Raw genomic sequence first — 56525 nt, forward strand, 5'->3', positions numbered from 1 at the left:
GTTGAACGTGGATTATGACTTGTCGATTTTTGCTCAATAGCAATGGCAGGGCTTAAACCTTCAATTGAATCGACTTCAGGTTTTTCCATTTGTGATAGAAATTGACGTGCATATGCTGAAAGTGATTCTACATAGCGTCGCTGACCTTCTGCATATAAAGTATCAAATGCCAGTGATGATTTACCTGAACCTGAAAGTCCCGTAATCACCACAAACTTGTCGCGTGGAATATCAAGGGACACATTTTTTAGGTTATGGGTACGTGCGCCTCGAATACGGATATGACTTTGGCTCATAAAACTTTCTCGAAATTATGCAAATTGAAAACTTGTATATGATAGCGATTTAATTTTGTTCAAGCTGTATTAAATCGTTTTTTAACGACATTTTGTGTCGGGGTGATAATGCTTTAAAAAAAACCCACCAGAATGATGCGTGTAATAGACCAGCAAGTCAGTTTTTTATAGGTAATAATGTATTTTTAAGTCAAACTGGCTTTAAAATAGAGTCTTCAATGTCATCACATTAACGTTATAAAAACAAAGGATCGTACATGATTATTGCAAAATTTTTGATCGCTTTTATTGCTATTCTGCATATTTATTTCCTTATTTTGGAAATGTTTTTGTGGGATAAGCCAATCGGTATGAAAGCCTTTGGTAACAATGCTGAAAAGGCAAAACTGACTAAGGTTTTAGCTCAGAATCAAGGCTTATATAACGGTTTTCTTGCAGCAGGTCTAATTTGGTCTTTATGCGCTACCGCACCGTTTGCCACGCAACTTGCCAATTACTTTTTGGGCTGTGTATTTGTCGCTGGTGTTTATGGTGCAATGACTGCGAGTAAAAAGATTTTATATATTCAGGCATTACCTGCATTGATTGCTTTATTGGCTGTAAACTTTCTAGCTTAATTCTACGTTTTGTAGAGCTGACTGTGTAAATACGAGGAGAACAATCTCCTCGTTATACTGTGAAATGCTTGTGACTAAGATGCGATTGCATAGGATCTTTCAAAAATAGAATTTATATCTTCAAAGCTATGATTTTTCGGTATTTCATGGTGTGTTCGAGCATAGGTATTGATCTCATTTTCAAGTATTTGCAGAAAATCATTATATTTTTCTTCAAAATCAGGAAAATCGAGTAAATCCATTTTTCTCGCAAAATGACATTGATATTTGCCAATGAATTGCAACATTAGTTTTTGAATGGGAGAGTTGGTAAAGTAAATTAAATATGTTGCAGCAGAACCACAGTGTGTACAGCCCTTTTCTAAATAGATTTCTTCACTATTGAGCCAACAGCATTGTAATGTAAAAAATGCACGAATAGCCTCTGTACCTAAATTATCCTGATGCATATTGCCCCCGTAGTATTAAGATTTCCGTTTTCAAACAATTATAAATGATAATTATTCTCATTTATTTTGACATGTTTTTTATGTCCTTGTCTAACCTTTATAATATAAAGATGTTTCAAACGTTTTAAATGACATCTTTTAAAACTAAACAATCAGCGTAAACTCTCATAACTTATTTAGATTCAATCATTGGATTAGACATGCTGTCGTTATTTTTGAAATGTGTCATAGGTGCAGCAGTCGTTCTGCTCATTTCAATTCTTTCAAAAAGTAAGGCATTTTATATTGCAGGTTTAGTTCCACTGTTTCCAACTTTTGCGCTGATTGCACATGTGATTGTGGCACAGGAAAAAGGTGCAGATGCATTAAAACAAACCGCACTGTTCGGTATGTGGTCGCTCATTCCATATTTTATCTATTTATTGATGGTATATTTACTTGCGACAAAATTACCCATGTGGTCATGTTTAGGTGTTGCTACAGCATGTTGGATTATTGCAGCAATCGTTTTAATTTTGGGATGGAATCATTACTTTTCATAAACAGTGTTTGTGATCATTGTATTTATAAAAATGATTGATTATAAAAAGTTGAACTTCTGAGTAATAAATATGTATATCGTTAATTTGAATTATCAAAAAAGTCTGGATGAAGTAGACCTTCTTTTAAAAGCGCATATCGATTGGCTTAAACCATACATTGCCAATGGTACGTTTATTGCTGCAGGTCGAAAAAACCCTATAACAGGTGGTGTATTTTTAGTGAAAGACATGCCTTTGCCTGAAATTGAACAAATTTTACAAAATGATCCGTTTCAGGCAGTAGCAAGTTATGACATCACCCAACTAAATGTCGGACTGACTGCATCTGGTTTTGAGCTTTTAAAAGAGATTTAGACGAGTAATCCCGATTTAAAATGATTGTATTGATGCTTGGTGATTAATGGTTGTGAAGGGATTACTCATCTAAACCTAGCCATTGTCTTTGCTGATAAGCGCCATCCCAAAATAACCATTCAAGTTCAGCACCTTTGGTATATGCTTTGTGCATTTTTTCAATCGTATCTGAATCACAATGCTCAGCAATACGATCAATAGTTGTGAGAACATTTTTCACAGCTTCGTTAAATTCTTCACCTGAATAAGTGTCAACCCAAGCTTGATACGGATTATTTGCAACTGATTGACTGACAATGTCTTTGCCAACTTCTGCATAAATCCAAAAACAAGGCAAGAGTGATGCAAGTACTACAGGGTAGCTTTCAGACCAAGCGGTTGCTGTTAAAAATGACGTGTAATGATGGCAAGCGAGCGTTAAAGGCGTATTTTCAAAGTCTGCTTTGCTAATACCAAAATCTTGCATAAAGCCGTTATGTAAACTACGTTCAACGACAATCGCTTCTTTTGCTCCTTGGGTAAACTGAATAATATCATCTGCATCAAAGGCTTTCGCACCGCATACTGCTAAAGCACGACCGTATGCTACTAAATAATGTGCATCTTGAATGACATAATGACAAAACACCTCTTTGCTCAGTGTGCCTTGAGCCAACTCTTGATTAAAAGGGAGTGCCAATGTTTTTTCATATAATGCGAGATTACGTTGCCATACGTCTTGAGAAAAACTCATATTCAATTTCCGTAAAATAAGGGGTTAAATTTTGCGAATCTCGGGACTATAGCAAGAGTTTTGGGCAGAAGATACTGAGCCATAATGAGATGTATAGGTACGCTAATGCGGTGCTACAAAAAATCATACGAAGAATTTTGGCTTAAATGTGAAAAAGTCGTCATAATTACGCGCAATTATACTTAATCAATTTTAAGTTTTACGCTAGTTCAAATATTCTTTGAAGGTCGATCTATCATGTGGAAACACTTTGGTTTCTCAATCATTTTTACGGTCGTATGTTTAGGTATATCTGCATATTGGGGACTGAATCACGGTCCAAATGCAGGCGTACAAGCTATGCTGACTGCGCTGACCATTACTGCAATTTTGGCAGTGATGGAAGTCTCTTTGTCTTTTGACAATGCTGTTGTAAATGCATCTGTACTACGTAATTGGGATCATTTTTGGAAAATGATCTTTTTAACAGTCGGTATTTTGATTGCTGTTTTTGGTATGCGTTTGGTTTTTCCTGTGGTCATTGTTGCAGTTACCGCAGACATGGGCATGATGGAAGTTGTGCGCATGGCATTGAATAATCCAATCGAATACTCTGCAAAATTAATGGCACATCATGCTGAAATTGCAGCATTTGGTGGTTCATTTTTATTACTGGTATTTTTGAATTTCTTCCTTGACGAAGGTAAAGATACTCATTGGTTTAAATGGTTAGAACATCGTTTAGCAAGTTTAGCAAATGTACCTGCAATGTCAGTCTTCATTGCACTGATTGCTTTGCTGATAATGGCTGCCAATGTTGATGATGCAACACGTTTAGCCGTGACAATGGCGGGTATTTGGGGCATTGTGGTTTATGTAGGTGTTCAAGTCCTCAGTCATATGCTTGGTGGTGAACCTGAAGTCGATGAAGAGGGGAATGCCGTTGGACATGATGCCAATGGTGCGCCTACAGGTGTAATTAAAGCGGGTATTGGTGGCTTTATTTACCTAGAAGTGCTTGATGCATCATTTAGTTTTGATGGTGTAATTGGTGCATTTGCGATTACTTCTGATGTTGTGATCATCATGCTTGGTCTTGCAATTGGTGCAATGTTCGTGCGTTCTATGACTATCTATTTAGTCGAGAAAGGCACTTTGGATGCATACATTTACCTAGAGCATGGTGCACATTACGCGATTGGTGCATTGGCGTTCATTATGCTTGCAAGTGGTACGGGTGTGCATGTACCAGAAGTTGTGACAGGTCTGATTGGTGTCGCATTTATTGTTTGGGCAATTTTTGCATCTATTCAATATAACAAACGGACAGTACAACAGGGTTAATGACCTTTGTAGAAAAACTATGATTAGGGGGATGCATTATTGCATCCTCTTTTTTACGGGTGAAATTGCGACAAAGTCACGCCAATATGCGATGATGTATTTAGAGAGTTGTTTGATTAAATTGAAAAGTTTATAGCTATGATGAATGCCTTAGAACGTCGTTCGACCTTTGCGCTGAGCAGTATTTTTGCTTTACGAATGTTAGGTCTGTTCATGATTATCCCAGTATTTGCAGTGGCGGGGCAGTCATATCAGTATGCAACACCAGCATTGCTTGGATTGGCAGTTGGTGTCTATGGTTTAAGTCAGGCATTGTTACAAATACCTTTTAGTTTACTGGCAGATCGTTTTAGCCGTAAGCCACTGATTATTTTTGGCTTACTGCTGTTTGCACTTGGTGGTGCAGTTGCAGCAATGTCTGAAACGATTTATGGCGTAATCATTGGGCGGGCAATTGCAGGTGCAGGAGCTGTTTCAGCAGTTGTAATGGCACTACTTGCTGATGTTACACGTGAAGAAAACCGTACGAAAGCAATGGCAACCATGGGCATGAGTATAGGTGTGTCTTTTGTGGTGGCATTTAGTCTTGGTCCGTGGTTGACGACTTTGGTCGGAATCTCAGGATTATTCTGGGTGACTACAATCATGGGTTTGCTTGCCATGCTTATGTTATTTATGGTGCCTAAAACCAAACGCCATCATCAAAATTTTAAACATGGTTATGTAAAACAGCTTAAACAAGTACTGAAAATGGGTGATTTAAATCGACTACATGTTTCGGTTTTTTCTCTACATTTATTGCTCACAGCAATGTTTATTTATGTTCCATCGCAGTTAATCGGTTATGCAGGAATCCCATTGTCAAAGCATGGTATTGTGTATTTACCGCTGTTACTCGTCAGCTTATTTTTCGCATTTCCAAGTATTATTTTGGCTGAAAAATATCGGAAAATGCGTGGAATTTTTCTTGTTGCCATTACAGGAATTATCACAGGTTTACTGATTCTAATTTTTGGTTATGAGTCAAAATATATTCTGCTTACAGGTTTAGGTTTATTCTTTATTGCATTCAATGTGATGGAAGCACTTTTACCTTCATGGATTTCAAAAGTAGCACCTATTGAGTCCAAAGCAACTGCAATGGGGGTTAATGCGAGTGCACAATTCCTCGGTGCATTTTTTGGTGGAACATTAGGCGGGCAATTGTTACTTTTGCACAATACAACCATGGGCTGGAGCATTCTTTCTGCGATTGCGATTATTTGGTTATTTATAAGTTTTGGCTTGGAACAACCCCGTTATTTAAGCTCTGTTGTACTTCGTTTACCTGAAGATAAACAAACCGATGATTGGACTTCTCAATTATTGGCAATTCGTGGTATTGAAGAAGTTGTGGTGATGTCAGAACATCAAGTGGCGTATTTAAAGGTCGATAAACAGCAAATTGACGATGCTGCGCGACAACATTTAACGCACTTGTTGGGTAAAGAGGTAGCCATTTAATCATAACTCTTATAAAGTAAAACATAGATTCGAATAGGAAGATTAGAGCAGATGCGCGGCGTAAATAAAGTTATTTTAGTAGGTACTTTGGGTAAAGATCCTGAAACAAAATCGTTTCCAAATGGTGGTTCATTGACACAGTTTTCGATTGCAACAAGCGAATCGTGGACAGACAAAAGTTCGGGCGAAAGAAAAGAACAAACAGAATGGCACCGTATTGTCTTGAATAATCGTTTAGGTGAAATTGCACAGCAATATTTACGTAAAGGTTCAAAGGTTTATATTGAAGGTTCACTTCGTACACGTCAGTGGACAGATCAGAATGGTCAAGAGCGTTATACGACAGAAATTCGTGGTGACCAAATGCAAATGCTAGACAGCCGTCAGCAAGGTGATCAAGGTCAAAATGCTGATAATGGTGGTTATAATCAACCTCGTTTCAATAATAATCAGCAAGGTAGTTATAACAGCAATAACAACCAAGGCGGTGGTTATGGCAATCAGGGGTCTAACCAAGGTGGTTATAACAATCAGAGCAATCAAGGTGGTTATGGTAATGGCGGAAATTCTGTAAACCAAGGTTTTCAATCACCTAAACCTGCTGCTCCATCTGCGCCTGCACAAGCACCTACAGATTTAGATGATGATCTTCCGTTTTGACACCTACTAGAGAGTGTGTTTTGTTAAATTATTTAATATTTTATTGTTTTAAATTAAATACTTAAATAGAAAAATAGCTTCTTTTATTTTGTAAATAAGAGAAGCTATTTTTTTAACTAAAGAAAATGCTAAGTTAAAAGTGAATATATAATTTAATTTGTTGAGGTATTTTTAATGATGTCTATGAAAGTCTAAATCTAAAAAAACGATTATTTTTATAAAAAACTACTGTTTTACCTATTTTGTGTTTTTACGTATTCTGATTTCACCAAATAAGCATTTTCTGAAATGAATTGAAGGAATACCAAATGAGTTTAATGAATACTGAAGTTAAGGCATTTAACGCAACAGCATATAAAAATGGTGAATTTATTGAAGTATCTGAAAAAGATATGTTTGGCAAATGGTCAGTTGTATTTTTCTATCCAGCCGATTTTACCTTTGTATGTCCAACAGAATTGGGTGATTTAGCAGACAACTATGCAGAATTTCAAAGTATGGGTGTAGAAATTTATTCAGTATCTACAGACACACACTTTACGCATAAAGCTTGGCACGATTCTTCGGATGAAATTAAGAAAATTCAATATACGATGGTGGGTGATCCAACGTGGACTTTAGCTAAAAACTTTGATGTTTTAATTGAAGCCGATGGTATGGCGGATCGTGGTACGTTTGTAATTGATCCTGAAGGTAAAATTCAAATTGTAGAAATCAATGCAGGTGGTATTGGTCGTGATGCATCAGAGTTATTGCGTAAAGTGAAAGCAGCACAATATGTCTATGCACATCCAGGTGAAGTTTGTCCTGCAAAATGGAAAGAAGGTGATGCAACACTTGCACCATCAATTGATTTAGTTGGAAAAATATAAATTTTTGATTAAATATATATTTTTAAAAAAACCGAGCAGAATATGCTCGGTTTTTTACTTTAATTTAAATACATTCAATAATTTAAAATTACATTTACATTAAGTAGCCATCATTTTCAGGTGCATAAGCTCGTAAACCTTCAATTAAATGTTCAATTAGTTTTTCCATAACAGGGCGTTGACCTTTACGAGAAGCGTAAACCAATTGAACAGTGCCTATATTTGAACACCAATCGGGGAATAAATGAATCAGTCGACCTGCGAGAATATCATTTTTTACCGTCAAATAAGGCAAATCAGCAATGCCTAAACCATCAAGTACAGCATAGTAGGTACCTGCTAAATCATTACTTTTAATTCGTGGTTGTAGCGGAATATCAATTTCATCTGTATGTGTTAGATTATGTAAATGCCAGTGATACTGTTGTTTGTGCGTACCTAAAACAATACTTGGAAATGCACTGAGTTCAGTAATATGTTTTAGCGTTTTACCTTGTAATAACTCAGGGCTTGCCACTAAACAATGGGTAGTTTTAATGACATCACGAACAATAATACTAGAATCTTCATTGGATGAAAAATTGGTACGAATCGCAAGATCAATATCATCGCGTAAAATATCGATACGGCGGCTCGTTAGTTCAAGCTCGACATTTATTTTTGGATGATTTTTTAAAAATTCATTGAGTAAGGGACGAACTTGATACTCCATCATTACTGCAGGACAGCTAATTTTGATTAAACCTTGCGGATCAATTTTTTGTTTTAGCAATACGCTTTGTGCAACTTCAACTTGTTCAATAATTTTATTACACTCTTCATAAAATTCTTGTCCAAGTGTTGTCACTTTAAAATGTCTTGTAGAGCGTTGAATCAATGTAATATTAAATTTTGCTTCTAAATCTAAAATGCGACGACTTAATTTGGATTTTGTAATATTACTTGCTTCACTCGCAGCACTGAAACCGCCATGTTTGACGACAAGGTAAAAATAATAATAGTCATCAAAAGAATGCATTGATTCACCCGAAACGTTCAGTCAGAGTAAAAATTATATCATTGATGTGAAAATCAGTAGAATTTAGATATTTAAAAATAAAATTGTTTAAAATAATAACAAAAAAGCGATACAAAAATCGCTTTTTTGTTATTCAGTAGAACTGAATACTTTACTGATTATTTTGTTGTATTTTTTACGTAGCTTTGGATTAAGTTACTATAGTCAGGGATATGCGCACCAAATAATGCACCTAAACCTTCGATGTCATTACGCCAGTCACGGTGTAATTCACAAGAAGCACCGAACCAAGTCATCAACTGAGCACCAGCTTGTGACATACGGTCTAATGCAGAATCACGAGTTAATTGGTTGAACGTACCAGAAGCATCCGTTACAACAAACACATCAAAATCTTCAGCAAGTGCAGAAAGAGCTGGGAAAGCAACACAAACTTCAGTTACAACACCAGCAATGATCAACTGTTTTTTCCCCGTTGCTTTAACTGCTTTTACGAAGTCTTCGTTATCCCAAGCATTGATTTGACCAGGACGAGGGATATAAGGTGCATCTGGGAACATTGCTTTAAGTTCAGGAACTAAAGGACCATTTGGACCATCTTCAAAACTTGTTGTTAAAATTGTTGGAAGGTTAAAATATTTCGCCGCAGCAGCAAGTGCTAAAACGTTGTTTTTGAATTTATCAGGATCAATATCACGAACCAGTGAAAGTAAACCAGTTTGATGATCTACTAAAAGAACCACTGCATTATCTTTGTCTAAACGTACGTATGGCTTGCCCATTTTTATTTTCCTTAAATATGCGTCAGGATTATCAAAAAATTTAGAATTCGAAATCAATTTCGAATTTACAACACTTTACTGGTGGATTTTTAGTTCGTTAAGTGTGTATTGTGAGAAAGATAATCCTAAATATAAGACATTATGGGTAATATAATGATTTTTATAAGAAAGAGTTTATTTTATTTAATCTAGCTTCATAATATTCCTATATTTGAGATGAAGAATATTGGTAGCACTATGTTGTGATGATGATAAACGCAATAACATATAACCAAGTTAAATAATTGATCAAATTGGAGCCAAAAAAATGAGAAAAGTAATTGGTGTGTATCGTAATCAAAATATGCATTGGGTTGGCGATGGCTTTCCAGTAAAAAATCTATTCAGCTATGATCGTTTAGGTCAAGCTGTGAGTCCATTTTTATTACTTGATTATGCTGCACCATATCAATTTCAGCCAACAACTGCACAACATGGAGTAGGTTCACATCCACACCGTGGTTTTGAAACTGTGACGATTGCTTATAAAGGTGAAGTTGAGCATAAAGATTCGAGTGGTGGTGGTGGTATCATTAAAACTGGCGATGTACAGTGGATGACAGCAGGTGCAGGCGTTGTACATGAAGAATTTCATTCAAAAGAATTTGCTAAAAAAGGTGGTTTATTTGAAATGGTTCAATTGTGGGTAAATCTGCCTGCAAAAGATAAAATGACACCAGCGCGTTATCAGGCTATTGATAATTCTGATATTCCAGTTGTAAATTTTGCTGATGATGCGGGTCAGATTCGTGTGATTGCGGGAACATTCCATGATGTGAAAGGACCAGCGTCAACATTTAGCTCAATCAATGTATGGGATGGTCAGTTGAAAGCAGAGAAATCTGAACATATTCATGTGCCTATGAGTCACACAGTACTTGTTGTTATACTTGAAGGTGAAATGTTAATTAATGGTACGCAAAAAGTTCAAGATAGTTCAATTGTATTGTTTGAACAAAATGATGATCCAGCGATATTATTGGAAGCAATACAAGATACGAAATTCCTTGTTCTAACAGGTGAGCCACTTAATGAACCTATTCAAGGTTATGGGCCATTTGTCATGAATACCAAAGAAGAAATTGTTGAAGCTTTTAACGATTTTAACAATGGTAAATTTGGTACGATTCCAGTTCAGTCTTAAGCGATTGATACATAAATTGTTTTATACAATATTATCAATAAAAAACGGATCCACAGATCCGCTTTTTATCTATAAAGTATGCTGAAAATTATGCGTAGCTATTCGAAAAAAATTATCTAAAGGCTTATAATAAAAAGGATCTCTAGTCCACACACTAGAGATCCTTTTTGCGCTGTAGTTTCTATTTTATTATTTGCAACTATTATTATTGTTTATTGTTATTATTTGCACACATAGTAATGTTTACATTAATTAGTGTGACATAGTTGTCATTTTGTTGGGTGCATATTAGTGTGTTTCTTCAGCGTTGTAAAGCAAAAGATAATTATTTGTGCATTGATTTATATATGTTTTTTGAAGAGCTCTTTCTTTTTTTGTAAATTTGTATAAAAAATAGACATTAATTTTAATAATCGGTCAAATTTTCATAGATGTACATAGATATGCGTTGAATTTTTGAAAAAGTAAAAATTTTACATAATAAAAAAGGATCTCTAGTGTTTGGACTAGAGATCCTTTTTGCGCTGTAGTTTCTCTTTTACTTATTATTTTGGTCGTATTTTAATTTTTAAATTACATCATCGTATTGTTATTTATTTTGTAATACGTGATATGTTTCACTTTATTGGCTAGCATAATAATGAAGTTAAAAATATTTGTAAATAGTATTTTAAATAAAAAGTAAATTTAATATATTGATTTATATGTTTTAATTTACATAATTTAATTTATTAATTAAAATCGCTCATTTCCTGATGTCGTTAGAGTCACAATGTGAATCTTGAGTAAATCAAATAGTGATATGCAAGGATTGAACAATCAAAAATCTTAAAAACTGGAACTTTTTAATAGCTCTTATTGGATAAGCATCAGTCATAATAAAAAAAATGGTTAATTCTGGATAATAACGTTGAAGATTGCAGTCATCGGTAGTGGCATGGCAGGGCTTGCGACCGCAAGAATTTTGCAAGATGCTGGGCATAATATAACAATTTTTGAAGCATTGTCAGGTAGAGGCATGGACAGTCATAGCCTTGCTTTTGAAGGTGGAATCATTGATGCACCTTTGCGTGTCATGAATCCGCATCTTTGGCAAAATACACTGAGCTTTGCAACGCATTTAGGTATTAAATCCTTCCCTGTACGTACATTTATGACATGCAGTTGGCTATTTGATGACAAAATTGAAACGTGGCTGACCACGAGCCGAACGCGTATTGGTAACTTTCCCATTATTAACAATAAAAAAGGAATTAAGCAGTACGGTTGGCGTTTGGTGAAGGGGATGTTACAACTCAAAACAGCTATTCATCAATTTTTTAAATCTAAAAATCAAGATATTACGCTCGCTGAGTTTATCAATCATAATCAAATTGAAGAAGTCTTTTGGCATGGTGCGGTGATGCCTGTGCTCTATACCATTTGTACTTGTGATCCCAAAACTATTGGTGAATGGCCAGCAAAGCCACTCTTGGTTTTTCTTCGACAGTTGACTGATGGTGATGCATTGCTTCGTTTACATGGCGGAACTGCTGCATTTGTTGATAAGTTGATTGAAGGTATTGATATTCACAGCGATTCTCGAATCACGTTAGTAGAGCAACGTGGTGAGTATGTGCATGTTGAAAATGCACAAGGTGAGCAGTTTGAGTTTGATCGTGTGGTGGTAGCAACACCAACCAATAAGATTGAAAGTTTTCTTAATAATGAACAGTTTGCTGATGATATTGCTTTGCTGAAACAGTTTAAGTTTGAGCAAGGTGAATTGGTCATGCATACCGATGTAACCGTGATGCCGCCAAAACGTAAAGAGTGGGCTGTATTGAGTTATATGATGGATCGTAACTTTACCCGTCAGCAATTTACAGTATGGTTAAATGCAATTGAACCGACTTTGGTTGGAAAATCTCCAGTATTCCAAACATGGCGTCCAGTTACGGCAATTGATCCGAAAAAGATCATTTCTTCAGTGACATTAACACGTGCTGTAGTTGACTCTGTGACAGTTGAACTCAATCATCAATTACAACAACGCCATCAGGCAACAGACCGTAAAGTATTCTACTGTGGTTCGTGGTCATGCGATGGTTTACCAATTTTAGAATCAGCAGTGACTTCTGCGATGCATATAGCAGAAATTTTTGATGCCCCAATCCCTTTTAAAGGTTTAAAGCCAAAAGTGGAAGTTGCCCCTGAACTTGGCTATGCATAATCGCCATTTTCTATATGGCATGTATGATTCAAAAATGGGTGTTAATGATAAACTGTGCTGAGAAAATGAAGTCAAAATAGGCATTTGAGTGATCTATGCGTAAATTCCTTTGGAAAGTCTTCCCTCAGCATAAGTACGCCATCAATGCCCAAATGTTGGGGGATGATGCAACACTTGCTTGGAGTAATCTTGGCTATTGGTCAGACACTCAAGCGAGCTATATACAAGCTGCACAAGCTTTGGCGGATCATCTTGCTCATGCGCTACACTTAAGTCCACACGATCATCTACTCGATTTAGGCTGTGGACAAGGTGCAAGCCTCAAACATTGGATAGAACATTATCATCCTACACGAATAGAAGCGGTTGAACTCCAATCTGCATGCGTTGAATTGATTCAACTACATCTTCCAGATATTCACATCCATCGTTATTCTTTTTTAGATTTAGCACAATTGTATCCAATCAAGCCATTTAGCGTGATCATCTCTATAGATGCCGCATATCATTGTAATTTAGATCAATTACTTCTTTCGATATCGAAGGTACTGGCTGAAAATGGTCGTGTCGGGTTCCATACACTGATGCTGACCGATAAATGGCAACAACTCACAAATTTTCAACGTCTACCTTATCAAACAATGTTGAAATCTGCCGATGTGAATGTACAAGATTTATTATTCAGGCAAGGAATTGAGCAAGCACTCAAAGATCAGAAATTTAAAAATATTCAAATTGAAGACTTATCTCAGTCTGTTTTGGCAGGTTTTGCACATTATATTGATCAGCGAAAACTTAAAACACACAATTTAGATGCATTTAAAATAAAAATGACAGCAAAGCTATGTCAGAAACTGTTTGATGATGGGTTTGTTCGTTATGTACAAATTACAGCAGAAAAATAGGGAGGAAAGAGCTCTAAATTTTTAAAGTCTTGTGAATCATATAATTTTAAAAAATGAATACTTTATCAAAAGCGAATGCCTAGAAACAACAAAGCCTCACTTTAAAAGCGAGGCTAAGATGTGGTGCCGACACACGGATTCGAACTGTGGACCTACTGATTACAAGTCAGTTGCTCTACCAACTGAGCTATGTCGGCGTTGTGTCGTGAATTCTACAGAAAAAAAATGAGAATGCAAGCCAAAAAATATACAAACATTCCACTGAGGATAAAAAAGTTAAAATTAAAGGCTATATTGCTGTTTTATTAATCTTATTAATTCAAATTAGCTTGTGCCATAAGATTACCTTGGTTCGCTGATTTCCTGAACCATTGTGCTGCAAGCACTTGATCTTGTTGTATACCAGTACCTGTACGGTAAGCACTCGCAACTTTGTATTGTGCTTTCGCATGACCGAGTTCAGCAGCTTTTAAATACCATTGGAATGCTTCTTTATCATTCGGAGTCACTGAAATACCACGTTCTGACATTACTGCCAAATGATAAGAGGCGTGTACGTTGTTTTGTTGTGCTGAAGCTTTTAACCAAGTAATTGCTTGCTTACTGTCAGCTTTTACATCATCGCCATTTAAATACATCATGCCAAGATTATATTGTGCTTGAGCATCGCCTTTTTGTGCTGCTGCAAGGTTCCATGCAAATGAATGACAAGTACTCTGCTCAGTTTGTATTGGATTCTTTATTGGTTCTTGAGCAAAGCTTGAGTTTGAGAACACGCTTGCATTTGCAATAACTAAAGCACCAAAAATAAGCAATTGTAAATTTTTCATCTTTTTCTTCTTAATGTGATTTTGTTTGCATTATTATTAACAAAGATCGATTTTGTTGTAAATATAAATTTTGCTTTTTATTTAATTTATTTTAATTGTTGAGTTAAGAGTATGTTTTTTAGTATTAAATTATTTTTAAATATTATTAAGTTTATTTAAATATTTTTTATTTTAATTAATGATAATTTAAGTATTTATTTTACATCATACGTTGTGTTTATATTTAGCTTATTTTCACTTTACTATAAGTACATATTATTAAATAAAGTGAAGTAAAATTTAAAAAAATCCAATCGTGATTAAAAAGTATTCTTTATGTTGAAATTCAAGTTTTAATCTCTTGTCTGTCTTAGATTAATCGACGTTATATGGGAATCAGTATTATAAGAGAGAAATTTATACTCTCAGATATAGCAAGATTGTAATAGACTACATGTAATTGCCTAGATAACAAAAAGGCCTGAACCCTTTAGATTCAAGCCTTTTGTTACTGCTTTGGAGTGCAGTTTCTTGCAATTTGGCGGTGAGAGAGGGATTCGAACCCTCGAAACGCTATAAACGTTTACACACTTTCCAGGCGTGCTCCTTCAGCCACTCGGACACCTCACCAAGGCGACGGATAATAACGAAAAAACTCAGTTATGCCAAGTTGAAACAATTGATTTAAGCAAATTATTTTACTCAGTGATATTATTCGCCAAAACAGCGTTTATTCAACGAAGAATTATCTATGCAAAGTACTGCTAAAAAAGCTGCATTGCCTGCCATTACACTCGCTGCGCTTGGTGTGGTGTTTGGAGATATCGGAACTAGTCCATTGTACGCCCTGCGACAATGCTTTATTTCTGCCCATATTGCGATTAATGAGAGTACCGTACTCGGTATTTTATCGTTAATTTTTTGGTGCATGATGCTCACCATTAGCTTCAAATACATCACTGTCATTATGAAAGCCGATAACAATGGCGAGGGCGGGATTATGTCTTTATTGGCATTGAATCTTCGCTCCACGCGAATTGCGGATAATAAAAAAATCTTTCTGATCGCACTTGGTTTTATAGGCGCTTCACTATTTTTTGGTGATGGTATTATTACCCCTGCGATTTCTGTTATGTCTGCTATTGAAGGGCTGAGTATTGCCACACCAATTTTTAATCAATGGCTGATGCCAATTGCAATTGGTATTTTGACAGGACTGTTTCTTGTACAACGACATGGTACAGGAACGATGGGAAAATTTTTTGGTCCAGTGACACTTGCATGGTTTGTTGCAATTGGCGTGATTGGGCTAAATAGTATTTTTCAGACGCCTTATGTTTTGGCAATGATTAGTCCGCATTGGGCAATTAGCTTTATTTATCATCAACCTTTTGTTGCATTTATTGCGATGGGTGCAGTGATTTTGACCATGACAGGTGGCGAAGCACTCTATGCCGATATGGGCCATTTTGGACGTATACCGATTAAGTTGGCATGGTTCACTGTCGTTCTACCTGCATTATTACTGAACTATGCAGGACAGGGTGCATTGCTCTTACGTGATCCCGCAGCCATTGAAAACCCATTTTATCTTTTGATTCCTGAATGGGCTTTATACCCAATGATTGGCTTGGCGACAGCCGCTGCTGTTATTGCATCACAAGCGGTAATTACGGGTGTATTTTCCATGGCAAATCAGGCGATTCAATTGCGCTATTTGCCTCGTTTAACTGTGCAACATACATCTGATGTTGAACAAGGACAGATTTATCTACCCTTTATCAATTGGGTGTTATATATCTCAATTTTATTGCTGATATTAATCTTTCAAAATAGTGCAAATTTGGCGAGTGCCTATGGTGTTGCGGTTACTATGACCATGCTCTGTGACACCATTTTGATTGCTATTCTAGCCTATGGTTTTTGGCGTTGGCCAAAATGGAAAGTGGCACTATTTGCAATTCCATTTTTGTTGATTGATTTGGTTTTTATTGCATCAACATCATTAAAAATCATATCTGGTGGATGGGTGCCAATTCTGATTGGTGTAATTGCATTCTGTATTTTAATGACATGGAAAGATGGCCGTGAGATTGTATTTAACCGCTTATCCAAAGATTCCTTATCACTTGAACTATTTATTAAAAGCGTCAGTTTAAGTTCTGAAACGATCTTTGTACCAGGTGATGCAATTTTTCTTACAGGCAACCCAAATATTGTGCCACATGCGATGTTGCATAATATTAAGCACAATAAAGTTTTGCATGAACGCAATATGATGGTCACGGTCATTACCCGAGATGTCCCTTATGTGACTAATCAGGAACGAATTCGTGTAGAAGTTTTAGATGATCGATTCCAACGCATCTACGTTTATTATGGATTTAAAGATCAGCCGAATATTCCAGATGCTTTAGAATTGGCATATCAACAGTTAAACATTCGATTTGATATGATGCGAATCAGCTTCTTTATTTCTCGTGATCGCCTGATTCATACGGTAGGTGATGGTATGGCGCCTTGGCGTGAAAAGTTATTTATTTCAATGCAACGAAATACAAGCCCTGTCAGTGATTTCTATCAAATTCCACCAAACCGAGTGGTGGAAATGGGAAGTCAAATCGAAATTTAAAAATATGATTTAAACATATAGATGATAAAGCCAAGTTCGCTTGGCTTTTTTGTGTCTACAAAAATAGGATAAATATTTAAAGTTGAAGTATATGGTGGTTTTTCACATGAAATAATGCATTAAAACGACAATTAATGTCGTCTGGAAGTCTAATAATAAAATGAACTATGCCATAATTTATAAATCTTTATTTGTATTGAAACATCCTATAACTCGGGGAATAAGTAGAAAATGAATAATATTTATTCATTTGAATATTCAGGTGAAAATTTTCTATAAATCACTTTCCTTTTACGATTTTTAATTCAGGATTAGTTGTTAGAATGGCGCGTAAGAAAAGTCGCAAAACATCAGTAATTTCAGGAAGGAATTGGTTGAATAATTCATTGGTTAAAATGGTATTGGGTGTGATTGCAACAGGAAGTTTTGCCTTTGCATTTGGACAAGAAAAAATTGCACAATATATTCCTTTTACAGCATCTGGCAGTTCAGAATGTTTGAAACAATTTTATCGTGAAGAACCGCCATTTTTAGCCAAAGAAAGTTTACAAAAAAATACCTATCCACTGTGTTTTAATGGCTTTAATGTCATGTATTCAGGCATGTCAAAAACACCATTGTGGACTGCTGAGCATTTATCACCACAGCGCTTAAGTCAAAAAATTAAACGTGAAGATAGCTTTCACGAAGAAACACGTGTGAGTGAAAAACATCGTGCATTATTATCCGATTATCGAGCTTCAGGTTATGACCGGGGTCACATGTCGCCAAATGCAGATATGCCTGATAAAGCCTCACAGTATGATAGCTTTTCGTTGGCAAATATGGTGCCGCAAGCGCCAAAAAATAATCAGCAAGTGTGGCGTGAATTAGAAGAAGCAACACGTGCTATTGTCACCAAGCAAAAGCAAGATGTATATGTGATTACGGGACCTGTATTTGCTGCAAAGAAACTCAAAACCATTGGTAATGGGGTCATTGTTCCAACCGCAGTTTTTAAGGCAGTTTATATTCCGAAAGATGGTGTGATTGGGGCATATTACGCACCGAATGATAATTCACTACAAGTTAAAATAGTCAGTATTTGCCAACTTGAAGAACAGTTAGGTATGAACCTCTTTCCACAATTGACGGAAGAGCAGAAGCGTAATACGTATAACCTACCATTTAAAGCAACACAGGTGAAAGCGGGACAGAAAATTGCTTATTCCCATTGGGATGCAAATAGTCAGTGTGCTGAAAATGTTTCCGCAGAGCAGCTAACTGCGCTTAAGAAGCAATTTAAGTCAGGACAGTCGAATACATCGAGTTCAACGACTACACCAACAGAATTGCCAAAAGTGGATCAGCAAACGCAAGATGCTTTGGTTCAACAGTTAAAAGATGCTTTATTGCAGTTTATTTTACAGCTTTTAAATAAACAGTAAGCATATGGTTAGATTAAATAAAATGACGTCTGACCATATATAATTTCTTGGGATAGCAAGCTGAATAAGTTTGAATATTCTAAAAAAACTGACATATACTCAAAGCATAATGATGAAAATAGCTGAGAATAATTTAAATGTTTAAACCTTTTGAAAATGGTACAGAATCACATAGCATTCATGATCTCACTTTAGAAAATGATGTAGATGTGGTTAATCTTTCAGGTAATTTACAGATCACGAAAGATCAGCAAGGGTTAGAGGCTGCAAAGGTATTGCAAGACTATATAAATACTATTGTCAGTGTTTTAGAAGCTCAAATAAATTTGCCAGAAACAATTGATCGACCTGATCTAGGTGAAGTTGAAAATCCATTTTTATAATGCATGATCCTATATATTCGAACATAAAAAGTCCGCATTAGATGCGGACTTTTTATCGTTAACGCTATGAGATGTAACGTAGCATTTTATTTATCTTGACCATTTGCCAAAACTTTATAAATCACTGCACCAATGATCGCACCGATAATTGGTGCAACCCAGAATAACCACAATTGGCTAAGTGCTGCTGTTTCAGCGAAGAAAGCGACAGCAGTACTACGAGCAGGGTTAACAGATGTATTCGTTACAGGAATACTGATTAAGTGAATTAAGGTTAAACCTAGACCAATGGCAATTGGTGCAAAGCCCGCAGGTGCACGTTTGTCTGTAGAACCCATGATGATGATGAGGAATACGGCAGTCAGTACAATTTCAATTATTAATGCTGACATCATTGAGTATTTACCCGGAGATAAGTCGCCAAAACCGTTTGTTGCAAAGCCACCTGTACCTGTGAAGTCAGCTTGACCTTGTACAATCAGATAGAGAACGAATGCAGCTAAAGTACCGCCAATGACTTGTGAAATGATGTAAGGCAAAAGATCTTTTACATCAAAACGACCGCCAACCATTAAGCCGATACTCACAGCAGGATTGAAGTGACCACCTGAAATGTGTCCTAGAGCATAAGCGCCTGTTAAAACAGTCAGACCGAAAGCAAGTGCAACACCTGCAAAGCCAATTCCAAGCTCAGGGAACGCGGCGGCAAGCACAGCACTACCACAACCACCAAAGACAAGCCAAAATGTTCCAATGAATTCAGCAAGATATTTATTCATATTGTTTCCTATTTTTAGATATTTGATATTTATTTTAATCAGGCTTTTTGAAGCACTTTGAAGGTATTTTAATCAATTTTGTTTAAAAATCTATGACAATTATGCATTGATTTGATCTTGTTGCCTCCATTGTAAAGGCGTAACCCCTGTCCATAATTTAAATGCACGTTGAAATGCACTTTGCTCGGAATAGCTCAGGAGTAGTGCAATCTCTTGTAGGCTTAGATGTGGATCGCTTAAATATTGTGTAGCGAGTAGCTTGCGAATATCTTGTACTCGCTGTTGATAAGTGGTGTTTTGTTGTTGTAAATGGCGTTGTAACTGGCGAATGGACATATTAAGTTGTTTTGCAACATCTTCAATTTGATAATTATTTTTCTGTAAACCTATGAGAATAAATTGCTGTAAACGCTCATCTAACTGTGTGCTATTTGGTAGTTTTTCTAATAAAGATGTCGCTTGTTGCATCAAAAGTTTTTGTAAAGTTTGATCGGCATGTTTAATTTCAGTGTTTAAAATATATGGATCAAAAAGCAATTCTGCATAAGGTTGTGAGAATTTGACCTTACAACGGAAGTATTTTTTATAAAAGCTAATATCTTTTGGCGCAGTTTGACAAAAGTGCACTTCATGTAAAAAAATGTCGTCTAGTGACAAAAAATGTCGTAAAAATTGCACCATCAATGCCATCGCAATTTCATCGGTGACTTGTGTAGTCAGATGTTCAGGCAATTTTCCCCAACGGATTGAAATATATTCATTACATCTATTGAGTTGTAGTGGACTGCCATCATAAATCAAGCGATGAAAGTCATGATAACGTGCCAAAGCCTCACCGAGGGTTTCACTCGATTGTGCAATATAAGCAATGATACCCAAGTGTTTAGGTTGAACATGTTCCGCAATTTCTAATCCGAGAGCAGGGCTTTTAATGTCATGACTCATTTGCTTGAGTATGTCCCGCCAAAGTGCAAAATCAAAACGCTCTAAATTTTGAACCTGTTGTAATTGTTCGGAAATGTCTAGTTTTCGGGTCTGACAAAATGCATAAAGCAAGTGCCCCAAACCACCATAGACTGAGCCGGCATAATCCTTTATCCGTTGCATCTTTATGGCCTTTCTTGTTGTAGTGAGAATAAGTTGTCGTATTAAGTCAATATCGCTTGACTATAGAGAATTCAAGCATGATTTCCAAGCCTTTCAGCAGGTGTTGTAGGGTTCTAACCCTCATTTTAAATGAGTTTGAGATTATCTTTTAGAATATTTGAATCAATTTGTCGTAATTTGTCAACGAAACGGTTTTTTAGGGTCAAGATTCATCAAATTAGCAGGGGTATATTGAGTGATATAAAGAGGAGAGCTGATAATGATTAAAGGTTTTATTGCCGGCATTGTAATTGCCAATGGCTTTGAGTGGTTTGCACATAAATATATTTTGCATGGTACGCATCGTACAGGAAAGCCACGTTTTAGCCCTGTACCACATAGTATGAAGTCACATTGGGAACATCATCGTGAAGTGAGAAAGCAAAGTTTTTTTGATGATGGTTATGTCGAAGGTTTATCAAATTGGCGTACAAAAAATGAAGTGATATCTTTAGCTGTTGTGGTTGCAGCATTTGGTACAGCATTTTTACCTGTTTCAAAAGGTATGGCACTTTCAACCGTCTATTGTGCCTGCAATTATTATTATATTCATCGTCGTTCACATTTAGAACCTGATTGGGCGAAAAAGACGATTCCATGGCACTATGATCATCATATGAACTCAAATCAAGATGCCAACTGGTGTGTGACCAAGCCTTGGTTTGATTATATTATGGGAACACGTGTGGTGTCTTCAATAGATTTAAAAGAGCAAAATCCATTGGGAATAACCTTACCAAAACCTGTAGCAAAATGGTTGTCAAAAACAGTGGAACAGTATTTTCCTGTAAAAATGTTGGCGGCTGAAAACATCAAAATGCTTGAAACTGAAGTTCAAGCGGATAATCGTGTCGATGCTTTATCTTAAAGTTTAAAAATCACAAACTGTCGTGTATTGTCATAAAAATAGGCGTAATTGGTCAATATCTAGGTATATGGCTGATATATATTGGATTTGCGAGTAAAAGTGAATGTTTATTTTTTTAAAGATTTGAAAGCGTATTTCTTATCTTTTCTCAGTTAATAGGGAGTCTTAGGGCTCCTTTTTTTTATCTTTTTTTTATCTGTTTTGAGTGTAAAAAAGAGTGTAATTTTTACACTCTTTGGTCTGCATTTTTTAAATTATAGACGCATCTCAATACCTTGATCAGCAAGATATTGTTTCGCTTCAGGAATGGTATATTGACCGAAGTGGAAAATAGACGCGGCTAAAACGGCATCTGCACCACCATGTAAAATACCATCGGCTAAATGTTGTAAATTACCTACACCACCTGATGCAATTGTTGGAATAGTCACTCGATCATTGATTTGACGCATTAGCGCAAGGTCGTAGCCAGCTTTAGTCCCATCGGCATCCATTGAGGTTACGAGTAATTCGCCTGCGCCATATTCAGCCATTTTCACAGCCCATTCAATTGCATCAATCCCTGTTTCTTTACGACCGCCATGGGTGAATATTTCCCATTTGTTGTCACCAGTTTTTTTCGCATCAATCGCAACGACAATACATTGTGCGCCAAAGCGTTGTGATGCTTCTTGTACAAATTCAGGATTATAAATTGCTGCAGAGTTGATGCTGACTTTGTCTGCACCTGCATTGAGTAATAAACGGATATCTTCAACTTTACGTACACCACCACCGACAGTGAGTGGAACAAAAACACTTTCAGCCATACGCTCTACAGTGCGATATGTCGTATCACGACCATTTGAGGTAGCGGTAATGTCTAAAAAAGTAATTTCATCTGCGCCTTGTTCATTGTAGCGACGTGCAACTTCAACAGGATCGCCTGCATCACGAATATCAAGAAATTGAACGCCTTTCACCACACGACCGTTATCTACGTCTAGGCAAGGAATAATACGTTTAGCGAGCATAATTTTTTCCAAAAATAACAGTCGATTATGAAACTAAGCTACATAGGTGCTACACCTTGGTAACTCAAGAGGGTATTCTATCAAACTTATGTAAGTTTTTTCGCAGGTTTTATATGTCGGTTTATACCACTTTGAGTTTAAAGGAAGTTCAGGACTTCGCAGCACCTTATGGACTGGAGGTGAATGATCTGATTCCGATTCAGGGCGGTATTCAAAACACCAACTATTTTATTGTATGTACAGATGCAAAACAGTATGTTTTGACCTTATTTGAAAACCTTGATGAACAGGGCGCAGGTGAGTTGGTTCCTGTACTTGAACATCTTGGGCAGCAAGGTTTGGCTGTCCCTGTACCATTAAGTCATAGTGGTAAAGCGATTCATGAATTAAAGCAAAAACCTGCACAAATTGCACCTCGGATGTTGGGTGATCATCCGATGCCTGCATCACTTGAGCAAACACAAGCGATTGCAATTGCTCAAGCTAAAATGCATGTAGCATTACAAAACTTTCCTTTGGTTCGTGCTGAGGCGCGTGATCATGCGTATTGGTACAATGTTGCACGTCAGATTAAGCCTACACTAGATGATTCCGATAAGACTATTTTGAATAATTTATTGGGTTTATATGAAGTTTTGACAGTGATGTATCCTGATCGACCGAAAGGTTTAATCCATTCAGATTTATTCCGTGACAATACTTTGTTTGAGGGGGAGGAACTGACAGGTATTTTAGATTTTTATGAAATGAATCAAGATGAATTGTTGTTTGATATTGCGATTACGCTCAATGATTTCTGTACTGAATATCCTGATGTAACGTTGAATGAAGATAAAGCACAAGCATTTCTTGAAGCTTATGAAACGATTCGTCCTTTAACTTCAGATGAAAAATCGTGTTTAGAGTTGTATTTGGCAATGGCTGCAGGGCGTTTTTGGATGATGCGTTTGCAAGTGGCTCAAATTAATCAAGCTGAAGGTCGTACTGGCGATGATATTTTGCAGAAAAATCCGCAAGAAATGCGTAATATGCTGATTGAACGATTAAAATTCGTCACAGCTTAACGGTTTTTCACCTAGTTTTAGGTCTATGAATAAAGAGGTTTAAATGCGCGATCAAGGACGTTTAGTAGAATGGTTTGATGATAAAGGTTACGGCTTTATTCAACCCAATGATGCAAGCAAAGATCGTGTATTTTTACATATTAAAGACTTTGCACAGCGCGGTCCTCGTCCAATCGAGGGTTGTGCTTTGGAATATATGGTCCAGCTTGATGGTCATGGACGCTATCAAGCCAAGCAAGTGACGTATTTAAAAGCTTCGCAAACAAAGAAAAAATCTGCACAGTCTAAAAGTAATTATGCTGCGGCACAGAAACAAAAATTACAACCTATGCAAATTGCGACAGTAATTTATATCATTGCTTTGGCAGGATTGAGTTTTGCTGGTTTATTGCCAAGTCTAGTTTTACTCTTTGTTTTTATTATCAATGCGATGACGTATTGGTTTTATGCTCAAGATAAAGAAGCGGCTCAGCAAGGTGAGCGCCGTGTACCTGAAAATACATTACATATCTTATCCTTTTTGGGTGGTTGGCCATCTGCGTGGTTAGCACAACAACGTTTACGACATAAAACGCAAAAACAACCGTTTCGCAATATTTACTTTTGTACAATTTTTCTAAATCTATTATTAATAGTATGGTTGGTTTCACCTTTAAATACCTTCAAAATTTAATCTTTTGGAAATGCGATTGGAGATAAAGATATGGATTCAAATAACAGTAAGTCATTAACTTTTATTCTTTATATTTTATATATGATTGCAATTTTTTCGGCAGGAATTTTGGCTGTCATCGCATTGATTATTAACTACGTTAAATTGGATTCAGTCCGAGGTACGATTTATGAAAGCCATTTTAAATGGCAAATTCGTACCTTTTGGTGGTATTTGATTTGGAATATCTTAGCCTTTGTACCTTTTTTCTTTTTGTTCATGACATTAGATAATCCAAATGCATTTGCGGGTGTTGCATTTGCTGGCACTACTTTTTGTGTAGCGGTCATTTTTATTTCTTGGATTTGGATTGTTTACCGAGCTGTACGTGGATTAATTGTGTTAAATGAAGATAAACCTGTTCCTTAACGAGATTCATATTTCATGATTATTGAGCATGTACATTTACACGTAAGTGTGGGGCAATCTGCTGCGTTTGAACAGGCATTTAATATTGCCAAAGAAATTATTCAGCAAGCCGCAGGTTTCCAACAGTTACAGCTCATGCAACATCATACGAATGTAGAGCATTATATTTTACAGGTGCATTGGGATACGCTTGAGCATCATACAGAAGGCTTTAGAAAATCTGAGGCGTATTTAGAATGGAAGGCATTGCTTCATCATTTTTATGATCCAATGCCGAATGTTGAATATTTTAAGCCATGTGATTTTTTATAAAGTGCTCATAAAGACATCTGTCGTAAATTTTCAAGTGAGATCATAAGCCATTTTGAAAACATTATGGCTTTATCTCTTTTTCCATTTTTTGTAAAAATTTTGGCTTCCACTCACTGACCATCACACCAAGTACCACGAGTAAACCACCAAATAAAGCAATTATCGGTAAACGCTCACCTGCGATTCGCCCAAAGATTGCTGCCCACACAGGTTCGCCTGCATAAATGATGGCAGCTTGTGAAGGATCGACTACGCGTTGTGCCCAATTCATTGCCAGTTGAATGCCTGCACTCGCACAGCCAAGCCCAATGAGAACCATTAATAATCGCCAATCAAACATGGGTAATTGTGTTTCACCAATGCAAGGTGCAAGTAAAAAACAAAATAATGATGCAAAGACTAGTTGTAATACGGTCACTCGGCGGACATTCACTGAACCAGCAAAATGACCGATCAATATAATCTCAAAGGCAATCGCAATTGAGCCAAGTAGTGTCAAAATTTGCCCATCATTCAGTTGAATAGAGCCAAAACCATTTCCTGTTAAAAATACTAAGCCAATAAAAGCCAAACCTGCGCCGAGCCATGTCATTAGATGGGTTTTAGTTTTAAAAATGATCCAAACAAAAATAGGTACTAGTGGTACATAAAGCGCAGTTAGAAATGCAGACTCACTACTACTGATGGTTTGTAGCCCAACGGTTTGCGTACCATAGCCAATTGCAATGACAGCACCAATACACGCACCTGCAACAATTTCTTTTAAATTGAAGCCTTTTAAATTTCGCCATGAAATAATACTCACGGCAATGGCAGCCGCTGCAAAACGTAAAGCGACAAATAAAATAGGGCTGCTAAAGTTCAGACCATATTGCACCGTTAGGAAACTACCACCCCAAATAATGGTAATAAAAATTAGAACCAATTGAGGTGCTTTGGATTGCATCCAAGGGCTTAAAAATGTAGACATGGGAGCTAAAATGAATCTTTCGGTAAAATGATAAGGCTAGTTAACAATGAAAATAGAACATTATCACAAAGAAAAAAGAGGTCATATCGACCTCTTTTTGGGTTTAAATACGGAGTGACTTAAAGCGACTGCGTATCTAAAAGTAATTGTGCTTCACGTAAGTTCAAAGTGTTCTCGTAAATGGCACGACCAGTAATCGCACCTAAAATACCGGGTTGACCTTTTAAGTTGCGAACGTCATCTAGGTTAGTTACGCCACCTGAAGCAATCACAGGTAAACCAGAATATTCAGCAAGATGAACGGTTTGTTCAACGTTTACACCTTGCATCATGCCATCACGGGCAATGTCGGTATACACAATGCTTGATACGCCTGCATCTGCAAAACGTTTCGCAAGATCAGTCGCTTTAACATCTGTAACATTCGCCCAACCATCAGTTGCAACCATGCCATTAATAGCATCAATACCGACAATGATATGACCTGCAAATTTCTTACATGCTTCTTCTACAAATTCAGGGTCTTGAACTGCTTTTGTACCAATGATGACAAAAGACACACCTGCATCTAAGTAGTGTTCAATGGTTTCGAATGAACGAATACCGCCACCAATTTGAATAGGTAGTTCAGGCTGTGCTTTACAGATCGCTTCAACCACAGGCTTATGAATAGGCGTACCTGCAAAAGCACCATTTAAATCAACAAGATGTAGACGGCGTGCACCTTCATTGACCCAATGCTGTGCAGTGGCTACAGGATCATCAGAAAATACAGTATCGTCTTCCATACGACCTTGTTTTAAACGAACACATTTGCCATCTTTCAGGTCAATTGCAGGGATGATCAGCATGCTTTCGCTCCTTGCCTAATTTCATAAGGAATTTATTGGCGCTAATCTTAGCAAAGTATTGATCAATTTCTAAGTGCTAGTCATGGATTTTATTGCCAAGAAAGCCCAATTTTCCTAATGATGAAGCCAATTTTTCTATCGTAGTGGCTAAATTGAGCCTCTAGCGTGTAATTCTTGATAGAATAAAAGCGTAGCATAGGCATCTGCATATTCTATTTGTTGTTGGGTTATATAAGAGCATTTATATGCTAATCTTAAATGAAACCATCTGATAGCAATACTTTCAAAGGTTCTAAAAGTATTTAAAATAATTAATCGTTTATTTCAAATAAAGTTTCTATTATTTTCAATGTATTGATAAAAATAGTGATCTTTAGTTTGAAAAAATATATCAAAGCTACTGCTCATCCAAGAGTCAATATGACTTTGTTTTTCATATATTTTTGCAATGGCTGAAATATAATAATCAATCCAGTCTTCGACTCGAGTGAATGAAGATCGGGGGCGAGGATTGGCATATAAAGTTTTTAAATGTTCTGTAATGCTTTGAATATTTTGATTGAATAGCCAAATGATTAAGTCATTTTCTTTAAATTCACTGGTTTGATACAAACCAGACTCTTCATTTAATTCTACTGCAAAAAGTTTTGCTCCATTTTCACTATAACTGGAGTACAAAATTTTAGATAATTGAATTTGTTCATGCTGTCCAACTTCCATCTCTCTAATTTGTCTTGAAATATTCAAGCATGCAGGGAGCTTTTCAAGGTCAGATTCAGCATTATTGATAAAGAGGCGAATGGCTTTATCAATGACATAGTGTTCACCTGTACCAGTGATAATTCCACTATGCCATGCATATAGTTTTGAATCTTCATATTCTTGATATTCATCTAATTTTTTATCTTTTAAAAGAAGATGCTTGTTGTCGATTGCTATAACAATACTGTCTCGAAGTTGAATGGCAACAATAAAAGTCATACTTATAAGATTATTAAGTTATACTAAATTAATTCTATCTATAAAATTACAAATGGCATAGTCATGGCTGGTGGTTCACAAATTATTATTTCCTCTGATGGTATAATTATAAAAACACCTGGGGAGTTTAAAGTTTTTGCAGGGCAACATATTTTCAATGAAGCATCAGTTGCTAGCCTAAAGGCTACACATCTACAGCATTTACTGCCTCCATGTGATGTAATTCCTAAAGCTAAAATAACTCCTGATGTTCATTTTCCTGTAATGGGAATTCTTGCTCGAATAGAACGTTTAGATGGGGAAAAAATAAATTCAACAGATAAGTTATTGATTAATGGTTCTCCACTAAAAGAAGTTTGGATTGCTGAAAATGGAGTTGCCTACTTTATTCCTCCTAAGAATATTCCAGAAGTGAAAAATATTGAAATTAACGGAGAACCTTTAAATTTAGAAAAAAATTTAAGGCAATTTCATACAAATGAAGAGGGTGTTGATTCAATTTCAGAGCAGTTCAACATATTAAATGAAGCAACAGAACAACATAAAAAGCAATTTTCTAATAAAAGATCAGATATTGTAATAATGCAAGGCTTATCTAGATATCATTATATATTAAATTACATTGAAAACTTAAACTGGGATTTGAAAAGTCAGGAATATTTAATAAAAATTATTACGAATTTAAAAACAAAAAATTAAAGGATTTAAAATGTCTAATATTGAATATAGAATAGATAATGGGTTCCATGTTATAAAAATTAAAGGAAAGTCTAGATTAGTACCTATAGTTCGTGAAGAAGAAGAGTTTTTTAGTGATACTGTAATTCGAGCACAATCTAAAGCAAAACTAACAGTCTGCATTAATGCATGTTGGTATAGCTTAACAAGAGATGGATATATTGATGTTGTTGCTGGTCATGATCCAGTACCAGCTAAAGATTCAATTAATCAAGGTTTTGTATTATTAGGTACTGGTAAATTATATGGTGGTAGTTCACCTTTAATGTTCTACATTGCTCAAAAGCAAGACTATAGTTGGTATATGGGGCAAGGAGATCTAAATAATAAGCAAGGATTTTATACTGGAATAGGTGGGCTTTGTCCCTTAATTGTTAATGGATTAAAATATGGAATAAGTAATACATATAATAAGACTTTGACTGGTGCTGTGCTAAAAGGTGAACCTTTACCACAACATAAAAAATATTTAACACAAAGAAGTAATTCAAAATATGCTGCACTTCATGCAGGTGACAATAGAAGTGGAAGAGCTGGGTTAGGAGTATCTGCAACAGGAGAAGTTATTATTGTTGCTCAGGAAAATGGCACTGGAGGAGCCACTACTTATGATGATTTTCGAGATATATTTGTGAAAAATGGTTGTGTTAATGCTGGGTCTACTGATGGAAGCGATTCAGTTTTCTTATGGTATGACGGTAAATTTAAATTTACAGCAGGAAATGATAAGGATGAGTCGCAAACAATAGGTATAGGGATTAGAGCAGAAAGCTAATGTTTAGAAAAATTTATTTGGTTTTAATTATATCCTTAATTACAATATTTTCATTCTCTATTGTTAATGTATATTGTCCTTTTAAAACTTTTGGAATATTTGATGTTTGGCTAATGCAATTAAATGGTTTTAAAGAATATTATTTCTTTAGTTACGGGTTTTTAAAAAATTTACTATTATTGTTTGTTATTTATTTAACAATTTTTTATAAATCAAAAATAAATAATAAGATTATATTTGTTTCCACAATGGTATTATTGACTTTATTGGGGGTTTTTTTATTTAAAACAAATATAAGATTAAATTTAGATTTTAGAGAAACCCCTCCAACAGAAGAACTGGTTGAAAAAAAAATATCTATCTTCATGCTGAGTAAAGAAGTTGAATGCAATTATTAAATTTAACTATAAAATAGATACTTTGAAATCTATATTTCAATAATGAGAACCTATGTCTATTGATGAATGATACATTAATAAAAAAATGAAAAAATTAAGTATAGGACTAATCCTTATGATCTCACTATTTGGTTGTAGTAATTCTAAAGCTAAACATCAAGAAAAATTCTTAAAACACATTCATGAAAGCACTCCAGAGCCGTATAAAGAATGTATGGTTACATATATTAAAGATCATTTGAATGAAGTATGGAGCACTTATAACAAGGAAAAAACAAGAGAAGCTCGAGGAGAAACGGATATTGTTAATTTCATGATTGAAAAATATTTATCTGAATGTAAAAAATAATAAATAGCTCGATGCTTTGAAAAATGGCTAAAGCCATTTTTCAAAGTCGGGCAACTTTGCGACTGTTATATTTATTTGGTCGTGACCAAGAGCAGGGCAAAGTACCGCCTGAAATTATTTAGGGTCAATCACACAGTAATCTTTGTCTATTCCATGACAGTTATTTTTCATAATCCTTACACATGCTTTTCCATCACAATTTTTGATGTCTAAGCTGTTTTTCTGTTCTAGCCATGCAACGTCTGATCTAGGTTGTTGAATCTCGTCCAAACTAGGTACAGATAGAAATATTACCAAAAATAAAATGATGACCAAGGTAACAAAGGTACTGGCATAGAGCGTAACGAATTGATAGTTCAATCGGAGCTTGTAAATTATTTTGTCTAACTCCTAAATACAGCATTTTTCATGCGCCTATAAAATATAAAGTTGCTCGTCTAAATTATCATTTGGATTGGTCATCTAAATCTTCCACTACCCATTTTAGGGGATGTTCTGCGGAGTTCTTACTCAGTTAATTTCATTTAGTCGCAACAGAAAATTTATAATCATAGAAAAGGGCGGAGATGCGCAAAACTTTTATAGCAGATAATTGCTCGTAGGCATTTGCTCGGTTCTCATTGGAAATGATTTATGTATTACTTTTTCTTAATTGCTTTTTATGTTAACTTTGTCACAATAATTTTAAGAATATAAAAATGACTAGTCCTATCTTTTCTCATGAATTACCTATTGAACAAACTCTTAATGCTGAACAGCTTTATTACGATAATAAACCTCATACAACTTATTATTTAGCTGTTAATGGGGCTAAGACTAAACAAGGTGGTTTATTGAAAGCATCTTCGGATGTTTGGAAAATTAAGAGCTTATCTATTGGTCGTGTTGGGGATGATGTGATTTATGCCGATGGCACAATTTCTAAAATTATTTCAGGTGCAGGTGACGTTTGTATTGTTGAAGGGGCTTCTGTGGCATTGGCTGGTAGTCGTTTAGAAAATGGCGATGAAATTGTGGATAGTTCTGCTACAGGAATCACGATCCGTATTTTTAAAGATCAACCAATACCTAAGAATTTTCTTAGTCATGACTAAATTTTAAGGGCTGAGATAATGAAAGGTTTTGCGATTCACAATGCACCGACTGATCACGGTGGAATTATTCCTTCTACACAGTTAAGAAGTTCTCAAGAAGGTAATACTTTTGTCAGAGCAGGAGATGGGCATTTCTGTCCTAAATGTAAGTGTTGGTCAACCGTTATCAAAAGCAATGATCATGTCATTTTTGATGGGAAGGCAGTGGCTTTTGTAGGGGATTCTTTGACCTGTGGAGCGAAAATATTATATCAACAATCGCATGTTGTTGGTGATGCAGGGGGCGGAAGTTCGGGTAGCTCTGCTCGATCAAGCTCTCAGCCTGTTAATTCTCAGCAAAATTTAACTAATAGTTTGGTAGATGATAAAGAAAAAAAAGAAGAAGAAACTTGTGCTTGTAACAGGGATTTAACAATTGCAGAACTTAAAGGAATAGCACCCCTAGCAAAAAAATCAGAAGAGTATTTGCAAGCGTTAAATGAACAATTTAAAAAATATAAAATGACAAGCTGTTTAGAAAAATCTCATTTTTTATGCCAAGTTCTACATGAATCTGGTTCATTTAAATATTTAGAAGAAATAGGTATTTCAGATGCAGAAGAAGCTTCTAGATATAAAGGTTATAAAGGTAGAGGACTAATCCAATTAACTGGTCCAGGTAACTATGAAAATTATGGAAAATATGCCAATGAAAACTTTCTTGGAGAAAATAGGAAGAAAATAGCAACTATCCCTAAACATGCAGTTGGTTCAGCAATATGGTATTGGCATTATGGTAAATCAATAGATTTAAGTACATTAGTATTAAAAAATGATTTTATCGGTATTACTGCTTTAATTAATGTTGGATTTAATGGTTGGAATGATAGAAAACAATACTTTGATAAAGCTATTACACAGTTAAAAATTCTGAAATGCAAAAATACAGAACCCAAAATATTGGCAAATATTTCTAATTTTGATTTCAATACAAGTTATACATATAAAAATATGACGGGAGAGTCTTTTGGTTGGGGATTATGGAATGATCCGGAACGTCCAACAAATAAGGGAAAAACTAAAGATGTTGCTCAAGCAAAACTTGGATACCAAAGATTTTTAGAAATGGCAGAAGGTAAGGAAGCGCCATTTGGTTGGAAAAATAAAAGTAAAAATGAAAAAAGTTCAAGATATGGTTTTTCAGCGGATAAAGCTGTTGTTTGGGCTAAAAAAAGAATAGGTGAAATAAAATGAATAAGATTATTTTGATTTTTTCTATTTGTATTTTTAATTCATCATTATTTGCTAAACCTATTGAACCGTATCGCTGTATCCCGACATCTAATAACGGATTTATTCTATTTAATTCAAAGAAATTTCCTAATTTAGATTCAATTATGTATTACCCATATTTGAAGCCTATTAAAGTTAAATATGTCAAAAAAATCGCCATACCAACGGATGAGGGAAGACCATATATTTTGAAGCAAAACTATATAGAATATATAAAAGGAAAGCCTTCAGGAACTTATGTAATTGAAACTCAAGGTGCATTAATCAATGGTATTTCATATAAAAATAATAAAGGTTCTACTCTAGAATTTGAGCCTAATTATGATATGGATTATGAAATTATAAATAATAAGCTAAAGAAAAATAATATTTTTTGCGAGTAAATAGAGCCTATAAATTATCGGATAAAGAAAAATCAAAAAATTTCTCTAACTCTAAGATAAAACTAACTAATTAGGTATGTTAATTTAAATAGCTCGATGCTTTGAAAATAGGCTTTAGCCATATTTCAAAGTCGGGTAACTTTACATCTGCTGTATTTATTTGGTCGTGACCAAGAGCAGAGCAAAGTACCGCCTGAAATTATTTAGGGTCAATCACACAGTAATCTTTGTCTATTCCATGACAGTTATTTTTCATAATCCTTACACATGCTTTTCCATCACAATTTTTGATGTCTAAGCTGTTTTTCTGTTCTAGCTATGCAACGTCTGATCTAAGTTGTTGAATCTCGTCCAAACTAGGTACAAATAGAAATATTGCCAAAAATAAAATGATGACCAAGGTAACAAAGGTACTGACATAGAGCGCAACGAATTGATAGTTCAATCGGAGCCTGTAAATTATTTTGTCTAATTCCTGAATACAGCATTTTTAATGCGCCTATAAAATATAAAGTTGCTCGTCAAAATTATCATTTGGATTAGTCATCTAAATCTTCCACTGTCCATTTTAGGGGGATGTTCTACGGAGTTCTTGCTCAGTTAATTTCATTTAGTCGCAACAGAAAATTTATAATCATAGAAAAGGGCGGAGAGGAGCAAAACTTTTATAGCAGATAATTGCTCGTAGGCATTTGCTCGGTTCTTATTGGAAATGATTTGTGTATCACTTTTTCTTAATTGCTTTTTATGTTAACTTTGTCACAATAATTTCAAGAATATAAAAATGACTAGTCCTATCTTTTTTAATGAATTACCTATTAAACAAACTCTTAAAGCTGAACAGCTTTATTACGATAATAAACCTCATACGATTTATCATTTAGCTACGAATGGGGCTAAAACAAAACAGGGTGGTTTGGTGAAAGCATCTTCGGATGTTTGGAAAGTTAGAGGGTTATCTGTTGGTCGTCGTTTAGAAAATGGCGATGAAATTGTGGATAGTCCTGCTACAGGAATCACGATCCGTATTTTTAAAGATCAACCAACACCTAAGAATTTTCTTAGTCATGACTAAATTTTAAGGGCTGAGATAATGAAAGGTTTTGCGATTCACAATGCACCGACTGATCACGGTGGAATTATTCCTTCTACACAGTTAAGAAGTTCTCAAGAAGGCAATACTTTTGTCAGAGCAGGAGATGGGCATTTCTGCCCTAAATGTAAATTTTGGTCAACCGTTGTTAAAAGCAATGATCATGTTATTTTTGATGGTAAGGCTGTGGCTTTTGTAGGGGATTCTTTAACCTGTGGAGCTAAAATATTATATCAACAATCGCATGTTGTTGGTGATGCAGGGAGCGGAAGTTCGGGAAGCTCTCAGCCTGTTAGTTCTCAACAAAATTTAACTAATACCTTCGTTGATGATAGAAAAGAGTGCTTTTGCACAAAAGATATTACTTTAGATTTATTACAACAAATACTTCCTAAAGAGGCTTTATCCAAAGGGCTATTTAACCGATCTCAATATCCCAAAATTAAAAATATGGATGTGAGTAAATTCTTAGAATTAATTAATAAGTATATGAAAGAATATGAAATAAATACTTGTATGAGGAAAGCCCATTTTCTCGCCCAAATTTCATGCGAAGGTGATCACTTTAGGACTACTGAAGAATATAAAAATAGAAATGGTTCTATCCCTAGTGGATGGAATGGCTATTTTGGTGGATCTGCTTATCATGGTAGAGGATTAATACAACTAACACATAATACAAATTATGCTAAATATGGTGCGGCCGTTGGGGTGAAATTTACTCTTGCTAATTTAGATCTAGTAGCTTCTGATCCTGACCATGTCGTACATTCTGCTACATGGTATTGGTCTAAAGGTTCAATTTGGGGTAATGGTAATACATACTCTGATTTAGATGATTTGCATTATGTGACTATACTTGTCAACGGAGGATTTAATGATTACTGTGGACGTAAAGCTAACTTATTAAAGCTAATACCACTTATGAAAATTAAGGAGTTATGCTCAAAAGTTAAAGATAAAGAAATAGGTAATTATAGCTTTTCGACAAGTAAGTTGAGTCAAAGTAAGGGCGGTAAAAGTACATGGCTTCGATATCATACAAACAAGAATTTAGTTTCTAATGTCAGTTGTGAATCTAAATGAGTATTAAGTAATATGAAATTCATTCCAATAATTGTATTTTTTGCTACGAGTACTGTGTTTGCATCTGATATGGATACAATCCATTTAAGCAAAGCGAAAAATTTTAATGTAAATAACTGTAAAGTCATTAACTCTGCACGGATAGCTATTTCATCTAAAGTCAGTGAATTTAAAATTAATACCGATGATTATCTTCTGCTTGAGCTTTTAGGTAGAGACTCTATTCAATGTTATTCCTTTAATTATTATCCTGATATTTCTCCATATTTAGACTTTAAAGTGAAGAAAAACACGTTATACATTATTGAAATGTCAGGAACAGCATCAAGTGGGAACTGGATTAAACAACGTTATAATATCAATATTAAGAATATGTCCTTGATAAAAAAGTAAGTCGAATTCACATTATGAATAGCAAATTTTATTTATTCATTTTAATAATGGTGTTTGGTAGCACTTTGGCGTTTGCCGATGCAGACTATCAAGTTAAATGTGTTCCAAACAGTACAATGCACAATGATATTTTAGGTTGTTATATTGATGAGTATAGGGTTGCAGATAAAAAGCTCAACATAGCTTATAAGCAAAAAATGGCTGATTTAAAAAAAATCGAAAGGAAGAGTTGCAACGATTACAACGTAATTGGATTAAAGAGAAAAAAAGTAAATGTGTAGTGGATGAAGTTAATTACGGACGTGAAAGTCACTTTGATGCTATGCAGTGTGAAATTGATATGACTTATGATCGCATTAAATTTTTAAAAAAATATAAGTAATTTCAATAGTAGCTCGACGCTTTGAAAATTGGCTTTAGGCTTATTTCAAAGTCGGGCAACTTTGCGACTGCTGTATTTATTTGGTCGTGACCAAGAGCAGAGCAAAGTACCGCCTGAAATTATTTAGTGTCAATCACACAGTAATCTTTGTCTATTCCATGACAGTTATTTTTCATAATCCTTACACATGCTTTTCCATCACAATTTTTGATGTCTAAGCTGTTTTTCTTTTCTAGCCATGCAACGTCTGATCTACGTTGTTGAATCTCGTCCAAACTAGGTATAAATAGAAATATTGCCAAAAATAAAATGATGACCAAGGCAAAAAATGTACTGGTATAGAGCGCAACGAATTGATAGTTCCGCAATGGGCTGTTGATATTTATCCCGAATTGCTTAATTTACACCCACATTGTCAAGGTGCTTTACTTTCATTGGTATTTAACAGAGGAAAGGGATTACAAGACCCTCCACCAGGTAAAAAAGGTCTAACGCGTAAACATATGCGACAGATTAGTGAAGCCCTTAAAAGTGGTAAAATTGAAACAATTCCTGATACTTTACGAGATATGGCTCATTTCTGGGAAGGTGGTTCAGCTCCTGGATTACCTCCACGTAGACGTGGTGAGGCGGATTGGTTTGAAAAAGGAATGAAATGTGATTGTTATGAATAAAAAACCATTATTTGGAATATTATTGCTTTTAACAACATCTTGTTATGCTGATTCTATTAGTTCAGTTTGTTCCCTAAAAGAACCAAATCAAATTGAAATGATTGAATGTGCTGCACAAAGATATGATAAGTACGACAGTAATTTAAATATTGTTTATCAACACAAAATAAAGCAACTTACTAAAGTTAAAGCAAGCGAATTAAAATCTTTGCAAAGGGTTTGGGTTTCTAAAAAAGAAGCTAATTGTAATATTTATTTTGAAGAAGAAAGTGGCTCAAATGGTCGTTTAGAAAGCTTAGAATGTTCTACAGAAATGACACAAGAAAGGATTAAATTCTTAAAAAAATATAAGTAATTTGAATAGTAGCTCGATGCTTTGAAATATAGCTAAAGCCATTTTTCAAAGTCGGGCAACTTTGCGACTGCTGTTAAATCCCGCCTAATTCGATGCCTTATTTTACAATTATTACCTTCAATACCTACGGTAAAAAACTTAGCAATACTTTGCTTACAGTTTTTAAAACCAGTGATGAAACCGTACCAATCATCACTTGCGATTTGGGTGTAATGAATACCCAATTGTTTATTCTTTTTGTTTCCTACCAAAGTCCAGAATTGGACAAGTTTAAAAAGGTTATGAAGTATGATCAATGTAAAAATAAAAAATAAGTTTTTTTTAATATTTATAGGCTTATTTATTTCAATTTCTTGTGAGGCAAAAGCTAAAGATTACAGTTGTTCCACTGTTGGAAAAAATAAAATATGTCTGTTTGAGTATACAGATAAGTATGGAGAAAATGCTTATCGTTTAAAAATAGGAAATACTGATTATTATAAAATTTCATATTATGACAACGCTAAATTAAAAAAAATAAATGAAGAAAGTGTTGAAGTTTCAACAAATTTTTCAGACAGAGGAAATATTGATATTTCTACATTAATTCTATTGAAGAAAAATAAACCATTTCTGCAAAGAATAAGTAGCAGTAGTCGAATAAATGAATCGCCATATGGAGCAATTGAAAATTGTAAGGTTTTTATAAAAACATATTTTTCTAAAGATATAAATTTTTATGTTGATAAATATATTTTTGATTTATCTGATAAAGAAAAATCAAAAATTTGCTCTAAGATAAAACTAACTCATTAGGTATGTTTAAAATATGGTCTAGAGGAGTTCAGAATCGTAGGAATATGGATGCTAGAATGTTTATAAATGCAGAAAATGGTTACACCATGCTTAATGATGCACCCAAAAAGAAATCATTAACGCTTAATTTTCTAATGGAAATTTATATTCATACAATTAAATTATTTTTTCTATACACTGTATTTTATCGGGAAGTTTATTTTTAAGTGCTAACACAGGCAATATTCACGATGAAGAATTAGAATGTTTATAACAAATTTTGCTGAAAAAATGATAGTTTTAACGCATTGAAAAATGGAGATTGTTTTATGTCAGATAAGGATGATGATTTATTTGTTGAAGGTGCTAAGCGTCTAAAACAACTCATTCAAGAAAAAAATATTAAAGCATCTGATCTCGTGAGTGTTTTGGAATCCTCAAAAGGTACCATGAGTAAATGGCTACAGAACTCAACACCCTCGAGCGCACAAAGTTTAGTTGAGTTGGTCAAACTTGTAGGCATGACAGAACGTAGAAGCAGTGATACAAAGCAAGATAGCCGAGCTGATCTGGTTGCCAAAGCTTATGCTGAGTCTGAGCTTGATTTGAGTCATGTAACGATGGAGCAACTTATGGGTGAAATTAAAGACCGTTATGCGGCATTGAATTTAAAAGCCGACATTAAAATTAGCGTTCAACCGATTGAAGGCGGTTTTGTCATGCGTGATGAATCTGAAAAGTGATGTTGTAATCACATTTCAGATTGAGTTGGCTATCATGGTGTTGTATTTAAAATAGCTAAATTTATGAGTTTTTATAAAAATTTAAAAACTTGAACTAAAGCGACAATTAGACTAAGTCCAATTAGACTAGTGAAAATAATTGAGATCCAAGCAAGGATATATTCCCATTTTTTTGTTGGGCGTGGATAGCCGAAATCATTTTTGCCTTCATCACCAATGTTCATAGAGAGCCATACGATAAAAAATAGATTTACAATGGGGATGAGGTTAAATAAGGAAAACCAACCTGATTTATTGAAATCATGTAAACGCTTAATGGAAAAAACAAACATAAAATACATAAAAATAAAATTAATCAACGAGCCAAAAGCATTGATCGGAGCAATGGCATTTATAATTTGATCTGCTGTTTCAGGTGTGGCTTCATTCATAGTGAAGAGTACGCTAATACTGCTCCAATAGATTGTAATCACAATGGCAAAACAGATAAACATGATTAAGGTGATGAGGAAGTTCCAAGCAATGTAGGTCGCACGACCACAACGACCATCAGCAACATAAGCAGAAGGTTGATTTGTTTTATTTCTATTTTGCATAAATACTCTTTATTATTCTAAATAATATGTGGAATTGATCTTGAAAATAAAAATACGATTATTTCAAAATATTGTTATCTAACTATAAAAAAAGATCAAGTAACCGAAGTCACTTGATCTCTGTATTATGGATTTTCAGATATGAAGGAAATCTAAATTATATTTTCCATTCCACAAAGTTTTTCAATAACTGTAATCCTGCCGTATGACTTTTCTCAGGGTGGAACTGTGTTGCAAATAAATTTTCTTTATGAATTGCAGTACAAAAATCTAAGGCATAATTACAGGTCGCTGCAACTAGGCTTTGATCTTGTGGTTGAACATAGTAGCTATGTACAAAATAAAAGCGAGCATCTTGCTCAATGTCTTTCCACATTGGATGTGATGGATCGGCTTGATGCACCTGATTCCAACCCATATGGGGCACTTTTAAGCCTTCAACATCAGGGAAATGCTTTACAGCACCTTTGAAGATGCCTAGCGCATCTGTACCGCCATTTTCTTCGGAAGTTTCAAGCAATGCCTGCATACCGACGCAAATTGCTAAAACAGGCTTATTGAATGCAGCATGGCGCACAACTTCATCAATACCAGCTTCATGCATGCCTTGAATACAGTCACGCATCGCACCAACACCCGGAAATACGATCTTATCAGCTTGGGCAATGAGTTTTGGGTCATTGGTTACATCAACCGTTGCGCCAACATGTTCAAGTGCTTTGGCAGCAGAATGTAGGTTTCCCATGCCATAATCAAGAAGGGCAATACGGGTCATTACAAAGATCCTTTTGTTGATGCCACAGTATTTTCAGCACGTGGATCAATTTCACATGCCATACGAAGTGCACGAGCAAAGGCTTTAAATACACTTTCAATTTGGTGATGGCTGTTTTTACCTTTCAAATTGTCAATATGTACAGTCATGAGTGAGTGATTGACGAAACCTTGGAAAAATTCTGAGAATAAATCGACATCAAAACGACCAATCATGGCACGAGTGAATGGAATATCCATAAATAAACCTGGACGACCCGATAAATCGACCACTACACGGCTTAAAGATTCATCAAGCGGTGCATAAAAATGACCGTAGCGTTTTAAGCCTTTTTTATCACCCAAAGCTTGAGCAAATGCTTGACCTAAGGTAATTCCACAGTCTTCAACGGTATGGTGATCATCAATTTCAAGGTCGCCATCGCACTCAATATCAATGTCAAATAAGCCATGACGCTTGATTTGATCAATCATATGGTCTAAAAATGGAATACCTGTATTGAGGGTGCCTTGACCCGTACCATCCAAATTCAAACGAACTCGGATTTTAGTCTCGTTGGTGTTTCTTACAACTTCACTGATACGTTGCGCCATGGACACGTTCCTCAAAAGACGTCAAAAATAAAACCTTGATGTAAAAATGTTTTTTCGTGGTGACGAAAATCACCGCATATTAGATTGCTCTGGAGGGTTAATCAATGCCTATTACCGTACATGCTAAAACTTCGCTTGAAAATGAGGAAGTTCGCAATCAGCTTGAGCGATTGTACGACACAAGTCCTGAATTCGGTGATGGTAAAGATGCAGTAGAACAACTTGAGCAAAACTTAGCTCAGTATACCTTACTTTATACTGCAGAATTTAATACAAAGATTATTGGTGCACTTTGGTGTACTGGTCAGGGTGAAAGTAAAGTCCTTGAAAATATTGTGGTGCATCCTGCCAATCGAGGGCGTGGTGTAGCAGAGCGTTTGGTTGAAGAAGTCTGTCGTATAGAAGAAGAAAAAGGTGTGAAAGTTTTTGAACCAGGCTGTGGTGCTATTCACCGTTGCTTGGCACATTTGGGCAAAGTTTAATTTTAAGAATCTTGTTCTCATCAAATGCATGAAAAAACAGCCGAAAGGCTGTTTTTTTATATGTACTCAAAAGTCATAGGACGTATAGATGTATTATAAAAGTAGTTCTAATACTAATTTATTGAGTGAAATATCACCGAATAATACATTATTTGAGAAAAGTTGATGTAAAAACAAACTATTGATTAAATTAATGCATTTGAATACTTGACGTGTACGGGCTTAGATTGTTTAATACGACCCATCGGCGTGATAGCTCAGTAGGTAGAGCAACGGATTGAAAATCCGTGTGTCCCCAGTTCGATCCTGGGTCTCGCCACCATATTTTAAAAAATCCTGAACAATGAACTTGTTCAGGATTTTTTTCGTTATTATCAGATGACTAATGATTTACAGCCTATCGAGCAAACAATTTTCAGTATACGCTCAGTACAAAATTAAGTTTGTATCTTATCTATTGGCTTGGCATTACAAGAGTTTGAAAAATTGTCGAACAGGATGCATTCTCTTGTGATAAAAACAGTGTAAAGTTTTTCTTAAATAGAAAAATAAGAATGAAGCATATGAAAGATTTATTTTCTCAGAATAGCCAACTTTACAAACAAGCTCGACCAGATTATCCGCATAGTGTGATTCATGAAATTTTAAAACATACGCCTGAACATAGTTTTGCATGGGACTGTGGTGCAGGTTCAGGGCAGTTTACTCAGCTTTTGGTACCATATTTTGAACAGATTGTGGCAACTGATTTGAGTGAGAGCCAATTACAATCTGCCCCTTATTTTGAAAATGTCAGTTATCAAATTCAAATTGCTGAACAGACAATATTCGCCAATCAAAGTTTTGATCTTATTAGCGTTGCTCAAGCGATTCATTGGTTCGATTTTGAAAAATTTTATGCAGAAGTTAGGCGCACATTAAAGGTAAATGGTCTGCTTGCTATAGTGGGTTATGGCTTACTTGAGATTCAAGATCAGCAGGTCAATACGATGATTCAAGCACTGTATTATGAAAAACTTGCTGGCTGTTGGGATGCAGAGCGTCGGTATATTGATGAAGCGTATCAAACGATTCCATTTGATTTTGATGAGATTACTGTTCCTAAATTTTCAATGACTTATCAGTGGACAGCAGCGCAATTACTCAAGTATTTGAGTACATGGTCGGCAATAAAAAATTATCAAGATCAGTATGCTGAACATGCATTGTTAGATTTAGCTGAATATTTACAAGATTTAGAGCAAGAATTTGAAATCACATTTCCTGTCTTTTTACGCTTGGGCCGAGTAAAAAAGTAGCAGAAAAAGTTTTATGAAAAGAAAAAATAAGATTTAACGATGTTTTTGATTTACATCTTTATGGGTTCAAGCCATATATAAAAAATACTGCGTCCGAGTTGAAAGTTGTGTATAAATAACAAGCTGAGTCGCGTTTAAAATAAATAGATGTTTTCAGTATTTGGTTGCAGTAAATGATGGGTTAAAAAGTAAAATTATTAAAATAGAAAGAAAAGGACTATGAAATGAATCAACAGGAATTTGATTATATTGTCATTGGTGGTGGGAGTTCAGGCTGTGTTTTGGCAGGTCGTTTGTCAGAAGATCCGAATGTATCTGTATGTTTGTTAGAAGCCGGCGGTGGTGGCGATGGGTGGAAAGTTGAAGTGCCCTGTGCAGCCGTGATCAGCATTCCCACTAAAATCAACAATTGGGCTTTTGAAACAGTACCGCAAAAAGGTTTGAATGGTCGTAAGGGTTATCAACCGCGTGGAAAATGTTTAGGTGGTTCTTCTGCGATTAATGCCATGATTTATATTCGAGGGCATCGTCAAGATTATGATGGTTGGGCGACATTGGGTAACGAAGGTTGGTCTTATGATGACGTTTTGCCATATTTTATTAAATCTGAAAATAATGGACGTATAAAAAACCAATATCATGGCAATGACGGCCCTTTATCTGTTATTGATTTACATAGCGAAAATCCGCTACAAGAAAAATATATTCAAGCTGCTCAAGAGCAAGGTTATAAAATCCTAGATGATTTTAATGGCGAAGAACAAGAAGGTTTAGGCGTTTACCAAGTCACACATATTAATGGTGAGCGTTGTAGCTCCGCACGTGCTTATTTATTTCCACATCTAGAGCGTCCAAATTTAACAGTTGAAATTCATGCGCAAACACATCGAATTTTGATTGAAAATGACGTGGCTGTTGGTGTTGAATATAAAAAAGATGGGCAATTAAAGCAGATTCGTGCCCGTCGTGAGGTGTTGCTCAGTGCAGGTGCTATGCAGTCACCACAAATTTTGATGCTTTCAGGTGTGGGAGATCAAAATGAATTAACCCAGCATGGTATTGCTGTGAAGAAGCATCTACCTGGGGTGGGAAAGAATTTCCATGATCATCCCGATTTTATTTTTGGCTATAAAGTCAGTCAAATTGAAGGCACTTTTGGTTTATCCATTCCGGGATCAATTGATTTGGTCAAGCAAATTGGGCGTTATCGAAAAGAACGCCGTGGTTTGATCACAACCAATTTTGCGGAATGTGGTGGATTTATTAAAAGTTCAATAGAACAAAAGCTTCCAAATTTACAACTGCATTTTGTGGTCGCACTTGTTGATAACCATGCTCGTACCATGCATACAGGGCACGGTATTTCTTGTCATGTATGCTTATTAAATCCAAAAAGTCGGGGCACGATTAAAATGAGTGGGCCGAGTATTGATGACCCTTTGCTCATTGATCCTGATTTTTATGGTGATGAGTCAGATTTAGAAGAAATGGTCAAAGGCTATAAGATAACCAAGCAATTGATGGAGTCTAATGCATTTAAAAGTATGATTAAGGAAGATTTATTTACCTCTAACGTACAGACAGATGAAGATATTCGTCAGGTGTTACGTGATCGCTCAGATACGGTCTATCACCCTGTAGGCAGTTGTAAGATGGGTGTTGATGACATGGCAGTTGTAGATGCGCGACTGCGTGTTTATGGGGTGCAAAATTTACGTGTAGTCGATGCTTCGATTATGCCTTTTGTGGTGAATGGTAATACCAATGCGCCCGCAATTATGATTGCAGAGAAAGCGGTGGATATGATTCGTCAAGATCAAGCGAGTGTGGCATTTGTAGAGAAAAAAGAAAAAGTTGTTGAGGTAGTTTAAGCGATAGAGAATGTGAATGGTTAGATCCCCCTCCTTTGGAAAAGGTGATGAGCATGCTTCGAAAGGGCGTAAAAAACGCCCTTTCGGGCGTTCTTTATTCCTCAATCAATACCAAAATCTTATGCAGATTTTTTCTCTTGAGTTTGAGCAGTCAACATATGACCTGTTTCTTCGAAGTTAGAGTGCCAAGAAAGTGCTTCACGAAGAATGTGAGGCGTTTGACCACCTTTTTCACATGCACGATCGAAGTAATCATTTAATGCATCACGGTACATTGGATGAGCACAGTTGTCGATGACAGCACGAGCACGTTCACGCGGTGCAAGACCACGTAAATCAGCAAGACCTTGTTCAGTTACAAGAATATCAACATCATGTTCAGCATGGTCAATGTGAGATGCAAATGGCACAACAGAAGAAATGTCGCCACCTTTTGCAATTGATTTAGTCACAAAAATTGCAAGGTGTGCATTACGTGCAAAGTCACCTGAACCACCAATACCGTTCATCATTTTCGTACCACACACGTGAGTAGAGTTTACGTTGCCGTAAATATCGAACTCAAGCGCAGTGTTGATACCAATAATACCTAAACGACGAACCAATTCAGGATGGTTTGAAATTTCTTGTGGGCGTAATACAAGTTTGTCTTTGTATTGCTCAAGGTTATTAAATACTTTTTCGCCATATTTAGCAGAAAGCGTAATAGAAGAACCCGAAGCGAATTTCATTTTACCCGCATCGATCAATTCAAAAGTACAGTCTTGAAGAACTTCGGAATACATCACTAAGTCTTCAAATTTAGAATCTTTAAGACCTGTGAGTACTGCATTCGCAATCGAACCAATACCTGCTTGTAATGGGCCTAGATTTGGCGGTAAGCGGTCTTCAGCCACTTCTTTTTCAAGAAAAGCGATCAGGTGGTTTGCAATGCCTTGAGTCTCATCATCAGGTTCAGTCACAGTAGATGGAGAGTCATGGAGTTCACTATTAATCACGATACCCACGATTTTAGATGGGTCAATGTTGATTGCAGGTGTACCAATACGCTCATCCACTTGAGTCAACGGAATTGGTTGACGTGTTGGACGATACGTTGGGATGTAAATATCGTGTAAGCCTTCGAATGCAGGGCTTAGGTTGGTGTTGATTTCAATAATCACTTTTTCAGCGAAAATTGCAAAACTTGCTGAGTTACCTACAGAAGTCGTTGGAATGATGCCACCATCTTCAGTGATCGCAACAGCTTCAATGATTGCAACATCAGGTTTTTTCAACTGAAGGTTACGCATTTGTTCAACAGTTTCAGACAAATGCTGATCGATGAACATCACTTCGCCTTTGTTGATGGCTTTACGTAAAGTATTGTCTACTTGGAACGGTAAACGGCGTGCTAAAACACCTGCTTCAGTCAGTTTTTTATCTAGATCATTACCTAGACTTGCGCCTGTAATTAATGTGATTTTTAAAGGATTCTCTTGTGCTTGAGCAACAAGTGCCAAAGGCACTGCTTTTGCTTCACCTGCACGAGTAAAACCACTCATACCAACAGTCATGCCATCTTGGATAAAGGTAGCTGCTTGCTCTGCGCTCATCACTTTATTGTGGAGTGATGCTAAACGAATACGATCTAAAGACATGGTTTACGCTCAATTCTTGTTCAAAACTAGACGGATTGTACCGCCATCAAACTGAATTGTGCATGCCTCTAATGCTAAGGTCTAATTTTTTCAATAAATGTAGGTATAAATATTGGTGATGTGTTTTAAGTTGCTATTTTTAAATGAAATAATAGTGCCTGCTTGATAATTAAACGATACTGGGTGTTGCTTTATTGAACGACCATCAAAAATGATCGCTAAGTGTTTGTTTAATTTTTTGAATTGTATTCTGTGGCACATCTTCCTGCTCAGTTTCTTGTCGAAGCGGCAATGAAATAATTGCTTCAAGTCCACCTTCAGGTCGATTGTGAATATATAATTCACCTTGGTGTAAATCGACAATTCGCTTCACAATGGCAAGACCTAAACCGCTTCCTTGTACTGTTCTAGCGGCATTACCACGAACGAAGGGTTGCATTAAATCACTAATTTGGTCTTCAGGAATACCTTCGCCATGATCTGAAACACTAATTTTAATATGATCATTTTCAACTAAAGCACTTAGGTTAATGGGCTCAGCACCATAGCGTTTGGCATTGTTAATTAAGTTACCAATCATACGTTTAAGCGACAACGAGCGAGCTTGGATGATGGGTAGAGATTGCGGTGTATAACGTACATCAAGGGGTTTAAACTGAATAACAAGCTCTTGTAGCATGTTGTTGATATCGGTGTCTTGAATTTCTTCATCCGAACCATCTCGCATATAAGAGATAAATTGATTCAAAATTGCATCCATATCATCGACATCATAAATCAGACCTTCTTTTAAAAAGTCATCATCAGGCATCATTTCAGCGCTCAGGCGAACGCGGGTCAATGGAGTACGTAAATCGTGAGAAATGCCTGCGAGCATAATTTGGCGGTCACGCTCAGTTTGTTCTAGCGTATAAATCATTTGATTAAAGGCATGATTTACCTCTCGAATTTCTTGAGGTCCATGATTGGTTTCAAGATAGGGCGCTTTGCCTGTTTTACTATAGCTATTGGCTGCATTTTGTAATCGGTGCAATGGGCGATTCAATTGGCGGACTAAAGTTAAAATAATGGCAGCAGAGATCAGAGGAATTCCCAATAACCAAGCTAAAATAAGTTCAGGGCTATAGTTCGCATAAGTTTTGAGCGGTTCACGCACCCAATTACCATTCATTTCAGGGGTTTGTACCCAAATGCGCGGACTCGGTTTAAATTGGAAATAGACCGTCACATCTTTGATATTTAGTTCTGTTGCAAGCTGATGCTCAATGCGACTCGTAAAAAAGTCAGCAATCAGTTTATCTTTAACGTTGGGAAATTCTGCTGGATCGGTGACATATTCAACACCGACACGCTGTTTGAGCCATTCATCTGTATCAAGCTGTTGTTCATCATGATAAATCTGTAGGCGAGGGTTATTGACCATTTCTAATTCAACTGCTAAAAAGCGAGCATGTTGTTGAATCTCTGGTAAATATAGAGTTTTCCAAAAGAACCAAAAAGACATAAATAAACTGAAAAATACTACAAATAAAACCAATACCGTTGTTCGCATTGCTGCTGAACGTGGCTTGATTTTGTCGAGAAAACGCTCTGAAGCTGTGCGTTTTTTTTCAGAATATGCAGCGAATTCAGTAAATTTTTGAGGATCAATGGGCTCTAATTTCACAGCGTTATCCCGAGATATAAAATAGATTATTGGTATTTATACAGATATTAACATTGGATAATGCAAATAAAATAAGCCTATAAAAATAGGCTTATTTTAATAAATTGATTATTCAGCACCATCTGGAACGAATACATAACCAACACCCCAAACCGTTTGAATATAACGCGCACGAGCAGGGTTTTCTTCAATCAAACGGCGTAAGCGTGAAACTTGTACATCAATAGAGCGCTCCATTGCACCCCATTCACGACCACGTGCAAGATTCATTAACTTATCACGTGTCAATGGTTCACGAGGATGTTGTACTAAGGCTTTAAGAACAGCAAATTCACCTGTGGTTAAAGTCACAACTTGACCTTCACGTGTTAGTGTCCGTGTAGATAAATCGAGTGACCAAGGACCAAATGAAACCACTTCAACATTTTGGCTTGGTGCACCTGGAACTTCACGCACTTGGCGACGCAGTACTGCACGAATACGTGCTAACAACTCATTAGGGTTGAATGGTTTTGGTAAGTAATCATCTGCACCTGCCTCTAAACCTGCAATACGGTCAGAGTCGCTACCACGCGCAGTGAGCATGATAATAGGTGTATCAATATTTGAAGAACGTAAACGTCGGCAAATACTCAAGCCATCTTCAACAGGAAGCATAAAGTCGAGCACAATGAGCGAAAATAATTCACGTTGTAACAAGCGATCCATTTGAGTTGCATCGTGGGCAGTTTTGACCACAAAGCCTTTATCTTCTAAAAAACGCTGTAGCAGGGTACGTAAGCGCACATCATCATCGACCACTAAAATGCGTTCGACACGATCCGTTTCACCTTGTACGACATCTGTCTTTTCAGCTGGTACAACTAAACTCATGATGCACTCCCTAAATGTTGTAAATTATAGATATTCGTTAGTCTCAGTATAATGCCTAAGTTCTTGTTAAGACTATGTATCAATTTGCTCAAAATTACAATTTAAAGGGTGTTTTTAAACCAAAAAACAACATCTCAGAAGATTTTAAGTCATTCACTATGATTCAACAAAATAACGTTGTTTTTAAGAATATGATTTTATGCTTTATATTGAATAAGTTAAAAGTATCTTGAACGGAATAAAATTGATGCTTTTCTATGTAAAATCAGTGTTTAGCAATATGATAGAAATGACTGATTGCATAGGTAAAATTATTGAAAATTCTCCTTTTATAGTTTTTTTCTTTCGCAATTTGAAAAACAAGTGTGGATTTTATAGTCTTGGTCTTTATAATCACTAACTTTTAGTCCTTATCCTTGTGGAATTAAACACGATGACTGACTTAGTTCAGCAGTTGGCAAGTGAACTTGCCGTACGTCCCAACCAAGTAGAAGCTGCAATTAAACTGATTGATGAAGGCTCTAGTGTTCCATTCATTGCACGTTACCGCAAAGAAGTAACGCAAGGCCTAGACGATATCCAATTACGCCAACTCGATACACGACTTGTTTATTTACGTGATTTATTTGAACGTCGTGAGAAAGTCCTTGAATCACTGAAAGAACAAAATAAATTATCAGATGATTTACTTGCTCGTGTGAACGGGGCAGAAACTAAAAATGCATTAGAAGAAATTTACGCACCGTACCGTCCAAAACGTACCAGTAAATCATTTAAAGCAAAAGAAGCGGGCTTAGGGCCAATCGCTGAAAAAATCATTGCAGAACAAATTGATCCAGCTGAAGCATTGGCAAGTTTTAGCCATGAAAATTATGCTGATCTTGAAAGCCAGCTTGATGCCATTCAACATATTATTATTGATGATTGGGCTCAAAATATTGGCTTGACGACAGAACTCAAAGCGATGTTTGCAAAAACAGCGACGCTTAAAAGTTTGGTTGCAAGTGAAGAGAAAAAAGAAGTTGGTAAAAAATTCCGTGATTACTTCGATTTCTCTGAAAATTTTAACAAAGTACCTTCACATCGTTTACTTGCGATGCTTCGTGGTCGCCAAGAAAATGTCTTGGGATTAAAAGTAGATGGTGAAGATGCTGCGCCACTGACACGTATTGAAACTGAATATGATTTAGAAACTGTTCAGCCACAAGCACGTCAAGATTTCTTAAAACAAACAGCAAAATTGTTCTGGTTGGGTAAAGTTCGTCCAACGGTTGAACATTCATTGTTAACTGAAAAACGTCTAAATGCAGAAACGGAAGCGATGAATGTTTTTGCAGAAAACTTACGTCATTTATTACTTTCTGCACCTGCGGGCGCACGTACAACACTCGGTGTAGACCCTGGTATTCGTACAGGTGTTAAACTTGCAGTCGTTTCAAATTCGGGTGATGTACTTGCACACAGTACGATTTATCCATTTGCACCGAAAGAAGATAAAGCAGGTTCAATTGCTGAATTAGCACGTCTTTGCCGTGAATTCAATGTTGATTTGATTGCGATTGGCAATGGCACAGCAAGTCGTGAAACTGAAGCGGTTGTGGCTGAAATGATGGCTGCACATCCTGATTTGACGATGACGCGTGTTTCAGTATCTGAAGCAGGTGCATCGGTGTATTCAGCATCAGAATTGGCTTCAAATGAACTCCCAGATTTAGATGTATCTATTCGTGGTGCTGTATCTATTGCTCGCCGTTTACAAGATCCATTGGCGGAACTTGTGAAAATTGATCCTAAATCTATTGGTGTGGGTCAATATCAACATGATGTCAATCAAACAGGTTTAGCAAAAACGCTTGAAGCAGTGGTTGAAGACTGTGTGAACTCGGTTGGTGTGGATGTGAATACAGCATCAGCGGCTATTTTGGGTTATATCGCAGGTCTGAATAAATCAATTGCGCAACAAATTGTTGACTTCCGTAAAGAAAATGGTCGTTTTGACAACCGTCAAGCGTTGAAAAATGTCCCTCGTTTAGGCGAACGTACATTTGAACAAGCAGCAGGTTTCTTACGTATTCAGGATGGTTCAGAGCCGCTTGATGCATCTGCAGTACATCCTGAGTCTTACGGCTTAGTGAATAAAATTGTTGAAGCCAAAGCTACAACGGTAAAAGACATTATTGGTAATACTGAAATTATTCGTCAGGTTGATGCGGAAGTATTTGTTGATGATGTATTTGGTTTACCAACGATCAAAGATGTCTTGTCTGAATTGGAAAAACCGGGTCGTGATCCACGTCCTGAATTCCGTACAGCAAAATTCCGTGATGACATCACACAAGTATCACAGCTTACTGAAGGTATGCAATTAGAAGGCGTGATTACCAATGTCACCAATTTTGGTGCATTTGTAGATGTGGGTGTGCATCAAGATGGTTTAGTGCATATTTCTGAACTTGCCAATGAATTTGTATCTGATCCACATAAAGTGGCAAAACCAGGTCAAATTGTTCAAGTACGTGTATTGGCCGTAGATGTTGAACGTAATCGTGTGAATTTGTCGATGCGTCCTGAAGGTTCGGAAGCACCTGTAAAAGCACCACGTCAGCCACGTCGTGAAGCTCAAGCCAATACTGAACAACGTGGTGAACGTAAACCACAAGCGAAACGTCCTCAACAGACTCGTCCGCAGGGGGATCGTCCACAACAAGCGAAGAAACCACAGTCTACTAAACCACAAGAAGCTAAAATTGGTGGTTTAGGTGCATTGTTATTACAAGCAGGGATTAAGGGTTCAAAGTAATTTTTAATACCTCTAAATAAAAAACCGCCGAAAGGCGGTTTTTTATTTAGATCGAACTGGTGAGAAGAATCTTACCAATGTTCGCCAGGGAACAATCGAGCGTAAGCACGTTGTACCAAGTTTAATTTATCTTGTTTACCTACAGATGCACTTGAGCTTGGGAACAAGTTAAAGCCAATCGACATCAATTTATTATTAATCTCTGGGGCAATTGAATAAGTAATTGAAGCCAAACGACCTAAATGCGTCGCCACTTTTTTCGGACGTTTCACAATCGCATAAGCTACTAAGTCGGCTGCTTGCTCTGGTGAAAGTGTAGGGACATATTTATACATTTTAGTCGGTGCAATCATGGGTGTACGAACTAAAGGCATATACACAGAAGTAATCGAAATTTTATGTGAATGAACTTCAGCAGATAAACAACGACTAAACGCATCTAACGCTGCTTTCGATGCAACATAAGCAGAGAAGCGAGTTGCATTTGCCAAGACACCAATCGAGCTGATATTGATGATTTGCCCATCTTTACGATGCATCATTTGTGGCAAAATATTTAATACAAGGCGAACTGCACCGAAATAATTCAGCTGCATGGTGCGTTCAAAGTCATGAAAACGGTCAACTGACTCATGTACGGCACGGCGGATTGAGCGTCCTGCATTATTAATGAGAATATCAATATGATCGACTGAGGCTAAAATTTGTTTAGACACATCATCAATTGAATTCATGTCATTTAAATCACATGGAAAAACTGAGGCTTGACCGCCATCTGCTTGAATTTCAGCTTGGACTTCTTTTAGTGTTTCTTCTGTGCGTGACACGAGCAGTACATGAGCACCCGCTGCTGCTAAACGTTTTGCAACGGTTAAACCAATACCACTTGATGCGCCTGTGATTAGCGCAATTTTACCCTGAACTTTTTGTTGAAAAAGTTGTTCTAATTTTTGATTCATAACCGTTTCCCTGACGATTGAAATGAATAAATATAAGCATGCATCGTTATTGAGATAGATGCAAGTTGTCTAAAAGTTAGGCATTTTAGTGCGGCAATAATAACGGAAAATAAAAAAAATACTAGCATATAAGTATATGAATTTTAAAATTATTTTAGAGTAATTGCTCTATTTTATAATGTTGGCTAAATGATATAAAGTGATTTTTACTGTTATTTAAGCTCAGGTCAAGTTTAAATTAAAAAAGCCTACACAAAGATAGGCTTTTATATATTTTTTTTGATTAAACCTTAGATAATGCTTGTTCTAGATCTGCAATTAAATCATCAATATGTTCGATACCAATAGAAAGACGAACCATATCAATACTCACGCCTGCAGCTTTTAATTCCTCTTCATTGAGCTGACGATGTGTCGTCGTTGCTGGGTGACATGCTAAGCTTTTTGCATCGCCAATATTGACCAAACGAGTGAATAATTGCAGTGCATCAATAAAACGTGTCCCACCTTCAAGTCCATCTTGTACACCGAAAGATAAAATTGCTGAAGGTTTACCTTTCACATATTTTTGAGCCAAAGCATGTTGTGGATGATCTTTTAAACCCGCATAGTTTACCCATTTGACTTTTGTGTGGGTTTTCAGATATTCAGCGACTTTTTGTGCATTTTCAGTGTGGCGTTCCATACGTAAATTTAAAGTTTCTAAACCCTGTAAAATTAAAAATACACTCAATGGGCTGATTGCAGCACCTGTATTTCTTAGTGGTACAACACGTGCACGAGCGATGTAAGCTGCTTCGCCTAAAGCTTCTACATAGTTCACGCCATGATAACTTGGATCAGGCGTATTCAAGACTTTGAAACGCTTAGGATACTTACCCCAAGGGAACTTACCGCTATCGACAATTGCGCCACCAATTGAATTACCATGACCGCCAATATATTTAGTTAAAGAATGCACCACAATGTCTGCGCCATGTTCAAAAGGTTTGAGTAAAGCAGGGGTGGCAACAGTATTATCGACAATCACAGGTATACCATATTCATGCGCAATTTTTGCAATCGCTTCAAGGTCAATAATATTACCAAGTGGATTACCGATTGATTCAACAAAAACTAATTTGGTTTTTTCATCAATTAAGCTACGTAAACTTTCAGGCTGTTGATAATCAAAGAAACGAACTTCAATACCTTGTTTAGGTAGTGTGTGGGCAAATAAGTTATATGTTCCACCATATAATGTTGAAACAGAAGCAATATTGTCACCCGCTTCAGCAATGGTCTGAATTGAATAGGTGATCGCAGACATACCTGAAGCCAAAGCTAAAGCACCAATACCACCTTCTAGTGCGCTAAGACGTTGCTCAAGTACGGCTGTGGTTGGATTCATGATTCGAGTGTAAATATTCCCCTGAACTTTTAAATCAAAAAGATCGGCACCATGTTGTGTATTATCAAAAGCATAAGAAGTTGTTTGGTAAATAGGTACTGCAACGGCTTTAGTGGTTGCTTCAGGTTCATAGCCTGCATGAATGGCTAATGTTTCATCTTTATATGTCATGATTCCATCATCGAGTATTGTCGTTTATTTCGACAGTCTAGCAGTTTTTTATATATGTAAAAGTGCATATTTATGGAAATAAATATCTTATTTAAATATATGGTTGAAATTTTTGAGTGAACTCTCAATTAAATAGCGTAAGGGATGTGGAGGAATAAAATGCAGCATACAGAGAGTTGTAACAACTGATTGAAGATTTCAGCAATGCCTTATTTTTTTAATGCTTTCATCGTATAATGCCCCAAATTATTGTTCACTGAATATTCATGTTTAGGTGAATGTTGCTTTTTTTATAGAGGAGTCCTACGTGGCCCAGTATATTTACACGATGAACCGTGTGTCGAAAATGGTTCCGCCTAAGCGCGAAATCTTAAAAGACATCTCTTTATCATTCTTTCCAGGTGCGAAAATTGGTGTACTTGGTTTAAACGGTGCAGGTAAATCTACCTTACTCCGTATTATGGCTGGCGTAGACAAAGATTTCTCTGGTGAAGCACGTGCTCAACCGGGCATCAAAATTGGCTACCTTGAGCAAGAACCACCTTTAGACGACACTAAAGACGTTCGTGGTAACGTGGAAGATGGTTTACGCGAACCATTAGATGCTTTGGCACGTTTGGATGAAGTTTTCGCAGAATATGCTTCTGAAGATGCTGACTTTGACAAACTTGCAAAAGAGCAAGAAAAGTTAGAAGCAATTATCCATGCTTGGGATGCACATAATCTTGGCAACCAAATGGATCAAGCGGCTGCAGCCTTGAACCTTCCAGCTTGGGATGCAGATGTATCGTTGCTTTCAGGTGGTGAACGCCGCCGTGTAGCATTATGTCGTTTATTGTTATCTAAACCTGACATGTTACTTCTTGACGAACCAACGAACCATTTAGATGCTTCATCTGTTGCTTGGTTAGAACGATTCTTGAAAGATTTTGCAGGCACAATCGTTGCAATTACGCATGACCGTTATTTCTTAGACAACGTTGCTGAATGGATTCTTGAGCTTGACCGTGGAATGGGCATTCCATATCAAGGGAACTATTCTTCTTGGTTAGAGCAGAAAAATGCCCGCTTAGAACAAGAGAACAAACAAGAAGAATCTTTTGCTAAAGCATTGAAAAAAGAACTTGAATGGGTTCGTTCAAATGCGAAAGGTCAGCAAAAGAAAAACAAAGCGCGTATGGAGCGTTTTGAAGAACTTAACTCACGTGAGTTCCAACAACGTAATGAAACCTCTGAAATCTACATTCCACCTGGCCCACGTCTAGGCAACAAGGTTGTAGAAGTTCAAGGCATTAGTAAATCATTTGATGGCCGTACGTTGTATAAAGATTTGACCTTCACAGTACCACCAACAGCGATTGTCGGTATTGTGGGTGAGAATGGTGCAGGTAAAACTACCTTATTCCGTATGATGACAGGCGAGCTACAACCAGATACAGGTACGGTAGTACTTGGTGAGTCGGTTAAAGTTGCGTATGTGGGTCAGATTCGTGACACATTGGATAATGATAAAACTGTTTGGGAAGAAGTTTCTGGTGGTTTAGACATCTTAAAGATTGGCGAATATGAAATTGCATCTCGTGCATATATCGGTCGCTTTAACTTTAAAGGTCAAGATCAGCAAAAACGCGTAGGTCAATTGTCAGGTGGTGAGCGTAATCGTTTACAACTTGCGAAAATCCTACAATTGGGTGCAAACGTAATCTTACTTGATGAACCATCAAATGACTTGGACATCGAAACTTTACGTGCGCTTGAGGATGCAATTTTAGTATTCCCAGGTACTGTAATGGTGATCTCGCATGACCGTTGGTTCCTAGACCGTATTGCAACGCATATATTGTCATTTGAAGGTCAAACACCAGAATTCTTCGACGGTAACTATACTGAGTTCGAAGAATACCGTCGTAAACGCGATGGTGATGATCTTGTAGCTAAGCGTCAAAAATATCGTAAAATTGGTGGTTAATCCCTAATTTTAAAAACAAAAAACCAGCTTTCGGGCTGGTTTTTTTATAGCTGATTGAAAAATATAACTTTAGTCATTAATTCTCTGGTTAAGAGGTAATAGCGATGCGTAATAAAGTGTTTTTAGCTTCTAAATGCCCTTGATCAGCTGCAAGTACAAGCCATTGTTGCGCTTTTTGTGGATTGCTTTGAAGTCCTAACTGCCCTGTTAAATAGCATTGCCCAAGTTTAAACTGCGCAGAGCTATAGCCCTCTGATGCTGAATGTAAGAAATACCACATTGCATTGCGTTCATTCAGATTATAAAAAGGATCTATAGTATCTCGGGCTTGATACATGGCTTTAAACTCAAAGCGCCGTGCTTTTAAATAGTCTAGGTAAGCATCAGACTGAGAAGAGTGTTCAGACGAATATTGATGAATAAAGGATGAAAGAAACTTTATTTTCATTTGAATAATGGTTCTGAAAAAGTTCATAGTTCTGTATTCCTTTCAGAAGTGTGATACTTGTCATATTGTTTTTGTATTAACTTATTCATTTAAAGCAAGATATCGAATAAAAAATAAGCTGTCAATCAAATAAAACCTGTCTATAGACAGGTTTTAAAATAAATAAATTCAATATGTTTAGAATAGGATGGGGTTATGAAAATACTAGACTATTGTAGGCTTTCTCTAGCTCATGTTTTGCAGCAATGTGTCCTTGATGAGCAGCTTGATCAAGCCATTTTTCCGCATGCGAAAAACTACGGTCTAGTCCAAGTTCACCATTTAAATAGCTTCGACCTATTTGATATTGAGCTTCTTGATCGCCACGAAGTGCTTCTCGTAAGTAAAACCACATCGTATTACGGGTTGCTTGATCCGTGTGTTCCTCAATTGAATGCGAAAGTGGAGCATATAATTCCTCTTTGGCATCATGCTTCAAACGTCTTAAAAGATGTGTCAACATATAAACCTCCTTGTTAATCCGTTAACAAAGTAAAAGTGAGGACTAATCTAAAAACTGATTAGATATAACTAATTTAGCGTGTTTTTAAAAGTTTGCAAATCATTAAATGTAACGTGTCAATATTATTTTGTATGTTTTTTGAATATGTAAGTTTATTTTAATATTGTTGTGATCAGCATCATAAAAATGGCAGTGTAATTTTATAACAAGACATCTTT

At 36.2% G+C, this 56525-nt stretch carries 57 protein-coding genes, 3 tRNA genes and 7 pseudogenes (1 of these 67 only partly in view); 40 read left to right on the plus strand and 27 right to left on the minus strand.

Annotated features, from left to right (window positions below; all coding sequences use genetic code 11):
- A protein-coding gene (gene uvrA, locus ACK2M2_RS00205) for an excinuclease ABC subunit UvrA (protein ID WP_409509812.1) crosses the window boundary here: on the minus strand, positions 1-296 show its 5' portion. 2536 nt of this gene lie to the left of the window's left edge; only the first 296 of its 2832 coding nucleotides appear in the window; its start codon is at positions 294-296; its stop codon lies off the left edge, out of view.
- 260 nt (positions 297-556) lie between these two features.
- On the opposite strand from uvrA, the gene ACK2M2_RS00210 reads away from it, so the two are divergent.
- Positions 557-913, plus strand: a complete 357-nt coding sequence (locus ACK2M2_RS00210; protein ID WP_419345883.1) for a DUF1304 domain-containing protein — start codon at positions 557-559, stop codon at positions 911-913.
- Positions 914-987: 74 nt separating this feature from the next.
- Here the strand turns inward: ACK2M2_RS00210 and ACK2M2_RS00215 are convergent, their stop codons facing one another.
- Positions 988-1362: a hypothetical protein gene (locus ACK2M2_RS00215; protein WP_419345755.1), complete on the minus strand. Its 375-nt coding sequence runs from the start codon at positions 1360-1362 to the stop codon at positions 988-990.
- Positions 1363-1562: 200 nt separating this feature from the next.
- Between ACK2M2_RS00215 and ACK2M2_RS00220 the strand changes: the two genes are divergently transcribed.
- Both ACK2M2_RS00220 and ACK2M2_RS00225 read left to right on the plus strand, forming a co-directional pair.
- Entirely contained in the window at positions 1563-1904 is a 342-nt protein-coding gene (locus tag ACK2M2_RS00220) for a GlpM family protein (RefSeq protein ID WP_409509814.1), read from the plus strand.
- 69 nt (positions 1905-1973) lie between these two features.
- Positions 1974-2258 carry a YciI family protein gene (locus ACK2M2_RS00225; RefSeq protein ID WP_419345756.1) on the plus strand — a complete coding sequence of 95 codons (285 nt, stop codon included), beginning with the start codon at positions 1974-1976 and terminating at the stop codon, positions 2256-2258.
- Positions 2259-2319: 61 nt separating this feature from the next.
- On the opposite strand, the gene tenA is transcribed toward ACK2M2_RS00225, so the two are convergent.
- Complete coding sequence (gene tenA / locus ACK2M2_RS00230) at positions 2320-2991, minus strand: thiaminase II (RefSeq protein WP_419345757.1); 672 nt, start codon at positions 2989-2991, stop codon at positions 2320-2322.
- A 237-nt stretch (positions 2992-3228) separates the two neighbouring features.
- Here tenA and ACK2M2_RS00235 point away from each other — a divergent pair, with 237 nt between their 5' ends.
- The 4 genes from ACK2M2_RS00235 to ahpC all read left to right on the plus strand — a co-directional run bounded on the left by ACK2M2_RS00235 (position 3229) and on the right by ahpC (position 7349).
- A complete protein-coding gene (locus ACK2M2_RS00235) occupies positions 3229-4314 on the plus strand; it encodes a DUF475 domain-containing protein (RefSeq protein ID WP_419345758.1) in 1086 nt (361 codons plus the stop codon).
- A gap of 138 nt (positions 4315-4452) precedes the next feature.
- The gene (locus ACK2M2_RS00240; RefSeq protein WP_419345759.1) at positions 4453-5817 is read left to right on the plus strand and encodes an MFS transporter; all 1365 of its coding nucleotides are present in this window, start codon (positions 4453-4455) and stop codon (positions 5815-5817) included.
- A gap of 51 nt (positions 5818-5868) precedes the next feature.
- Positions 5869-6477: a single-stranded DNA-binding protein gene (gene ssb, locus ACK2M2_RS00245; protein WP_419345760.1), complete on the plus strand. Its 609-nt coding sequence runs from the start codon at positions 5869-5871 to the stop codon at positions 6475-6477.
- Positions 6478-6785: 308 nt separating this feature from the next.
- A complete protein-coding gene (ahpC, locus tag ACK2M2_RS00250) occupies positions 6786-7349 on the plus strand; it encodes an alkyl hydroperoxide reductase subunit C (RefSeq protein WP_419345761.1) in 564 nt (187 codons plus the stop codon).
- A 94-nt stretch (positions 7350-7443) separates the two neighbouring features.
- On the opposite strand, the gene ACK2M2_RS00255 is transcribed toward ahpC, so the two are convergent.
- Positions 7444-8367 carry a LysR substrate-binding domain-containing protein gene (locus tag ACK2M2_RS00255; RefSeq protein ID WP_419345762.1) on the minus strand — a complete coding sequence of 308 codons (924 nt, stop codon included), beginning with the start codon at positions 8365-8367 and terminating at the stop codon, positions 7444-7446.
- Positions 8368-8525: 158 nt separating this feature from the next.
- On the minus strand, positions 8526-9149 hold the full coding sequence (gene ycaC / locus ACK2M2_RS00260) for an isochorismate family cysteine hydrolase YcaC (protein ID WP_419345763.1): 624 nt from the start codon (positions 9147-9149) through the stop codon (positions 8526-8528).
- Between the two features lie 307 nt (positions 9150-9456).
- Here ycaC and ACK2M2_RS00265 point away from each other — a divergent pair, with 307 nt between their 5' ends.
- From ACK2M2_RS00265 to ACK2M2_RS00275, 3 genes are all read left to right on the plus strand, one after another.
- On the plus strand, positions 9457-10332 hold the full coding sequence (locus ACK2M2_RS00265; RefSeq protein WP_419345764.1) for a pirin family protein: 876 nt from the start codon (positions 9457-9459) through the stop codon (positions 10330-10332).
- 910 nt (positions 10333-11242) lie between these two features.
- Positions 11243-12544, plus strand: a complete 1302-nt coding sequence (locus ACK2M2_RS00270) for an FAD-dependent oxidoreductase (RefSeq protein WP_419345765.1) — start codon at positions 11243-11245, stop codon at positions 12542-12544.
- A gap of 95 nt (positions 12545-12639) precedes the next feature.
- A complete protein-coding gene (locus ACK2M2_RS00275; RefSeq protein WP_419345766.1) occupies positions 12640-13449 on the plus strand; it encodes an SAM-dependent methyltransferase in 810 nt (269 codons plus the stop codon).
- A 121-nt stretch (positions 13450-13570) separates the two neighbouring features.
- Here ACK2M2_RS00275 and ACK2M2_RS00280 read toward each other — a convergent pair.
- The 3 genes from ACK2M2_RS00280 to ACK2M2_RS00290 all read right to left on the minus strand — a co-directional run bounded on the left by ACK2M2_RS00280 (position 13571) and on the right by ACK2M2_RS00290 (position 14888).
- Positions 13571-13646: transfer RNA gene (locus ACK2M2_RS00280), tRNA-Thr, on the minus strand.
- A gap of 117 nt (positions 13647-13763) precedes the next feature.
- Positions 13764-14279, minus strand: coding sequence for a tetratricopeptide repeat protein (locus ACK2M2_RS00285; RefSeq protein WP_409509826.1), 516 nt, complete (start codon positions 14277-14279; stop codon positions 13764-13766).
- 518 nt (positions 14280-14797) lie between these two features.
- Positions 14798-14888: transfer RNA gene (locus tag ACK2M2_RS00290), tRNA-Ser, on the minus strand.
- Between the two features lie 121 nt (positions 14889-15009).
- Between ACK2M2_RS00290 and ACK2M2_RS00295 the strand changes: the two genes are divergently transcribed.
- The 3 genes from ACK2M2_RS00295 to ACK2M2_RS00305 all read left to right on the plus strand — a co-directional run bounded on the left by ACK2M2_RS00295 (position 15010) and on the right by ACK2M2_RS00305 (position 18700).
- Positions 15010-16890 carry a potassium transporter Kup gene (locus tag ACK2M2_RS00295; protein ID WP_409509827.1) on the plus strand — a complete coding sequence of 627 codons (1881 nt, stop codon included), beginning with the start codon at positions 15010-15012 and terminating at the stop codon, positions 16888-16890.
- Between the two features lie 323 nt (positions 16891-17213).
- Positions 17214-18317, plus strand: a complete 1104-nt coding sequence (locus ACK2M2_RS00300) for a DNA/RNA non-specific endonuclease (protein ID WP_419345767.1) — start codon at positions 17214-17216, stop codon at positions 18315-18317.
- 137 nt (positions 18318-18454) lie between these two features.
- Entirely contained in the window at positions 18455-18700 is a 246-nt protein-coding gene (locus ACK2M2_RS00305) for a hypothetical protein (RefSeq protein ID WP_409509829.1), read from the plus strand.
- An 86-nt stretch (positions 18701-18786) separates the two neighbouring features.
- Here the strand turns inward: ACK2M2_RS00305 and aqpZ are convergent, their stop codons facing one another.
- Entirely contained in the window at positions 18787-19479 is a 693-nt protein-coding gene (gene aqpZ / locus ACK2M2_RS00310) for an aquaporin Z (protein WP_419345768.1), read from the minus strand.
- Positions 19480-19578: 99 nt separating this feature from the next.
- The gene (locus tag ACK2M2_RS00315) at positions 19579-20586 is read right to left on the minus strand and encodes an AraC family transcriptional regulator ligand-binding domain-containing protein (protein ID WP_419345769.1); all 1008 of its coding nucleotides are present in this window, start codon (positions 20584-20586) and stop codon (positions 19579-19581) included.
- Between the two features lie 259 nt (positions 20587-20845).
- Between ACK2M2_RS00315 and ACK2M2_RS00320 the strand changes: the two genes are divergently transcribed.
- On the plus strand, positions 20846-21493 hold the full coding sequence (locus ACK2M2_RS00320; RefSeq protein WP_409509832.1) for a sterol desaturase family protein: 648 nt from the start codon (positions 20846-20848) through the stop codon (positions 21491-21493).
- 254 nt (positions 21494-21747) lie between these two features.
- Here ACK2M2_RS00320 and hisF read toward each other — a convergent pair whose 3' ends face one another.
- Positions 21748-22509: an imidazole glycerol phosphate synthase subunit HisF gene (gene hisF, locus ACK2M2_RS00325; protein WP_409510007.1), complete on the minus strand. Its 762-nt coding sequence runs from the start codon at positions 22507-22509 to the stop codon at positions 21748-21750.
- 110 nt (positions 22510-22619) lie between these two features.
- Between hisF and ACK2M2_RS00330 the strand changes: the two genes are divergently transcribed.
- Genes ACK2M2_RS00330 through ACK2M2_RS00345 form a run of 4 tightly spaced genes read left to right on the plus strand, consistent with a single transcriptional unit; the run spans position 22620 to position 24963 of the window.
- A complete protein-coding gene (locus tag ACK2M2_RS00330) occupies positions 22620-23570 on the plus strand; it encodes a homoserine kinase (protein WP_419345770.1) in 951 nt (316 codons plus the stop codon).
- 43 nt (positions 23571-23613) lie between these two features.
- Positions 23614-24243 (plus strand): DUF1294 domain-containing protein, encoded by a 630-nt coding sequence (locus ACK2M2_RS00335; RefSeq protein WP_419345771.1) that lies wholly within the window; start codon positions 23614-23616, stop codon positions 24241-24243.
- A 30-nt stretch (positions 24244-24273) separates the two neighbouring features.
- Positions 24274-24651: a DUF4870 family protein gene (locus ACK2M2_RS00340; RefSeq protein WP_409509835.1), complete on the plus strand. Its 378-nt coding sequence runs from the start codon at positions 24274-24276 to the stop codon at positions 24649-24651.
- 15 nt (positions 24652-24666) lie between these two features.
- A complete protein-coding gene (locus ACK2M2_RS00345; protein ID WP_409509836.1) occupies positions 24667-24963 on the plus strand; it encodes an antibiotic biosynthesis monooxygenase family protein in 297 nt (98 codons plus the stop codon).
- A gap of 61 nt (positions 24964-25024) precedes the next feature.
- On the opposite strand, the gene ACK2M2_RS00350 is transcribed toward ACK2M2_RS00345, so the two are convergent.
- The 3 genes from ACK2M2_RS00350 to ACK2M2_RS00360 all read right to left on the minus strand — a co-directional run bounded on the left by ACK2M2_RS00350 (position 25025) and on the right by ACK2M2_RS00360 (position 27765).
- Positions 25025-25933 carry a DMT family transporter gene (locus ACK2M2_RS00350; protein ID WP_419345772.1) on the minus strand — a complete coding sequence of 303 codons (909 nt, stop codon included), beginning with the start codon at positions 25931-25933 and terminating at the stop codon, positions 25025-25027.
- Between the two features lie 119 nt (positions 25934-26052).
- A complete protein-coding gene (hisA, locus tag ACK2M2_RS00355) occupies positions 26053-26784 on the minus strand; it encodes a 1-(5-phosphoribosyl)-5-[(5-phosphoribosylamino)methylideneamino]imidazole-4-carboxamide isomerase (protein ID WP_419345773.1) in 732 nt (243 codons plus the stop codon).
- Between the two features lie 324 nt (positions 26785-27108).
- Positions 27109-27765: a hypothetical protein gene (locus ACK2M2_RS00360; protein ID WP_419345774.1), complete on the minus strand. Its 657-nt coding sequence runs from the start codon at positions 27763-27765 to the stop codon at positions 27109-27111.
- 63 nt (positions 27766-27828) lie between these two features.
- Here ACK2M2_RS00360 and ACK2M2_RS00365 point away from each other — a divergent pair, with 63 nt between their 5' ends.
- The 7 genes and pseudogenes from ACK2M2_RS00365 (at position 27829) to ACK2M2_RS00395 (ending at position 32774) form a co-directional block, all read left to right on the plus strand.
- Entirely contained in the window at positions 27829-28464 is a 636-nt protein-coding gene (locus ACK2M2_RS00365; RefSeq protein ID WP_419345775.1) for a hypothetical protein, read from the plus strand.
- Positions 28465-28474: 10 nt separating this feature from the next.
- The gene (locus tag ACK2M2_RS00370) at positions 28475-29278 is read left to right on the plus strand and encodes a phosphodiester glycosidase family protein (RefSeq protein WP_419345776.1); all 804 of its coding nucleotides are present in this window, start codon (positions 28475-28477) and stop codon (positions 29276-29278) included.
- A complete protein-coding gene (locus ACK2M2_RS00375) occupies positions 29278-29676 on the plus strand; it encodes a hypothetical protein (RefSeq protein ID WP_419345777.1) in 399 nt (132 codons plus the stop codon). The genes ACK2M2_RS00370 and ACK2M2_RS00375 overlap by 1 nt, the downstream gene beginning before the upstream one ends.
- Positions 29677-29761: 85 nt before the next feature.
- The gene (locus tag ACK2M2_RS00380) at positions 29762-30025 is read left to right on the plus strand and encodes a hypothetical protein (RefSeq protein ID WP_419345778.1); all 264 of its coding nucleotides are present in this window, start codon (positions 29762-29764) and stop codon (positions 30023-30025) included.
- A 698-nt stretch (positions 30026-30723) separates the two neighbouring features.
- On the plus strand, positions 30724-31119 hold the full coding sequence (locus ACK2M2_RS00385; protein ID WP_419345779.1) for a PAAR domain-containing protein: 396 nt from the start codon (positions 30724-30726) through the stop codon (positions 31117-31119).
- A 15-nt stretch (positions 31120-31134) separates the two neighbouring features.
- A pseudogene (locus ACK2M2_RS00390) lies at positions 31135-31473 on the plus strand (PAAR domain-containing protein); the annotation flags it as partial.
- Positions 31474-32348: 875 nt separating this feature from the next.
- Entirely contained in the window at positions 32349-32774 is a 426-nt protein-coding gene (locus tag ACK2M2_RS00395; protein ID WP_419345780.1) for a hypothetical protein, read from the plus strand.
- Between the two features lie 199 nt (positions 32775-32973).
- Here ACK2M2_RS00395 and ACK2M2_RS00400 read toward each other — a convergent pair.
- Positions 32974-33264 (minus strand): annotated as a pseudogene (locus ACK2M2_RS00400) (hypothetical protein); the annotation flags it as partial.
- Between the two features lie 294 nt (positions 33265-33558).
- Here ACK2M2_RS00400 and ACK2M2_RS00405 point away from each other — a divergent pair.
- The 5 genes and pseudogenes from ACK2M2_RS00405 (at position 33559) to ACK2M2_RS00425 (ending at position 35728) form a co-directional block, all read left to right on the plus strand.
- Positions 33559-33849, plus strand: a complete 291-nt coding sequence (locus ACK2M2_RS00405) for a hypothetical protein (RefSeq protein ID WP_419345781.1) — start codon at positions 33559-33561, stop codon at positions 33847-33849.
- Positions 33850-33864: 15 nt separating this feature from the next.
- Positions 33865-34206 (plus strand): annotated as a pseudogene (locus ACK2M2_RS00410) (PAAR domain-containing protein); the annotation flags it as partial.
- Positions 34207-34506: 300 nt separating this feature from the next.
- A pseudogene (locus tag ACK2M2_RS00415) lies at positions 34507-34953 on the plus strand (glycoside hydrolase family 19 protein); the annotation flags it as partial.
- 12 nt (positions 34954-34965) lie between these two features.
- A complete protein-coding gene (locus tag ACK2M2_RS00420) occupies positions 34966-35346 on the plus strand; it encodes a hypothetical protein (RefSeq protein WP_419345782.1) in 381 nt (126 codons plus the stop codon).
- Between the two features lie 116 nt (positions 35347-35462).
- Positions 35463-35728, plus strand: a pseudogene (locus ACK2M2_RS00425) (lysozyme inhibitor LprI family protein).
- Between the two features lie 119 nt (positions 35729-35847).
- Here the strand turns inward: ACK2M2_RS00425 and ACK2M2_RS00430 are convergent.
- Positions 35848-36090: pseudogene (locus ACK2M2_RS00430) on the minus strand (hypothetical protein); the annotation flags it as partial.
- On the opposite strand from ACK2M2_RS00430, the gene ACK2M2_RS00435 reads away from it, so the two are divergent.
- Both ACK2M2_RS00435 and ACK2M2_RS00440 read left to right on the plus strand, forming a co-directional pair.
- Positions 36082-36402, plus strand: coding sequence for a hypothetical protein (locus tag ACK2M2_RS00435; protein ID WP_419345783.1), 321 nt, complete (start codon positions 36082-36084; stop codon positions 36400-36402). The pseudogene ACK2M2_RS00430 and the gene ACK2M2_RS00435 overlap by 9 nt on opposite strands.
- The gene (locus ACK2M2_RS00440; RefSeq protein ID WP_419345784.1) at positions 36395-36757 is read left to right on the plus strand and encodes a lysozyme inhibitor LprI family protein; all 363 of its coding nucleotides are present in this window, start codon (positions 36395-36397) and stop codon (positions 36755-36757) included. The genes ACK2M2_RS00435 and ACK2M2_RS00440 overlap by 8 nt, the downstream gene beginning before the upstream one ends.
- An 80-nt stretch (positions 36758-36837) precedes the next feature.
- On the opposite strand, the pseudogene ACK2M2_RS00445 reads toward ACK2M2_RS00440, so the two are convergent.
- Positions 36838-37020: pseudogene (locus tag ACK2M2_RS00445) on the minus strand (IS1 family transposase); the annotation flags it as partial.
- Positions 37021-37045: 25 nt separating this feature from the next.
- On the opposite strand from ACK2M2_RS00445, the gene ACK2M2_RS00450 reads away from it, so the two are divergent.
- Both ACK2M2_RS00450 and ACK2M2_RS00455 read left to right on the plus strand, forming a co-directional pair.
- Entirely contained in the window at positions 37046-37552 is a 507-nt protein-coding gene (locus tag ACK2M2_RS00450) for a hypothetical protein (RefSeq protein ID WP_419345785.1), read from the plus strand.
- 308 nt (positions 37553-37860) lie between these two features.
- A complete protein-coding gene (locus tag ACK2M2_RS00455) occupies positions 37861-38274 on the plus strand; it encodes a transcriptional regulator (protein WP_409509849.1) in 414 nt (137 codons plus the stop codon).
- A gap of 71 nt (positions 38275-38345) precedes the next feature.
- Here ACK2M2_RS00455 and ACK2M2_RS00460 read toward each other — a convergent pair whose 3' ends face one another.
- From ACK2M2_RS00460 to hisB, 3 genes are all read right to left on the minus strand, one after another.
- Positions 38346-38870, minus strand: coding sequence for a DUF805 domain-containing protein (locus tag ACK2M2_RS00460; protein ID WP_419345786.1), 525 nt, complete (start codon positions 38868-38870; stop codon positions 38346-38348).
- A gap of 157 nt (positions 38871-39027) precedes the next feature.
- A complete protein-coding gene (hisH, locus tag ACK2M2_RS00465; protein ID WP_419345787.1) occupies positions 39028-39645 on the minus strand; it encodes an imidazole glycerol phosphate synthase subunit HisH in 618 nt (205 codons plus the stop codon).
- Complete coding sequence (hisB, locus tag ACK2M2_RS00470; protein ID WP_409509852.1) at positions 39645-40238, minus strand: imidazoleglycerol-phosphate dehydratase HisB; 594 nt, start codon at positions 40236-40238, stop codon at positions 39645-39647. The genes hisH and hisB overlap by 1 nt, the downstream gene beginning before the upstream one ends.
- 104 nt (positions 40239-40342) lie before the next feature.
- Here hisB and ACK2M2_RS00475 point away from each other — a divergent pair, with 104 nt between their 5' ends.
- The 4 genes from ACK2M2_RS00475 to ACK2M2_RS00490 all read left to right on the plus strand — a co-directional run bounded on the left by ACK2M2_RS00475 (position 40343) and on the right by ACK2M2_RS00490 (position 43889).
- Complete coding sequence (locus ACK2M2_RS00475) at positions 40343-40720, plus strand: GNAT family N-acetyltransferase (RefSeq protein ID WP_419345788.1); 378 nt, start codon at positions 40343-40345, stop codon at positions 40718-40720.
- A 246-nt stretch (positions 40721-40966) separates the two neighbouring features.
- Positions 40967-41042 (plus strand) — tRNA-Phe (locus tag ACK2M2_RS00480).
- A 241-nt stretch (positions 41043-41283) separates the two neighbouring features.
- Positions 41284-42018, plus strand: coding sequence for a class I SAM-dependent methyltransferase (locus ACK2M2_RS00485; protein WP_419345789.1), 735 nt, complete (start codon positions 41284-41286; stop codon positions 42016-42018).
- A gap of 224 nt (positions 42019-42242) precedes the next feature.
- Positions 42243-43889: a GMC family oxidoreductase gene (locus tag ACK2M2_RS00490; RefSeq protein ID WP_419345790.1), complete on the plus strand. Its 1647-nt coding sequence runs from the start codon at positions 42243-42245 to the stop codon at positions 43887-43889.
- A gap of 119 nt (positions 43890-44008) precedes the next feature.
- Here ACK2M2_RS00490 and ACK2M2_RS00495 read toward each other — a convergent pair whose 3' ends face one another.
- The 3 genes from ACK2M2_RS00495 to ompR all read right to left on the minus strand — a co-directional run bounded on the left by ACK2M2_RS00495 (position 44009) and on the right by ompR (position 48068).
- A complete protein-coding gene (locus ACK2M2_RS00495) occupies positions 44009-45529 on the minus strand; it encodes an acetyl-CoA hydrolase/transferase family protein (RefSeq protein WP_409509856.1) in 1521 nt (506 codons plus the stop codon).
- Between the two features lie 205 nt (positions 45530-45734).
- Positions 45735-47195, minus strand: coding sequence for an ATP-binding protein (locus tag ACK2M2_RS00500; protein ID WP_419345791.1), 1461 nt, complete (start codon positions 47193-47195; stop codon positions 45735-45737).
- A 108-nt stretch (positions 47196-47303) separates the two neighbouring features.
- The gene (gene ompR / locus ACK2M2_RS00505; protein ID WP_409509858.1) at positions 47304-48068 is read right to left on the minus strand and encodes a two-component system response regulator OmpR; all 765 of its coding nucleotides are present in this window, start codon (positions 48066-48068) and stop codon (positions 47304-47306) included.
- A 433-nt stretch (positions 48069-48501) separates the two neighbouring features.
- On the opposite strand from ompR, the gene ACK2M2_RS00510 reads away from it, so the two are divergent.
- Positions 48502-50868 carry a Tex family protein gene (locus ACK2M2_RS00510; protein WP_419345792.1) on the plus strand — a complete coding sequence of 789 codons (2367 nt, stop codon included), beginning with the start codon at positions 48502-48504 and terminating at the stop codon, positions 50866-50868.
- 71 nt (positions 50869-50939) lie between these two features.
- On the opposite strand, the gene ACK2M2_RS00515 is transcribed toward ACK2M2_RS00510, so the two are convergent.
- Both ACK2M2_RS00515 and ACK2M2_RS00520 read right to left on the minus strand, forming a co-directional pair.
- Entirely contained in the window at positions 50940-51827 is an 888-nt protein-coding gene (locus ACK2M2_RS00515) for an SDR family NAD(P)-dependent oxidoreductase (protein ID WP_409509860.1), read from the minus strand.
- Between the two features lie 283 nt (positions 51828-52110).
- Positions 52111-53388, minus strand: coding sequence for an O-acetylhomoserine aminocarboxypropyltransferase/cysteine synthase family protein (locus ACK2M2_RS00520; protein WP_419345793.1), 1278 nt, complete (start codon positions 53386-53388; stop codon positions 52111-52113).
- A 307-nt stretch (positions 53389-53695) separates the two neighbouring features.
- Here ACK2M2_RS00520 and ettA point away from each other — a divergent pair, with 307 nt between their 5' ends.
- Entirely contained in the window at positions 53696-55357 is a 1662-nt protein-coding gene (ettA, locus tag ACK2M2_RS00525; protein ID WP_409509862.1) for an energy-dependent translational throttle protein EttA, read from the plus strand.
- Positions 55358-55445: 88 nt separating this feature from the next.
- Here ettA and ACK2M2_RS00530 read toward each other — a convergent pair whose 3' ends face one another.
- A complete protein-coding gene (locus ACK2M2_RS00530; protein WP_419345794.1) occupies positions 55446-55832 on the minus strand; it encodes a tetratricopeptide repeat protein in 387 nt (128 codons plus the stop codon).
- Between the two features lie 166 nt (positions 55833-55998).
- Entirely contained in the window at positions 55999-56307 is a 309-nt protein-coding gene (locus tag ACK2M2_RS00535; RefSeq protein ID WP_409509864.1) for a hypothetical protein, read from the minus strand.
- Positions 56308-56525: the final 218 nt, after the last annotated feature.

Origin of the sequence: Acinetobacter sp. TY1 (genome assembly GCF_048551395.1) — a bacterium.
In the GTDB taxonomy this organism is placed as follows: Bacteria; Pseudomonadota; Gammaproteobacteria; order Pseudomonadales; family Moraxellaceae; genus Acinetobacter.

What these genes read in the sequence shown, in the direction of transcription:
- ACK2M2_RS00215 (WP_419345755.1), bottom strand. Translation starts at nt 1,362, where the DNA reads ATGCATCAGGATAATTTAGGTACAGAGGCTATTCGTGCATTTTTTACA.
- ACK2M2_RS00220 (WP_409509814.1), top strand. Translation starts at nt 1,563, where the DNA reads ATGCTGTCGTTATTTTTGAAATGTGTCATAGGTGCAGCAGTCGTTCTG.
- ACK2M2_RS00225 (WP_419345756.1), top strand. Translation starts at nt 1,974, where the DNA reads ATGTATATCGTTAATTTGAATTATCAAAAAAGTCTGGATGAAGTAGAC.
- tenA (WP_419345757.1), bottom strand. Translation starts at nt 2,991, where the DNA reads ATGAGTTTTTCTCAAGACGTATGGCAACGTAATCTCGCATTATATGAA.
- ACK2M2_RS00235 (WP_419345758.1), top strand. Translation starts at nt 3,229, where the DNA reads ATGTGGAAACACTTTGGTTTCTCAATCATTTTTACGGTCGTATGTTTA.
- ACK2M2_RS00240 (WP_419345759.1), top strand. Translation starts at nt 4,453, where the DNA reads ATGATGAATGCCTTAGAACGTCGTTCGACCTTTGCGCTGAGCAGTATT.
- ssb (WP_419345760.1), top strand. Translation starts at nt 5,869, where the DNA reads ATGCGCGGCGTAAATAAAGTTATTTTAGTAGGTACTTTGGGTAAAGAT.
- ahpC (WP_419345761.1), top strand. Translation starts at nt 6,786, where the DNA reads ATGAGTTTAATGAATACTGAAGTTAAGGCATTTAACGCAACAGCATAT.
- ACK2M2_RS00255 (WP_419345762.1), bottom strand. Translation starts at nt 8,367, where the DNA reads ATGCATTCTTTTGATGACTATTATTATTTTTACCTTGTCGTCAAACAT.
- ycaC (WP_419345763.1), bottom strand. Translation starts at nt 9,149, where the DNA reads ATGGGCAAGCCATACGTACGTTTAGACAAAGATAATGCAGTGGTTCTT.
- ACK2M2_RS00265 (WP_419345764.1), top strand. Translation starts at nt 9,457, where the DNA reads ATGAGAAAAGTAATTGGTGTGTATCGTAATCAAAATATGCATTGGGTT.
- ACK2M2_RS00275 (WP_419345766.1), top strand. Translation starts at nt 12,640, where the DNA reads ATGCGTAAATTCCTTTGGAAAGTCTTCCCTCAGCATAAGTACGCCATC.
- ACK2M2_RS00285 (WP_409509826.1), bottom strand. Translation starts at nt 14,279, where the DNA reads ATGAAAAATTTACAATTGCTTATTTTTGGTGCTTTAGTTATTGCAAAT.
- ACK2M2_RS00295 (WP_409509827.1), top strand. Translation starts at nt 15,010, where the DNA reads ATGCAAAGTACTGCTAAAAAAGCTGCATTGCCTGCCATTACACTCGCT.
- ACK2M2_RS00300 (WP_419345767.1), top strand. Translation starts at nt 17,214, where the DNA reads ATGGCGCGTAAGAAAAGTCGCAAAACATCAGTAATTTCAGGAAGGAAT.
- ACK2M2_RS00305 (WP_409509829.1), top strand. Translation starts at nt 18,455, where the DNA reads ATGTTTAAACCTTTTGAAAATGGTACAGAATCACATAGCATTCATGAT.
- aqpZ (WP_419345768.1), bottom strand. Translation starts at nt 19,479, where the DNA reads ATGAATAAATATCTTGCTGAATTCATTGGAACATTTTGGCTTGTCTTT.
- ACK2M2_RS00315 (WP_419345769.1), bottom strand. Translation starts at nt 20,586, where the DNA reads ATGCAACGGATAAAGGATTATGCCGGCTCAGTCTATGGTGGTTTGGGG.
- ACK2M2_RS00320 (WP_409509832.1), top strand. Translation starts at nt 20,846, where the DNA reads ATGATTAAAGGTTTTATTGCCGGCATTGTAATTGCCAATGGCTTTGAG.
- ACK2M2_RS00330 (WP_419345770.1), top strand. Translation starts at nt 22,620, where the DNA reads ATGTCGGTTTATACCACTTTGAGTTTAAAGGAAGTTCAGGACTTCGCA.
- ACK2M2_RS00335 (WP_419345771.1), top strand. Translation starts at nt 23,614, where the DNA reads ATGCGCGATCAAGGACGTTTAGTAGAATGGTTTGATGATAAAGGTTAC.
- ACK2M2_RS00340 (WP_409509835.1), top strand. Translation starts at nt 24,274, where the DNA reads ATGGATTCAAATAACAGTAAGTCATTAACTTTTATTCTTTATATTTTA.
- ACK2M2_RS00345 (WP_409509836.1), top strand. Translation starts at nt 24,667, where the DNA reads ATGATTATTGAGCATGTACATTTACACGTAAGTGTGGGGCAATCTGCT.
- ACK2M2_RS00350 (WP_419345772.1), bottom strand. Translation starts at nt 25,933, where the DNA reads ATGTCTACATTTTTAAGCCCTTGGATGCAATCCAAAGCACCTCAATTG.
- hisA (WP_419345773.1), bottom strand. Translation starts at nt 26,784, where the DNA reads ATGCTGATCATCCCTGCAATTGACCTGAAAGATGGCAAATGTGTTCGT.
- ACK2M2_RS00360 (WP_419345774.1), bottom strand. Translation starts at nt 27,765, where the DNA reads ATGACTTTTATTGTTGCCATTCAACTTCGAGACAGTATTGTTATAGCA.
- ACK2M2_RS00365 (WP_419345775.1), top strand. Translation starts at nt 27,829, where the DNA reads ATGGCTGGTGGTTCACAAATTATTATTTCCTCTGATGGTATAATTATA.
- ACK2M2_RS00370 (WP_419345776.1), top strand. Translation starts at nt 28,475, where the DNA reads ATGTCTAATATTGAATATAGAATAGATAATGGGTTCCATGTTATAAAA.
- ACK2M2_RS00375 (WP_419345777.1), top strand. Translation starts at nt 29,278, where the DNA reads ATGTTTAGAAAAATTTATTTGGTTTTAATTATATCCTTAATTACAATA.
- ACK2M2_RS00380 (WP_419345778.1), top strand. Translation starts at nt 29,762, where the DNA reads ATGAAAAAATTAAGTATAGGACTAATCCTTATGATCTCACTATTTGGT.
- ACK2M2_RS00385 (WP_419345779.1), top strand. Translation starts at nt 30,724, where the DNA reads ATGACTAGTCCTATCTTTTCTCATGAATTACCTATTGAACAAACTCTT.
- ACK2M2_RS00395 (WP_419345780.1), top strand. Translation starts at nt 32,349, where the DNA reads ATGAATAAGATTATTTTGATTTTTTCTATTTGTATTTTTAATTCATCA.
- ACK2M2_RS00405 (WP_419345781.1), top strand. Translation starts at nt 33,559, where the DNA reads ATGACTAGTCCTATCTTTTTTAATGAATTACCTATTAAACAAACTCTT.
- ACK2M2_RS00420 (WP_419345782.1), top strand. Translation starts at nt 34,966, where the DNA reads ATGAAATTCATTCCAATAATTGTATTTTTTGCTACGAGTACTGTGTTT.
- ACK2M2_RS00440 (WP_419345784.1), top strand. Translation starts at nt 36,395, where the DNA reads ATGAATAAAAAACCATTATTTGGAATATTATTGCTTTTAACAACATCT.
- ACK2M2_RS00450 (WP_419345785.1), top strand. Translation starts at nt 37,046, where the DNA reads ATGATCAATGTAAAAATAAAAAATAAGTTTTTTTTAATATTTATAGGC.
- ACK2M2_RS00455 (WP_409509849.1), top strand. Translation starts at nt 37,861, where the DNA reads ATGTCAGATAAGGATGATGATTTATTTGTTGAAGGTGCTAAGCGTCTA.
- ACK2M2_RS00460 (WP_419345786.1), bottom strand. Translation starts at nt 38,870, where the DNA reads ATGCAAAATAGAAATAAAACAAATCAACCTTCTGCTTATGTTGCTGAT.
- hisH (WP_419345787.1), bottom strand. Translation starts at nt 39,645, where the DNA reads ATGACCCGTATTGCCCTTCTTGATTATGGCATGGGAAACCTACATTCT.
- hisB (WP_409509852.1), bottom strand. Translation starts at nt 40,238, where the DNA reads ATGGCGCAACGTATCAGTGAAGTTGTAAGAAACACCAACGAGACTAAA.
- ACK2M2_RS00475 (WP_419345788.1), top strand. Translation starts at nt 40,343, where the DNA reads ATGCCTATTACCGTACATGCTAAAACTTCGCTTGAAAATGAGGAAGTT.
- ACK2M2_RS00485 (WP_419345789.1), top strand. Translation starts at nt 41,284, where the DNA reads ATGAAAGATTTATTTTCTCAGAATAGCCAACTTTACAAACAAGCTCGA.
- ACK2M2_RS00490 (WP_419345790.1), top strand. Translation starts at nt 42,243, where the DNA reads ATGAATCAACAGGAATTTGATTATATTGTCATTGGTGGTGGGAGTTCA.
- ACK2M2_RS00495 (WP_409509856.1), bottom strand. Translation starts at nt 45,529, where the DNA reads ATGTCTTTAGATCGTATTCGTTTAGCATCACTCCACAATAAAGTGATG.
- ompR (WP_409509858.1), bottom strand. Translation starts at nt 48,068, where the DNA reads ATGAGTTTAGTTGTACCAGCTGAAAAGACAGATGTCGTACAAGGTGAA.
- ACK2M2_RS00510 (WP_419345792.1), top strand. Translation starts at nt 48,502, where the DNA reads ATGACTGACTTAGTTCAGCAGTTGGCAAGTGAACTTGCCGTACGTCCC.
- ACK2M2_RS00515 (WP_409509860.1), bottom strand. Translation starts at nt 51,827, where the DNA reads ATGAATCAAAAATTAGAACAACTTTTTCAACAAAAAGTTCAGGGTAAA.
- ACK2M2_RS00520 (WP_419345793.1), bottom strand. Translation starts at nt 53,388, where the DNA reads ATGACATATAAAGATGAAACATTAGCCATTCATGCAGGCTATGAACCT.
- ACK2M2_RS00530 (WP_419345794.1), bottom strand. Translation starts at nt 55,832, where the DNA reads ATGAACTTTTTCAGAACCATTATTCAAATGAAAATAAAGTTTCTTTCA.
- ACK2M2_RS00535 (WP_409509864.1), bottom strand. Translation starts at nt 56,307, where the DNA reads ATGTTGACACATCTTTTAAGACGTTTGAAGCATGATGCCAAAGAGGAA.